General features: G+C 65.4%; 40 protein-coding genes, 3 pseudogenes and 1 riboswitch (1 of these 44 running past the window's edge). Of the genes and pseudogenes, 16 read left to right on the top strand and 27 right to left on the bottom strand.

The features are described 5' to 3' along the window. Positions 1–143: the 3' portion of an ABC transporter family substrate-binding protein gene (locus EMO90_RS00210; protein WP_223849657.1), read on the top strand. It extends 1,630 nt beyond the left edge of the window; the window shows 143 of its 1,773 coding nt (coding positions 1,631–1,773); its start codon lies off the left edge, out of view; the stop codon is at positions 141–143. 436 nt (positions 144–579) lie between these two features. On the opposite strand, the gene EMO90_RS00205 is transcribed toward EMO90_RS00210, so the two are convergent. Further along, the gene (locus EMO90_RS00205; protein ID WP_150353212.1) at positions 580–2,367 is read right to left on the bottom strand and encodes a DUF2264 domain-containing protein; all 1,788 of its coding nucleotides are present in this window, start codon (positions 2,365–2,367) and stop codon (positions 580–582) included. A gap of 93 nt (positions 2,368–2,460) precedes the next feature. Beyond that, entirely contained in the window at positions 2,461–2,697 is a 237-nt protein-coding gene (locus EMO90_RS00200; protein ID WP_190973674.1) for a hypothetical protein, read from the bottom strand. A 597-nt stretch (positions 2,698–3,294) separates the two neighbouring features. Between EMO90_RS00200 and EMO90_RS00195 the strand changes: the two genes are divergently transcribed. Together EMO90_RS00195 and EMO90_RS00190 are read left to right on the top strand one after the other, a co-directional pair. Continuing rightward, a complete protein-coding gene (locus EMO90_RS00195; RefSeq protein WP_150353214.1) occupies positions 3,295–5,049 on the top strand; it encodes an ABC transporter family substrate-binding protein in 1,755 nt (584 codons plus the stop codon). A gap of 238 nt (positions 5,050–5,287) precedes the next feature. Further along, complete coding sequence (locus EMO90_RS00190; protein ID WP_150353215.1) at positions 5,288–10,288, top strand: ExeM/NucH family extracellular endonuclease; 5,001 nt, start codon at positions 5,288–5,290, stop codon at positions 10,286–10,288. Between the two features lie 261 nt (positions 10,289–10,549). Here EMO90_RS00190 and EMO90_RS00185 read toward each other — a convergent pair whose 3' ends face one another. Further along, entirely contained in the window at positions 10,550–11,251 is a 702-nt protein-coding gene (locus EMO90_RS00185) for an endonuclease domain-containing protein (protein ID WP_190971921.1), read from the bottom strand. Between the two features lie 501 nt (positions 11,252–11,752). Between EMO90_RS00185 and EMO90_RS00180 the strand changes: the two genes are divergently transcribed. Next, positions 11,753–13,414, top strand: coding sequence for an ATP-binding cassette domain-containing protein (locus EMO90_RS00180; protein WP_150353217.1), 1,662 nt, complete (start codon positions 11,753–11,755; stop codon positions 13,412–13,414). Between the two features lie 106 nt (positions 13,415–13,520). Here the strand turns inward: EMO90_RS00180 and EMO90_RS00175 are convergent, their stop codons facing one another. The 5 genes from EMO90_RS00175 to EMO90_RS00155 all read right to left on the bottom strand — a co-directional run bounded on the left by EMO90_RS00175 (position 13,521) and on the right by EMO90_RS00155 (position 22,913). Next, positions 13,521–14,303, bottom strand: a complete 783-nt coding sequence (locus EMO90_RS00175; RefSeq protein ID WP_150353218.1) for an SGNH/GDSL hydrolase family protein — start codon at positions 14,301–14,303, stop codon at positions 13,521–13,523. 133 nt (positions 14,304–14,436) lie between these two features. After that, positions 14,437–15,282 (bottom strand): sugar phosphate isomerase/epimerase family protein, encoded by an 846-nt coding sequence (locus tag EMO90_RS00170; protein ID WP_150353219.1) that lies wholly within the window; start codon positions 15,280–15,282, stop codon positions 14,437–14,439. A gap of 197 nt (positions 15,283–15,479) precedes the next feature. Beyond that, positions 15,480–16,613, bottom strand: a complete 1,134-nt coding sequence (locus EMO90_RS00165; RefSeq protein ID WP_150353220.1) for an Mrp/NBP35 family ATP-binding protein — start codon at positions 16,611–16,613, stop codon at positions 15,480–15,482. A gap of 127 nt (positions 16,614–16,740) precedes the next feature. Continuing rightward, positions 16,741–19,488 (bottom strand): NAD-dependent DNA ligase LigA, encoded by a 2,748-nt coding sequence (gene ligA / locus EMO90_RS00160; protein WP_190971922.1) that lies wholly within the window; start codon positions 19,486–19,488, stop codon positions 16,741–16,743. A 20-nt stretch (positions 19,489–19,508) separates the two neighbouring features. Next, positions 19,509–22,913, bottom strand: a complete 3,405-nt coding sequence (locus EMO90_RS00155; protein ID WP_150353222.1) for a tetratricopeptide repeat protein — start codon at positions 22,911–22,913, stop codon at positions 19,509–19,511. Positions 22,914–22,992: 79 nt separating this feature from the next. Here EMO90_RS00155 and EMO90_RS00150 point away from each other — a divergent pair, with 79 nt between their 5' ends. Next, on the top strand, positions 22,993–25,215 hold the full coding sequence (locus EMO90_RS00150; protein ID WP_150353223.1) for a hypothetical protein: 2,223 nt from the start codon (positions 22,993–22,995) through the stop codon (positions 25,213–25,215). A 58-nt stretch (positions 25,216–25,273) separates the two neighbouring features. Then, a complete protein-coding gene (locus tag EMO90_RS00145; protein ID WP_150353224.1) occupies positions 25,274–26,074 on the top strand; it encodes an ATP-binding cassette domain-containing protein in 801 nt (266 codons plus the stop codon). Positions 26,075–26,161: 87 nt separating this feature from the next. On the opposite strand, the gene EMO90_RS00140 is transcribed toward EMO90_RS00145, so the two are convergent. Both EMO90_RS00140 and ppgK read right to left on the bottom strand, forming a co-directional pair. Beyond that, positions 26,162–27,376 (bottom strand): pyridoxal phosphate-dependent aminotransferase, encoded by a 1,215-nt coding sequence (locus tag EMO90_RS00140; protein ID WP_150353225.1) that lies wholly within the window; start codon positions 27,374–27,376, stop codon positions 26,162–26,164. 97 nt (positions 27,377–27,473) lie between these two features. Further along, complete coding sequence (gene ppgK / locus EMO90_RS00135) at positions 27,474–28,238, bottom strand: polyphosphate--glucose phosphotransferase (RefSeq protein WP_150353226.1); 765 nt, start codon at positions 28,236–28,238, stop codon at positions 27,474–27,476. Positions 28,239–28,443: 205 nt separating this feature from the next. Between ppgK and EMO90_RS00130 the strand changes: the two genes are divergently transcribed. Further along, positions 28,444–29,226, top strand: coding sequence for a nitroreductase family protein (locus EMO90_RS00130; RefSeq protein WP_150353320.1), 783 nt, complete (start codon positions 28,444–28,446; stop codon positions 29,224–29,226). A 296-nt stretch (positions 29,227–29,522) separates the two neighbouring features. Here EMO90_RS00130 and EMO90_RS00125 read toward each other — a convergent pair whose 3' ends face one another. Next, a complete protein-coding gene (locus EMO90_RS00125) occupies positions 29,523–30,365 on the bottom strand; it encodes a glycosyltransferase (RefSeq protein ID WP_223849658.1) in 843 nt (280 codons plus the stop codon). Between the two features lie 99 nt (positions 30,366–30,464). Between EMO90_RS00125 and EMO90_RS00120 the strand changes: the two genes are divergently transcribed. From EMO90_RS00120 to EMO90_RS12795, 5 genes and pseudogenes are all read left to right on the top strand, one after another. Next, positions 30,465–31,427 carry a glycosyltransferase gene (locus EMO90_RS00120; protein WP_150353228.1) on the top strand — a complete coding sequence of 321 codons (963 nt, stop codon included), beginning with the start codon at positions 30,465–30,467 and terminating at the stop codon, positions 31,425–31,427. 109 nt (positions 31,428–31,536) lie between these two features. After that, positions 31,537–31,690: riboswitch (FMN riboswitch) on the top strand. Between the two features lie 6 nt (positions 31,691–31,696). Beyond that, on the top strand, positions 31,697–32,272 hold the full coding sequence (locus EMO90_RS00115; protein ID WP_150353229.1) for an ECF transporter S component: 576 nt from the start codon (positions 31,697–31,699) through the stop codon (positions 32,270–32,272). An 87-nt stretch (positions 32,273–32,359) separates the two neighbouring features. After that, positions 32,360–33,223: pseudogene (locus EMO90_RS12805) on the top strand (energy-coupling factor ABC transporter ATP-binding protein); the annotation flags it as partial. 30 nt (positions 33,224–33,253) lie between these two features. Then, positions 33,254–34,003, top strand: a pseudogene (locus tag EMO90_RS12800) (energy-coupling factor ABC transporter ATP-binding protein); the annotation flags it as partial. Beyond that, the gene (locus tag EMO90_RS12795) at positions 34,004–34,888 is read left to right on the top strand and encodes an energy-coupling factor transporter transmembrane component T family protein (RefSeq protein WP_449495022.1); all 885 of its coding nucleotides are present in this window, start codon (positions 34,004–34,006) and stop codon (positions 34,886–34,888) included. A 57-nt stretch (positions 34,889–34,945) separates the two neighbouring features. On the opposite strand, the gene EMO90_RS00105 is transcribed toward EMO90_RS12795, so the two are convergent. The 6 genes from EMO90_RS00105 to EMO90_RS00080 all read right to left on the bottom strand — a co-directional run bounded on the left by EMO90_RS00105 (position 34,946) and on the right by EMO90_RS00080 (position 41,103). Further along, positions 34,946–36,154 carry a hypothetical protein gene (locus EMO90_RS00105; protein ID WP_150353231.1) on the bottom strand — a complete coding sequence of 403 codons (1,209 nt, stop codon included), beginning with the start codon at positions 36,152–36,154 and terminating at the stop codon, positions 34,946–34,948. 81 nt (positions 36,155–36,235) lie between these two features. Next, a complete protein-coding gene (locus EMO90_RS00100; RefSeq protein ID WP_150353232.1) occupies positions 36,236–37,462 on the bottom strand; it encodes a hypothetical protein in 1,227 nt (408 codons plus the stop codon). After that, on the bottom strand, positions 37,459–38,661 hold the full coding sequence (locus EMO90_RS00095; RefSeq protein ID WP_150353233.1) for a hypothetical protein: 1,203 nt from the start codon (positions 38,659–38,661) through the stop codon (positions 37,459–37,461). Before EMO90_RS00095 ends, EMO90_RS00100 begins: the two co-directional genes overlap by 4 nt. Before the next feature lie 119 nt (positions 38,662–38,780). After that, positions 38,781–39,632 (bottom strand): ABC transporter ATP-binding protein, encoded by an 852-nt coding sequence (locus EMO90_RS00090; protein WP_150353234.1) that lies wholly within the window; start codon positions 39,630–39,632, stop codon positions 38,781–38,783. A 57-nt stretch (positions 39,633–39,689) separates the two neighbouring features. Next, entirely contained in the window at positions 39,690–40,505 is an 816-nt protein-coding gene (locus EMO90_RS00085) for a hypothetical protein (protein ID WP_150353235.1), read from the bottom strand. Beyond that, on the bottom strand, positions 40,489–41,103 hold the full coding sequence (locus tag EMO90_RS00080) for an RNA polymerase sigma factor (protein ID WP_150353236.1): 615 nt from the start codon (positions 41,101–41,103) through the stop codon (positions 40,489–40,491). Before EMO90_RS00080 ends, EMO90_RS00085 begins: the two co-directional genes overlap by 17 nt. A 315-nt stretch (positions 41,104–41,418) precedes the next feature. Here EMO90_RS00080 and EMO90_RS12685 point away from each other — a divergent pair. Then, a pseudogene (locus EMO90_RS12685) lies at positions 41,419–41,607 on the top strand (energy-coupling factor transporter transmembrane component T); the annotation flags it as partial. Positions 41,608–41,677: 70 nt separating this feature from the next. On the opposite strand, the gene EMO90_RS00070 reads toward EMO90_RS12685, so the two are convergent. Both EMO90_RS00070 and EMO90_RS00065 read right to left on the bottom strand, forming a co-directional pair. Continuing rightward, positions 41,678–43,045 (bottom strand): glycoside hydrolase family 28 protein, encoded by a 1,368-nt coding sequence (locus EMO90_RS00070; protein WP_150353238.1) that lies wholly within the window; start codon positions 43,043–43,045, stop codon positions 41,678–41,680. A 524-nt stretch (positions 43,046–43,569) separates the two neighbouring features. Further along, on the bottom strand, positions 43,570–46,209 hold the full coding sequence (locus tag EMO90_RS00065; protein WP_150353239.1) for an ATP-dependent Clp protease ATP-binding subunit: 2,640 nt from the start codon (positions 46,207–46,209) through the stop codon (positions 43,570–43,572). 144 nt (positions 46,210–46,353) lie between these two features. On the opposite strand from EMO90_RS00065, the gene EMO90_RS00060 reads away from it, so the two are divergent. Then, complete coding sequence (locus EMO90_RS00060) at positions 46,354–47,325, top strand: universal stress protein (protein WP_449495021.1); 972 nt, start codon at positions 46,354–46,356, stop codon at positions 47,323–47,325. Positions 47,326–47,437: 112 nt separating this feature from the next. On the opposite strand, the gene EMO90_RS12680 is transcribed toward EMO90_RS00060, so the two are convergent. The 5 genes from EMO90_RS12680 to EMO90_RS00035 all read right to left on the bottom strand — a co-directional run bounded on the left by EMO90_RS12680 (position 47,438) and on the right by EMO90_RS00035 (position 53,265). Further along, positions 47,438–48,958, bottom strand: coding sequence for a DUF3027 domain-containing protein (locus tag EMO90_RS12680; RefSeq protein ID WP_395952585.1), 1,521 nt, complete (start codon positions 48,956–48,958; stop codon positions 47,438–47,440). 148 nt (positions 48,959–49,106) lie between these two features. Beyond that, on the bottom strand, positions 49,107–49,496 hold the full coding sequence (locus EMO90_RS00050; protein ID WP_150353241.1) for a cold-shock protein: 390 nt from the start codon (positions 49,494–49,496) through the stop codon (positions 49,107–49,109). 95 nt (positions 49,497–49,591) lie between these two features. Continuing rightward, a complete protein-coding gene (locus EMO90_RS00045) occupies positions 49,592–51,607 on the bottom strand; it encodes a sensor histidine kinase (protein WP_150353242.1) in 2,016 nt (671 codons plus the stop codon). 13 nt (positions 51,608–51,620) lie between these two features. Next, positions 51,621–52,355 carry a response regulator transcription factor gene (locus EMO90_RS00040; protein WP_150353243.1) on the bottom strand — a complete coding sequence of 245 codons (735 nt, stop codon included), beginning with the start codon at positions 52,353–52,355 and terminating at the stop codon, positions 51,621–51,623. Continuing rightward, positions 52,339–53,265, bottom strand: a complete 927-nt coding sequence (locus tag EMO90_RS00035) for an EGFR-like transmembrane domain-containing protein (protein WP_150353244.1) — start codon at positions 53,263–53,265, stop codon at positions 52,339–52,341. Before EMO90_RS00035 ends, EMO90_RS00040 begins: the two co-directional genes overlap by 17 nt. Before the next feature lie 76 nt (positions 53,266–53,341). Between EMO90_RS00035 and EMO90_RS00030 the strand changes: the two genes are divergently transcribed. Next, a complete protein-coding gene (locus EMO90_RS00030; protein ID WP_150353245.1) occupies positions 53,342–53,635 on the top strand; it encodes a WXG100 family type VII secretion target in 294 nt (97 codons plus the stop codon). Between the two features lie 109 nt (positions 53,636–53,744). On the opposite strand, the gene groL is transcribed toward EMO90_RS00030, so the two are convergent. From groL to EMO90_RS00010, 3 genes are all read right to left on the bottom strand, one after another. Then, positions 53,745–55,361 carry a chaperonin GroEL gene (gene groL, locus EMO90_RS00025; RefSeq protein WP_150353246.1) on the bottom strand — a complete coding sequence of 539 codons (1,617 nt, stop codon included), beginning with the start codon at positions 55,359–55,361 and terminating at the stop codon, positions 53,745–53,747. Between the two features lie 295 nt (positions 55,362–55,656). Continuing rightward, complete coding sequence (locus tag EMO90_RS00015; RefSeq protein ID WP_150353248.1) at positions 55,657–55,863, bottom strand: cold-shock protein; 207 nt, start codon at positions 55,861–55,863, stop codon at positions 55,657–55,659. A gap of 111 nt (positions 55,864–55,974) precedes the next feature. Next, positions 55,975–56,634 carry a LytR C-terminal domain-containing protein gene (locus tag EMO90_RS00010; protein ID WP_150353249.1) on the bottom strand — a complete coding sequence of 220 codons (660 nt, stop codon included), beginning with the start codon at positions 56,632–56,634 and terminating at the stop codon, positions 55,975–55,977. Positions 56,635–56,813: 179 nt separating this feature from the next. Between EMO90_RS00010 and EMO90_RS00005 the strand changes: the two genes are divergently transcribed. Next, positions 56,814–57,530: a uracil-DNA glycosylase gene (locus EMO90_RS00005; protein ID WP_150394979.1), complete on the top strand. Its 717-nt coding sequence runs from the start codon at positions 56,814–56,816 to the stop codon at positions 57,528–57,530. Positions 57,531–57,671: the final 141 nt, after the last annotated feature.

The raw sequence follows: 57,671 nt of genomic DNA, 5'->3' as shown, positions 1-57,671 counted from the left end.
TGTACACGCAGGTCCCCTATTCCGCAGACCCGATCACCATCGCGGTGAAGAAGGGCTTGGCGAACTATGGTCCCGCCGGCTACGCCACCAGTTCCTACGGCACCCCGCTGTACCACACCGAGGATGTGGGCTGGACCGAGTGATCCAGCAATAGCACGACACGTCAGGGGCCTCCCCGCTGGAAATGGCGGGGAGGCCCTTCGTCATTCTGGGTGCAGCCCTTCGTCATTCTGGGCGCAGCCCGTCGGGGCGGAGTCGAAGGACCTTAGCCGCATGTGCCGTGATCTTGTGAGGATGACGAACGATCCTTCGACTCGCTGCGCTCGCTCAGGATGACAGGATGGGGACATAGCTCGCTCGGGATGACGAATAAAACCCAACGTCATCCTGAGCACTGAGCCGTGAAGCGGGCAGCCCGGTGGGCTGCCCGTAGGCGAAGGGAGCCGCCGCCAAGGCGGCGACGGTCCGGCGTAGCCGGACACCGAAGGCGGAGTCGAAGGATCCTTAAATTGTGCAGAGGGTTAAGGATCCTTCGCTTCGCTCAGGATGACGGGAAGACCACCCCGCTCAGGATGACAGCTACCGGCTGATAGGCCCTTCGCTCACCTCGGTCACGATCGTGGTGACGCCCGGTTTGATCGGCACCCGCACGGCGGGGATGACCACGTGAGGGGCCATGAGATTGAGATTCGGGCGCACCCGGATCAACGTCGGCTCCGCGCCGTCCGGAGCCTCGGCCGCACGCACCGAGCACATGCCGTCGATCCTCGCGCGCCAGGCCTCGTCGTCCTCGCCGGCGCGACGATCGGACGGCACGGCGAAACCACAATCGTATGCCGTGCAGGCGATTTCGGCGTGGATCACGTGCTCGCGCCGATGGCCGCTGCCGTCGGGCGACGGCGTGATGCGGGTCTCCACGTCGATGCCGCGGCACGGCGACCATGAACAGATCAGCGTGTCGCCTTCCCACAAGAACGCATCCTTGGCGATGAAGCCGCGCGTCGTCACATGGGGGTTCACACCATCGTCAATCACGAATGCGAGGGAGCTGTCCGGCGCCGCGTCTCCCAGCGTGCGCTCGGAACGGGACATGCAGAAGCCATAGCGCGTGGAATAGCAGAATTTCGCATACTTGGACGCATAATGCGGATTCGCCCCGGCGGGCTGATGGCCGCACACATACAGCGTGGCCTCGCCGTCATGCCGCTGGACCACGAGCTCGCCTCCGGGCGTGACGCGATGTAACCCGGTGTCGCCGTCCTCGCAGGGCAACGGCTCGTTGGGCAGGGACCAGAACGGATCGTCCGCGGGCAGGCACAGCAGCGCGAACGCCTTCATGGACCACAGCGGCGAGCCGGGCGCGTTGTACTCCTCGGATTCGAACAGCGTGGGGTAATGGTATCCCACGGTGAGCACCCCGCCGTTATCGCAGGTGGGCAGGCCCGCCCAGAACGCCAGGTTGCGCGCCACAATGCCCTTGAGTACGCCCGGGGTGAACTGCGGCCCCAGGTCCAGCTTGTGGCCGGCCGCGAAGGAGAAGAACGCGCACTGGGCGAAGCGGTATGTGAGCGAGCGGCCGTACGGGACCGATTCGCCGCGGTCGGAGAACAGATTCACGAACGTGGGAGCGAACGTCCTGGCCCGATCGAGGAACTTGGCGGCGAGTTCGGGATACTCATCCGCCGCGTAGAGCGCGAACAGCGGGCCGTAGAAGTGGAAGGCGTACGGGTTGTAGTAGTCGTAGCTGCCGTTGGTGTGGATGCCGTCGTGATACCAGCCGCCACCGGCGTAGAACGAATCAAGGCGCTCCAGATTGCGGCGGATCAGCTCGGGGCTGTACGGCATGCCGAGCCGCTTCAGGGCCACGTTGACGACCACCGGGAAGAACAGCCAGTTGTTGTCCGGGCAGACGGCTTCGGGACGGTTGACCAGATTGAGCCACGCGGCCACCTGCTCGCGCTGGGCCTGGGTGAGCGGATCCCATAGGACGTGCGGGGCGAGCATGATCGCGTAGGCGATGGCCGGAACCTCCACGGACCGCTGGTCGTGTTGCCCGGGGGCTCCCCAGTATTCGGGATGGTTGGGGTCGGTGCCGTTGATCAAACCGGTGCGGTAGACGTCCTCAAGCCATGCGCAATGGCCGCCGCCCGCCCAGAGGGGACCAAGCCCCCACAACGGACGCGCCCACGATTCCAATTCGGCCACCTCATCCGGATAGACGGCCGAAAAGCCGCCCAGACGCAGCCGGGCCCTGCCTTCGCTGAAATGGTTCCTGAGCGGTTCCAGATAGCGCAGCATGATCGCCGCGAAATCGTCACGGGTGACGGGGATGGGATGCGGGGAATGAATCGGCTGGGATGATGGCATATCGGACTCCTTTGTTGCGATGCTTGCGGTTTTGCCGACGGTTTCCAACGCATGCCATCATAGGAGGCCATATCGTCATCGATGAAAGCGATTTCAGTCGTGACGTTCGCCCAGTTGCGCACGCAGGCGCGCCACCTCGTGCTCCAGATCCTCGATGCGCAGATTCAGCTGTGCGATGAGCAGATCGCGCGCGTCCGGACCGGAAACATGCACGCCGGCGGCGTCGGAGAATTCGGCGGCATCGGGGGCATTGGAATCCGCATCGCCGCCCTCGGATTCGATCGCATCGGATCCGATCGGCTCAAGGCCCTTGGAACTGGCGAAATCCAACACCCCCCCCCCCGCAGCATTTTCGTCAGACGGCGCGTGTCGGTCGCCCATGTGGCGACGGTATTCGACTGCCCGCTGCCCAAAATGCGCTCGGCATCGGCACGCCAGCGGGAAAAGCACCGCTCGATGCGCTTGTATCCCACCAGTTCCGGGCTCAATCCGGCCTCACGGAACATGCGCACGGGGCTGTCGCCCATCAGATAGCGGCTCAGGCACGCACGCTTGAAATCATCCGTATACACGATCCTCAGGGGCGTGACGCGCTCCACCGCGGGCAGACCGCGCAGATAGTCGAGCTCATCGTCCGTGAATTCGCGGCCCCTATCCTTCGCCATGCCATCGCCCCCTGTATTTGATTGCTCAACTTGCTTAACAATTAACGATAACGTTTGCAACGGACGAGGGCCGCCGATAAATCCTCAACATCATGCCGATATGAAACCGCTCCCACATGATGGGATGGCCATGGAACGGCCATGCTTCTCAACAATCAATCCTGTCTCATATTTCAGGCAATGCAATACAACGGCAATCCTTTGACCCCATACTCATCTTTCAAGCTTGCGGGCGCCACGCCCCGGCAGGAAAGGAGAACCCATGGGATTCACATCGAAGGCCACCAAGGCCATGGCGATCGTCGCCTCCCTTGCCGCGCTTGTCTCATTCGCGGCGTGCGGCGGCACCGGCGGCAACACCACCGCAACAGGCACCGCCATCACCGAAGAGCCACAGGAAGGCGTCGCATCCAATTACTCCGGCACCTTCCCGAAGCCGGTTCAGGGCAAGGCGTACAACAACCCCACAGATCGCAGCAAGGTCAAGGACGGCGGCACGCTCACCCTGGCGACCACCGAAATCGGCCCCGATTGGAACGCCTTCTCCGCATCCGGAAACTCCGTGTACATGAACGAGCTATGGAGCTTCTACATGCCCCAGCTGTTCACCTATTCCGCCGACGGCGGCACGGTAGAAGCGAACACCGACTACCTGACCAAGTACGAGGTCGTGAGCGAGGATCCCGAAACCGTGGTCTACACGATCAATGACAAGGCCACTTGGAACGACGGCACGCCAATCGACTACACCACCTTCGTGTCCACATGGAAGGCCAACAACGGCGAAAGCGGCGACTACTCCCCCGCCTCCACCACCGGTTACGACAGCATCGAAAGCGTTGAACGCGGCTCCACGGACAAGGAGGTCAAGGTGACCTTCAAGACGCCGTTCTACCCGGTCGAATCCCTGTTCGCCAAGCTGCTGCCCCCGCAGTCCGAAAGCGCGGACGTGTACACCAACGGCTGGCAGAAAAACGCGCATTCCGAATGGGGAGCCGGCCCGTACAAGGTCGAATCCTTCTCCGATTCCGAAGTGGTCTTCACCCCGAACGAGAAGTGGTGGGGCAATAAGGCCAAACTGGACAAGATCACCGTCCGCCAGATGGAGGATTCCGCGGAGATCAACGCCTTCAAGAACGGTGAGATCGACACCGCGCTGGTGGGTACCGCGGACAAGCTGTCCATGGTCAAGTCCATGGACAACGTGCAGATCCGCCGCGCGTACGGCACGTCGATCAGCACCTACACCATCAACGCGAAGAACGTGACCGACGTGAACGTGCGCAAGGCGCTGGTGCAGGCGATCGACCGTTCCAATCTCGCGAATATACGCTACTCGGGCATCGACTGGACGCCGGATGCCATGCCCGGCTCCGTGCTGATCCCCTCATTCCAGGCGGGATATGAGGACAACATGCCGGCCGACGCCGCCTTCTCCACGGACAACGCCAAGAAGACGCTGGAGGCGGCCGGGTACACGCTGGGCTCCGACGGCTACTATGCGAAGGACGGCAAGACGCTCGAGCTGAGCTACACCACGTTCTCGGATTCCGCCGTGACCAAGGCCACCACCAACGCGATCATCAAGATGGCCAAGGACGCCGGAATCAAAGTCAACGGCGAGATCAAGGCCTCCAACGAGTTCTCCACGACCCTGTCCTCCGGCAACTTCGATGTGCTCGGCCTTGGCTGGGGCGCCTCCGACCCATTCAACTACACCGGCGGCTGCCAGCTTTTCTGCAGTGATTCGCAGTCCAACTACTCCTTCACCGGCAACGCGGACATCGATGCGAAGCTCAAGTCGATCACCTCGCTCAAGGACAGCGCCACGGCGATCAAGACCTACAACGAGGCGGAGAAGGAAGTCCAGCAGCTGTACACGCAGGTCCCCTACGCTGCACCGCCCATCACCATGGCGGTGAAGAAGGGCCTGGCCAACTTCGGTCCCGCCGGATATGCCACAAGCTCCGACGGATGGCCGCTGTTCCACACCGAGGACATCGGCTGGAGCGAGTGATCGGAAGGTCGCTCGTGGCCCAATGCCATGCTTGAGGGGGGTCGCATATCATGCCGCATGACATGCGACCCCCCTTGCATACAGACGCTACGTACTTCATCAGCCGGCAACGGAGCCGGCCATGAGCATTACCGGTCTGTTCGCACTGCGTTCAGATCGGCTCCATGTCGCCGTTCGATCGGCCTCCTAGCGTGGGGAGGAAGGGGGAATATCCCCGCGGAAAGAATCGAGGAGAGACATGGCAATCCCGAAACGTGTACAAGGGTTCCTGCTGTCCGTCGCGATGATCGTCCCGCTCGTCGGCGTCCCGGCGACCGCGGCCAATGCGACCAGCCAGCTGCAGCAGCCCGAAACCGCCGCCACCGCCGCGGCTCCCGCGGCCGAGACGACCGCCAAGGGCGTGGTCATCAACGAGGCGTACCTGTCCGGCGGATCAGCGGGCGCCGCCTACAAGAACAAGTTCGTGGAGCTGTACAACGCCACGGACAAGGACGTGACGCTGGACGGCACGTCGCTGCAGTACCGGTCGGCGACCGGCGAGGGTGCGGCCAATTTCACCGCCCCGCTTAAGGGCACCATCAAAGCGAAGGGCTACTACCTCGTCAAGGCCGGATCGAACGGCAAAAACGGCGCCGATCTGCCCGCCGCCGACGTGGAGGCGACCGGACTGAACGTCAGCGGCACCAAGGGCACCCTCTTCCTCGCCGCCACCACCGACAAGCTGAGCCCCGCGATCGGTGACACCACCGCGAACGCGCAGATCATCGACGCGCTCGGCTATGGCTCCACCAACACGTTCGAGAAGGCCGCCGCCACCGCGCCCAAGGGCAACACCGATGTGAAGTCGCTCAACCGCACGAACGGCGTGGACACCAACGACAACTCCAAGGACTTCACGCTCAGCGCCACCATCACGCCCGAAAGCTCGGGCAGCACCGGCTCCAAGCCCGATCCGGACCCGCAGCCCAATCCCGACGTCTGCTCGGTGGCGGACAAGGATGGCAACGCCACGATCGCCCAGATCCAGGGCACCGGCGACGCCAGCCCGTGCGTGAACAAGACCGTGACCACCAAGGGCGTGGTCACCGCCACCTACCCGGACGGCGGCTTCGGCGGCTTCACCATCCAGACCCCGGCGACCGGCGGCGACGTCGATCCCGCCAAGCGCACCGCCTCCGACGGCCTGTTCGTCTACGACGCGGACACCGCCAAGACCCTCAAGGCCGGCGACTACGTGGAGGTCAGCGGCAAGGTCAGCGAATACTACGGCCTGACCGAGCTCAGCGCCACCAAGGCGACCAAGCTCGCGGACAAGGTCGAGGCCCCGGCCCCGGCCAAGGTCGCGTTCCCGAAGACCGACGCCCAGCGCGAGACGCTGGAGAGCATGCTCGTGGCGCCGCAGGGCGACTACACGGTTTCCGACGTGTACAACACGAACAAGTACGGCGAGATCGGCCTGGCCGCCTCGGACAAGCCGTTCCTCAACCCCACCGTCAAGGGCCTCAAGGGCGACGTCAAGACCGGCGCCGCCTACCAGGCCGAACTTGACCGCCTCGAGGCGGAGAGCGTGACGCTGGACGACGGCTCGAGCTACAACTTCCTGGACACCAAGCATCCGACCAACGCGGACACCCCGCTGCCGTACCTGAGCAACGACCAGCCCGTCCGCGTGGGCGAGAAGGTCACGTTCACCAAGCCCGTGGTGCTCGACTGGCGCAACAACGCGTGGAAGTTCCAGCCGACCACCCGACTGACCGGCGACAACGCCGACGCGCAGCCGGCCACCTTCGCCAACACCCGCACCAGCACCCCCGATCTCGCCTCTGTGGGCGGCGATGTGAAGCTCGGCACGTTCAACGTGCTCAACTACTTCTCCACCACCGCGGACCAGACCGGCTGCGCGGCGAACAACGCCTACACGGACCGCGACGGCAACCCGATCACCGCGAGGAACTGCGACGTGCGCGGCGCCTGGAACCAGGAGAACATGGAGCGCCAGCGCACCAAGATCGTCAAGGCGATCAACAACCTAGGCGCCGACGTGGTCTCCCTGGAGGAGATCGAAAACTCCGCCAAGCCTGCGAGCAAGGTTCCGGAAACCTTCAAGGGCAACCGCCGCGACTACGCGCTGTCCACGCTGGTGGACGCGCTGAACGCCGAGGCCGGCGCCGGCACCTGGGCCTACGTGCCCAGCCCGAAGGACGTGCCCGCGCTCGACGTGGAGGACGTGATCCGTACCGCGTTCATCTACAAGCCCGCCAAGGTGGCGACCGTGGGCGAGACCCGCATCCTCACCGACTCCGACGCCTTCAACGGCGTGGCCCCCTACGAGCACGGCCGTCAGCCCGACGCTCAGGCCTTCAAGGCCAAGGACGCCGACGACTCCTCCGCGTTCCTGGTGGTCGCCAACCACTTCAAGTCCAAGGGCTCGGCCAGCAACGAGCAGAATCAGGATCCGGGCGACGGCTCCGGCAACGCCGACTTCACGCGCCAGGCCCAGGCCGACGCGCTGCTCAAGTTCACCGACGCGGTGAAGACCGACCTCAAGCTCCAGAAGGTGTTCCTGGTGGGCGACTTCAACGCCTACTACGCCGAGCGCCCGATCCAGAAGATCGTGGCCGCCGGCTACACCGATCTGAGCGAGCAGGTGAGCGAGAAGACCGGCAAGTACACCTACTCGTACACCGTGGAGGACGACAAGGGCAACAGCAACGGCGGCGTCGGCTCGCTCGACCACATCTTCGCCAACGAGGCCGCCCTCAAGGACGTGACCGGCGCGGACATCTGGAACATCAACTCCGTGGAGTCGGTGGCCCTCGAGTACTCGCGCTACAACTACAACGCGAAGAACCTGTACAAGGCCGACCAGTTCCGCGCCTCCGACCACGACCCGGTGGTCGTGGGCATCAAGGCGCAGGGCGAGAACCCGAACCCGCCCACTCCCCCGGCCTTCGAGGACACCATCAAGGATCCCGCCACCGCCGTGTTCCTCAAGAGGATCGACGTGGGCAAGGACACCGTGACACTCGGCTCCAAGAACACCAAGGACGTGGACCTGTCCGGCTGGTCGTTCCGCGACGACAAGGACTCCGAGGACCACATCTACACCGTGCCCGACGGCACCGTGCTCAAGGCCGGTGGCGAGCTGTCCTTCAACCTTGACGAGCTGGCCAAGATCGGCTTGGGCAAGTCCGACCAGGTCCGCGTGTTCGGCAAGGACGGCAAGCAGCTCCTCCAGTTCACCTGGAAGGATCAGGACAAGAACGTCGTCTTCGTGGCCAACACCGACGCCGACGGCATGGTGATCGAGGGCGAAAACCCGAACCCCAACCCGCCCAGCGGCGAGTCGATGCCCGTGAACCCCTGGCCCGGTCTGAAAGCTGTGACCCCGATCGACGGCGTCGACGAGTTCGGCGCCGGACAGGCCACCGGCGAGCACACCGACGACAACCTGTCCGGTCTGGCATACCAGCCGGGCGTGAACGGCCGTCCGGGCACGCTGTGGGCCGCCGACAACGACCTCAACCCCACGCTCGGCATCACCGGCCCCAAGGGCGCAGGCTCCATCAACAAGTTCGTCTACGATCCGGCGACCAACAGCTGGAAGCAGGATCCGAGCAACGGCTGGAGCTTCGTCAAGGACGGCAAGCTGAAGGGCGGCAAGCAGCTGCACTTCAAGGACGGCGAGGGCGGCGTGGACTCCGAGGGCATCGCGCTCATCGGCGGCGACCCGAGCAAGGGCGTGTTCATCGGCGCCGAGCGCGACAACACCGACAAGAACAAGCCTCGTCCGTCCATCCTGCGCTACGACGTGAGCGCCAAGACCACCGACGCGAACGGCGACGGGGCCCAGGACCTCACCGCCGTGGACGAGTGGAACCTCCAGCAGCCGCTTGATTCCGCGTTCGGCGTCCAGCTCGAAGGCAAAGACGACGCGAACCTTGGCGTGGAGGGCGTGGCGTTTATTCCGGACGCGACGCTGACCGCCAAGGGCTTCAAGACCAAGGACGGCAAGCTCTACAACCCTGCCGACTACCGCAACTCCTTCGGCGGCCTGTTCTTCGCCGCGCTGGAGAAGACCAACGGCATCTACGCCTTTGCGTTGTCCAACGAGGACGGCAAGGACACCGTGGAAGCCGTGGCCGAGGTCGATCTGCCTCAGACCGCCGCGAACGCCGGATACTCCGGCCCGCGCGATCTGGTCTGGGACGGCGAGCACAGCCAGCTCCTGGCCCAGGGCGACAACACGATCGGCGCCGAGGAGACGTCCACCAAGGCCATGATCGCCACCTACGTGTTCAAGGAGGGCGCGCTCGAGCTGAACACGCTCACCGCCACGCCGAATGAGATCGCCTCGGGCAACACGGAGGGCTTTGCGATCACCCCGGACGCCGAGGCCAAGACCGTCGAGCGCGGCGAGAACGGCAAGACCTACAAGCCGGTGTTCTGGGCCGACGACGCGGTGACCGACGGCCACTCGCTGCGCATGGGCTACATCGAGGCCACCGCCCCGGTGATTCCGAACCCGCCCACCCCGGAGCCCGAGCCGCTGCCGCAGCCCGGCCCGTCGAAGTCCCTGGCCACGATCACCGGCGTCAACCCGGCCAACGCCTGGTTCGACGGCAAGGCGCACGCCGGCTACTCCGGCACGCCCACGAGCGAGTACACCGGCGAATACGCCATCAGCTACGCCGGCGTGGACGGCACGGCCTACGGGCCCACCGCCGAGGCGCCCGTGGCCGCCGGCAACTACTCGGTGACCATCGCGGTGCCCGCCTCCGACCCGAACTGGTACGGTTCGGTGACGCTGCGCTTCGCGATCCAGGACGGCTCCGTGGCGATCCGCCGTTTCTTCAACCCCTACAGCGGCCTGCACATGTGGACCGCCTCCAAGGATGAGACGACCACGCTCAAGGGCTCCGGCTGGAACGACGAGGGCAACGGCCTGACCATGGATGCGCAGACGGGCGATCCAATCTTCCGCCTGTACAACCGCTTCAACGGCCAGCACCTGTGGACGATCAACGAGCTCGAGAAGAACGGGCTGCTCACCGTGGGCTGGACCTACGAGGGCGTTGCCTTCCGCCAGAACCCGTCCGCGACCGTGGATGTGTTCCGCCTGTACAACCCCTACTCCGGCGAGCATCTGTGGACCACCGCCACGGTGGAGCGCAACACGCTCGTCGCCAACGGCTGGAACGACGAGGGCGTGGCTTGGAAGGCCTCCAAGGCCGACTGAGCCGGCTGTGATGGCAATCTGATCCACCAACCCCAAATCATTGAAAGGCGTCCGGCCCTCATGCATGAGGATCGGACGCCTTTCCTATTGATATCACAGTTCACAATTTTCAGGCGGTTGCAAATTGTGAACTGACGAATGTGCGATCGAACATGCAATTCCTTGAAATTCCGCCGATTTCTACAGAACTTGATGTTCGATTTTGCGCGTTTCTGGTTCACGATTTTCAAGGGCTCGAAAAATGTGAACCGGAAACTCGCATCACATCACGTTCAACAGCCCCACAAGCGCCTTCTGACGATCCATGGCGGCCCTGATCAGCGCCACAATCGCCCTTTTCGACTGCTCGGTGCGCATGTCATCCGCCGTGACGAACACGATATCCCACCCCAAAGCGCGCAATTTATTCCATCTCAAGGCATCCGACCTCATTTGCGCAGGTCCAGCATGATATGCGCCCTGATACTCGATCACAAGCTTAAGTTCGGGAAATACCAAATCGCCCAGACAGTATCCGCCATCAGGCAGATCAATGCGGAAATTGGCAACGGGCGTGCCAAGTCCGGACTTCATGATCAGCACGGCGAGCGCAGATTCCGGCGGCGAATCGGAATTCGCCAGCAGGAACGGCATTATGTCCTTGCAACGCTTGCGACCGTGAAAATAAGGATTGTCCCGAACATACCGGGCCAGATCATCCAACGAAGCCAATCGCCTCCGAACGTCCCGGCACATCAGCGCCCCGCCGATCACCGCCAGACTCTCCTCGCCCACATACGCCGCCATCTGCGCCCATGTCATGGCGGGATTGGTGACGAAAAAGCCGCCGCCCTCGTCGAAGGTGGTCTGGAAGTCGCCGCTCCAGTAATGCGCCTTCACGCCCGCGAACCGCCTGCGCGAGCCACGGTCCTCGAAGGAGATGTGGAGGTCGGCGGAGAGCGTGCAGTCCTCGGGGACCTCCACTCCTTGATACCTCAACGCGGTGGCATGCGAGAATGTGGGCGTGATGTCCATGTCGGCGGCGGCCCGCGCGCACGCCGCGTACTGCTCGCCGCTGCGGCGCATGGCCTGTTCGTTCATGAATGATGATGCAATGTCCGTCATGGCTCGACCGTAGCGCGGAACGGCCGTTCGCACCCCGGTTTCCGGGCCATGTGGTCGAACGTACCCCACTTACCCCCTCTTTCGGGCGTGTCGTCGGCAGTTATCCACATCCTGTCCGCCGGAGCTGCAATAATTCGTGCCTGCAACCGAAGGATATGCGAAAGGACGTGGCGGCCATCTTGGTGATTCGATAGACGACGAGGACCGTGCGCTTGGGGCGCACTGCCGCATCAGTCTATCGTCCGCAACCTTCGCGCGTCCGGCATTTCAGGCCGACATCTTTGCTGGCGTTTCAACAATCGTTTCAGCAATAAGCGCGTTCACGGCAGTGCAGTGCGCCACCGTCGAATCGAAACCGACATGTCACGCATTTCCATTCTCACCCTTGATCATCTGACCTTCACCTATCCCACCGCCACCGAGCCGCTGTTCGAAAACCTCTCCGCTCAGTTTTCTCGCGGCTGGACGGCTTTGCTCGGAGACAACGGCATGGGCAAGACCACGCTCGTCAATCTGGCGCTGGGCCTGCTGCGTCCGGATTCCGGCACCGTCTCCCCCGGATCGAATTCGTTCGTGGGCGTGTACTGCGCACAGCGAATCGACGATCCACCGGATCATTTGGATGATTTCGCCACTGACTGGTCGCCGGAGACGCTGGCCATCCGCACGGCGCTGGACATCGGCGACGACTGGTGCTGGCGATGGGACACCCTATCCGGCGGCGAGGCCAAGCGACTGCAGCTGGCCTGCGCCTTCGCGGCCCGGCCGGACGTACTGGTGCTCGACGAGCCCACCAACCACGTGGATGCGTCGAGCCGCGCGGCCGTTGGACGCGCAATGCGGCTGTTCGGCGGCATCGGCGTGCTGATCTCGCACGACACCGCGCTGATCGACGCGACCTGCACGCGCTGCGTGATGCTGGAACGCCGGCACACCGCCGGAAGAAACGTCACCATCGCCAATGCGTATGCCGGGGGCTGGACGAAGGCCTCCGCGCAGAGCCGGGCCAATGACACGCGCGATGGCGAGCTGCTGCGCGATGCCAGAGCCACCGAGCGCCGGATCGCCGCGGAGCGCTCCCGCCGTGTGGAGCATGCGCGGGTGCTGGACGCCGAACGCGGGCGGGGCGTGCGTCTGGATCCCAAGGATCACGACGCTCGCAACCGACTCAAGTACGGCAAGCCGACGCTTGGAAGCGCGGCGTCCCGATCGGCCGCGCAGTTGGATGGACGTCTGGCCGCGGCCCGGCGCGCCGCGCAAGGCCTGGGCGAGGCGGCGAAACGGTACGACGGCGATGTGTGGATGGATGCCGAGCCGAGCCGCCGGCGTGAGCTGATCCATCTGGAGACCGGCGTGATCCGCTTTGGCGCAACCAGTTCCGGGAACGCCGAGTCTCCCCGCGCCCGGTTGCGCATTGATCCAGCAATCGCAAATGGCACGCGCACGGCGGTCTGGACCGTGGAGGCAATGGATCCGCGCAATCCGCACGGCGATGGCCTGCTCATTCCCGAACTGTCCGTGGGCCCGCGCGACCACATCCTGATCACCGGCCCGAACGGACTGGGCAAGACCACGCTGGTCCGGGCGATGCTGCGCAGCCTGGGGACCGCATCGTCCGCGCCCGCACCTGCCATACCAACGCTGACGATCGGTCAGCGCGTGGATAATGCAGCAGCCCGATCCGCCCTCTTTGAGCTCGACGGTCTTCAGCCATCCAGTCGCACCCGCGCACTGTCCGTCTACGCGCGGCTCAACGCCGATCCCGACCGTCTGCTGAAGGGTGCGGATACAGACATGAATGCGGCGAGCCTTTCACCGGGCGAGCTGCGCAAACTGATGCTGGCGCTCGGCGTGGTTCGCGGAGCCCAGCTCATCGTCATGGACGAGCCGACAAACCACCTGGATATCAACTCCAAGGAGGCCCTCGCGCGCATGCTGCGGGACTTTCCGGGCGCGCTGGTGCTCGTCACCCATGACGCCCTGCTGCTGGGCGCCGAATCGGAGACCGGGCACAGCGCCTGACAACGGCTTGGCCGACTGCGGTCCCGGTCGCAAGTCGGTCCCGGTCGCAAGTCGGTTCAGGTCGCAAGCCGGTTCAGGACGTGGCTTGGAAGGCCATCAATGCCGCTTAGGCCAATGCGGATTCGAGCGCCCTGGCGATAACCGGCGCATAGAACCTGTCGATCGCCTCGAAGTTGGGGTGCGTGCCGGACGGCTGCGTCGCGGGGTTGGGATAGTCGATCGTCTCGGGGGTGCCGGGCAATCCGTCCGAGCCCAACGCATCGAAGGAATACCTCACGCGATGATCATCACGGCGGGTGTCAAGCTCGGTGTCGCCGAACACATCCGCCACCGTGACATCCCATTTCGCGCAGGCGGCGAGCGCCACGCACCTCAGATCATTCTGCACGGACCAATCCCTGCCGCCCAGCTTGGCGGCCGCGAGGTATACGATCGCCGCATCCGGCCAAGCCTCGCGGAAGGCGAGAATGGTGGCTTCGAAGCATCCCGCGAACGTGGTCAGGTCCAACGCGGCGGGATCCTTCGAAGCGCCCACCGAGCCCAGCGATGCCGGAATCCGGTCCGCATAGGCGTCGTTCGTGCCGCCGTCGAACAGAATGGCATCCGGCTTGGGCTGATCCGGCTCCACCGTCCCCACCTGGCGCAGAATCTGGCCGCCCAATCCATTGACGATGTCGCTGTCGAGAATCGTGGCGCCATTGCGGGCGCGCTTGACGAGGATCATGCCCTCGCGCTCGGCGACAACGTCCGCGCAGGACCTCCCGGTGTACACATGCCCGTCGATGATGCTGTCCCCGAATGCATAGAGCACCTTGCCCTTCAGCCCCGGGACATTCGACCCAGGGACTTTCGACCCGGTGACGCTGCCCTTGGAATCGTCAATTGTCATGAGAGGTTTCCTTTTCGTTCATGCAATACCAACAGTACGACGAACAGTGCAACGGCCTGTTTGAGGCTTCGCCATTTCATGGAATAATCCGCATCCGCATTGCCGGATGATCAACCGGGCGTATGCGCCGGGCTCACAGATTCCCGTATCGCCTCACGGTCCTCGCGATGGCCTCGTCGGTGGTCTGCTCGAGGATGACCGGGACCCACGGGCGGGCCCTGCCGACGATCCGCAGCACCCCGGCCACGTCCATGGTGCCCTCGTCCACATTGCAGCGGTGGATGCCGGAGCCGTCCACCGTGAAGTCGTCGATGTGCACCGCCACCACATGTTCGCCGAACGCCTCGAAGGCATGCTTGGTGAACGTCACCTGATCGGAGCCGTCGCAGGTCAGGCCGCTGGGCGTGGTGTAGGCGGTCGGATCGAACACAATGCCCAGATACGGAGAATCGACGTCATTGAGCAGCCGCACAGTGGTTTCGATGTCGTGGATGGGGTGGTTGGCGCCCGGCTCCACGCCCACGATCGTGCCGAACCGCTCGCCCGCGGCGACCAGCCGCCGGATGGAGGCCAGCGCCTCCTGATACATCCCCTCGGTGAAGTTCTCCTCGGTGTATCGCCCGGGATCCGGATCCACCGATCCGGTCTCCGAGGCGACTACGGGCGCGCCGAAGAACCGCGCGTTCGCCAGATACGCCTCGAACCGGCTCAGGGCCGCCTCGCGCGCGGAGGGATCGGGATGCGTCATGTTGATGTAGCAGCCCATGACCGCGATGTCCACGCCCGAGTCGGAGAGCACTCGGCGCACATGCATGCCCATGCCCGGATTGATCTGCGCCGCCCCGGAGGCCAGCGAGGGGAACGACTTGGGCAGGGCCAGCTGCACATTGTGCACCCCGTAGCCCGCCAGCCCGCGGGCCAGCAGCTCCGGCGTGTCCGCCCAGGTCACGTCGTGGCCGCGCGCACCGAAATTGATCATGGGAACCTCCATCAGCACTGATACGGATAAGTCTGCATCAGCGATGATAGACGGGCGCGAATGGGCGGCCAAGCGCAACAGGAATCGATTATTGGCCGATTGCTATCCATTCCTGACGTTCATTGCCGGCATCCCTGCACACGGCACGTCGGTCTCCAATAGCCGATCGTCCAACAAACCGGTATCCAGTCCGATCCTCACAACGCCATCAGCCGCCTGGCAAGTCTGGTGAACTCCGTGGCCACCGTCGTGGATGCGAGCGCGCCCTCGGGCGTGAGCACGGCGGGCCGACCGGACTCCCCCACCTCGCGCACCTCCGGCACCAGCGGCAGCGTGGCGAGCAGCGGCACATCATAGCCCAATGCGGACGTGAGCTGGGCGCTCACCCGCTCGCCGCCCCCGCGCCCGAAGATCTCCAAACGCTCGCCGTTGTGCTCGTAGTAGCTCATGTTCTCCACCACGCCGCGCACCTTCATGGGCACCTGCAGCGCCACGAGCCCACTGCGCACGGCCACGTCCGAAGCGGAGGGCTGCGGAGTGGTGACGACCACGAGTTCGGCGTTGGGCAGGGCCTGCGCCACGGAGATGGCCATGTCGCCGGTGCCGGGGGCCAGATCGAGCAGCAGCACGTCGGGCTCGCCCCACCACACGTCGGACAGGAACTGCTCAAGCGAACGCTGCAGACGCGGCCCGCGCCACAGGATCGCACGGTCGGCTCCGGCGAACATGCCGATGGAGATGAGCTTGACGCCCCACGCCGTCACGGGCATGAGCATGCCGTTCAGGTTGGTGGGCTGGGTGGTCACACCGAACAGTTTGGGCAGGGAGAAGCCGTAGATGTCCGCGTCGATCGCGGCGGTGCTGTATCCGAGCGCCGCGAAGGTGGCCGCGAGGTTGGCGGTGACCGACGACTTGCCCACGCCGCCCTTGCCGGAGGCGATGGCGAAGATGCGCGTCTTGGTGTCCGGCTTGTTGAACGGGTTCTGTCTGCGTTCGGCCTTGAGATCGGCCACGAGCGTGTCGAGTTTGTCGCGGCTCATGGCACCCACCTCGATGTGCGGGACGAGCGTGGCGTCCGGGTATGAGGCGATGGCACCGTTGATCTGGTTGGTTATGGTCTCCGACAGCGGGCAGCCGGGGACGGTCAGCTCCACGTGCACAGTCACGTCGTAGCGGTTGCCGTCGGCACCGGCATTGGCGGTCGGAACGGCGTCGATGGCTGCGATCATGCCCAGATCGGTGACCGATCGGCCCAGCTCCGGGTCGATGACGCGGCTGAGCCGATCGTAGATCTGCGCTTCGATGTGTCCTGCGGGTCGGTTTTCTGTCATGCGTCCTCCTTTTTGCCGGGTACCAGCCTAGCGTGCGGCGGCGCGGCATGCCAGAGTGATTCGGGCGACGTCAGAACGATCCGGGAAACGCCAGACGGCCGGGCGACGCGGAAAGCCGACCCGCCGGCTATGCCTCGGCGGTCTCCTCCGCCGGCATCTCCTCCGGCGATTCCCCTGTGGGCGAACCGGTTTCCAGCAGCAGCGCGAACTGGGCCTCGTTGAGCATGGGAACGCCCAGTTCCTCAGCCTTGGTGGCCTTGGATCCGGCGTTCGCGCCCACGACCACCCAATCGGTCTTCTTGCTGACCGAACCGGCCGCCTTGCCGCCGCGCTCGATGATCGCCTCCTTGGCGGAATCGCGCGAATAGCCCTCCAGCGAACCGGTGACCACCACGGTCCTGCCGGCCAGCGTCTGGGGCAGGCCGCTCGATTCGGCATGCCCCACGCCCACGCCGGCGCGCTGCCACGCATCCAGCACCGCGCCGCGCCAGTCGCCCGGCTCGCGGGCGGCGGCGAACCAGCCCACCACCGATTCGGCGATTTCGGGACCGATGCCGTCGATCGCGGACAAATCCTCCGCGCTGGCGTGCTCGATGGCCTCCAGCGATCCGAGCGAGGAGGCGATCAGGCGCGCGGTGGGCGGTCCGAGCCGGCGGATGGACAGCGCAACGAGCACGCGCCACAAGTCCGCGTGACGGGCCTTGTCCATCTCATCGAGCATCTTGCGCGTGTTCTCGCCCGGGCGCACGTAGACGGGCACCTCGACGGTGCCGTTGCGGGTGGTCTTGCGATCGACCCGCACCACTTCGGCGTCGGCCGGCACATCGTAGCCCGGATAGGGCCCGGCCGGCACCTCGCCGCTCCCGCCCGCATCCCCGGCGGCCTTCGCCTTCCTCGCGGAAGTGGGCGCGGTCCAGAACGCCGGCACTTGATGCCACAGGCCGGAGCCTCCCACGCGCCTGCGGATCCTGTGCTTTTTGCCCTTGGCGTCCACGCTCTCGTGGATCTCCACGATCACCGCCTCGCGCCACACGCGCACGTCCTTGAGGTCCGCGGCGGTCAGCGCGAACAGCCCCGCCTCACTGGCAAGCACCGGCGTCTGCTCGGCAGGCAGCCGCAGTCCCTCCGCCGGCTCGTACGGCTCCGGCTCCTCGCCGGGCTTGACGAGGATCTCCGTGATGTTCGGCGCGTAGGTGGCCACGGAATCGGGCCGGTTCTCCTCCGGGTTGGTCAGCGCGATGGCCGACTGGTCGCCCAGATGCTCGATGTCGAACGCCTTGCGCGAGGCCAGATTGATGATGCGCTCGGTCAGCTGCGCCGGGCAGGATTCCACGTTGGGGCAGCGGATGTCCTTGTCCCCCTCCTTGGCGGGGGCCAGTTCGGCGCCGCACGACGGGCAGTGCGTGGGCATCACGAACTCGCGCAAACGGTCTTCGCGTCCGCGCCGGCGCTCCAGCACGGGTCCCACCAGTTCGGGGATCACGTCGCCGGCCTTGCGAACCACCACGGTGTCGCCGATCAGCACGCCCTTGCGCTTCACCTCGAAGGGGTTGTGCAGCGTGGTACGCGCCACGGTGGAGCCGGCCACGTACACGGGCTTCAGGACGGCGACGGGGGTGACGCGCCCGGTGCGTCCCACCTGCACGGTGATGTCGAGCAGCTCGGTGTTGACCTCCTCGGGCGGGTACTTGTAGGCGATCGCCCAGCGGGGGGCACGCGATGTGGCGCCCAGGGCGCGCTGCAGGCCCAGATCGTCCACCTTGACCACAATGCCGTCGAGCGCATGCTCGATGTCCCCGCGATGCTCGCCGTAGTAGTCGATCATGGCCAGGATCTCGTCGAACGAGGTGACGGAACGGTTGTGCGGGGAAACGGGGATCCCCCACTTCTGGTATAGGTCGTATGCCTCGGACTGTTCGCGGACCGCGTCGTGCGTGCCGGAGGGGTGGTCGGCGCCCCAGTCGAGCCGGCCGATGCCGTGCGCATAGAAGCTGAGCCGGCGCGTGGCGGTGATGCGCGGATCCTTCTGACGCAGGGATCCGGCGGCCGCGTTACGCGGATTGGCGAAGGGGGCGCGCCCGGCGTCCTCCTGCTGGTCGTTCAGCGCGCGGAAGTCGTCCCATCGCATGAACACCTCGCCGCGGATCTCCACGAAGTCCGGCACGTCCCCCCGCTCTCCGCCCAAGGTGGCTGGGATCGTGCCGATCGTGCGCACGTTCATGGTGATGTCCTCGCCGGTCACGCCGTCGCCGCGCGTGAGTCCCTGTTCAAGCGTGCCGTTGCGGTAGATGAGGTTCAGCGCGAGGCCGTCGATCTTGACCTCGCAGGTCATGGGCAGCGGCTTGCCGGCCGGCCAGTCGAGGTCGCGCAGCACGGAGTCGTACCAATCGCGCAGCTCCTCGATGGAGAACACATCGTCGAGGCTCATCATGCGGCTGGGGTGCCGCACGGAGGCGAAGTCGTTGGAGAATGTGCCGCCCACTCGTTTGGTGGGGCTCTGCGGGGTGTCCAGGGACGGGAACGCGGCCTCCAGACGTTGCAGGCAGCGCATGCGCGCGTCATACGCGGCGTCGGAGCTCACGGGCGCGTCATCGATGTAGTAGGCGATCTGGTCGGATTCCACCCATGCGGCCACCTTGGCCCACAGCCGCGCCGCCTCCTCGCTGCCGAGCCCGTCCACGTCGAGCCGGTCGAGGCGCATGGCGTCCGCGTCGGTGGGCGCGAGCGCGGCGATCCAGCGCGCGCTACCCGGCGCGTAGGCGGCCGCGCCCGTGTTGTCAGTGGGGTCGGCGGCCCCGGCGTCCGCCGACCCGTCCATGCCGTCGAGCATGCCGTCGAGGTCCCATGCCAGCTGATTGTTCTGATCTTGCGTCATAGCTGCCATGGTAGCAATCGTCACGCGTTGAGCGAGCGCAGGAACTGGGCCTGCACGGCGTCCACGCCGCGGTCGTCGCCGTCGTTCATGCGGGCCGCCGCCACGGTGAGCGTGCGGGCGGGCACAAACATGCCACGGTCCACGGTGGCGCGGGCGGCCTCGCGCACGATCGCGGCCACCTCGGTGTGCGGCCAGACCGGCAGGTCGTGCGCGCGCAGCACCTGCTGGGCCTCCTGCACGTCTCTGGGCACCGGCACGCACTGCGAGTCGGCGCGGGCGACGAGCTCCTGCAGCTCCCCCTCCAGCGCGCTTATGGCCCCGGACGAGATGTGATCGCTCATGATGTAGGCGGCGGCCGCCACATCGAACTCATCGCGCATCCACGCCGCATAGGCGAAGCGGTAGTAGGCGAAGGCGGCGTCGTCGCGGTCGAGTGAGACGCGCAGCGCGTTCAGGCATGCGGCCCGGGCGGAGTCCCAGTCCTCGTTGCGGGCCAGCTGCAGGCTGAGCCTCATGTGCGAGAGCGGATAGGCCGGCGCGTAGGAGACCATGCGGTTCAGGTGTGGCAGGGCGGCCGCGGCGCCCTTGATCTGGGCGAGCACGTCCGCGAGCTCCATATGCGCATAGAACAGGTTGTCCGGGATCAGCACGGTGGTTTCGCCGGGCGTGGCGAACAGGCGGTTGTAGACCACACGCTCCGCGTAGGAGTTGAAGTAGCGGGGCACGCCGTGGGCGGCGAAGGCGTCGTCCATGCGCTTGAGGGACGCCTCGATCGTCTCGATGGCCTGATCGGTCTGTCCGTTGAACAGCTGGTCGCGGGCCTTGAGCCGGTCGCGGTCCAAGCTCTTGGCCAGATCGAACGCGAGCTCGGGGGTGTCCTTGCCGTCGATCAGCGCGCTGGTGACCTGGGTGGCCATGCCGGTGAGCTCGGGATCCGCCAGCCGGTTGACGATCGCCATGGCGTGCTGGGCCTTGGACACCGACGGCAGCGACTCGTCGGCCGCGATCCGGTGGAAGTCCGCCACGGCCCGCTGCAGCAGGTCCTCGCGCTGGATGGCCAGCCCGATGGTGTCCTCGCATCCGAGGATCCGCTCGCTGACCGGGTCCAGCAGCGCGGTGGACAGCTCCGGTTCCTCCTGCGAGCCGTGCGGCGCGAACCGGGCGTCGGACAGGTCGAAGTCGGAGGTGACGGGCGTGAGCTCGCCGCGCGCGTCCGGCTCCATCACGGCCCGGAACATGCGGTAGAAGTCGAGCGGATGCTCAAGGCCCTCCAGCCGCAGGTGCTCAAGGAACCGATCGCGCTGGAAGGTGACGTTCACCAGATTGCGCACGGAGGGGTTGCGGCGCAGGATCGCCATCGGGTCGTCGCTGTCGTCGTCCTGGTCGTCGTAGTCGTCCATATCGTCGTCCAGGGCATCGCCCATGTCATCGTCATCATCGTCCAACACCTCGTCGCCGACGCGGCTGACGAGTCCGGAGGCGCCACTGCCCTCGCCCGAATCCGTGTTGGAGCCCGGAGCGGGGGACGCGAACAGCGTCTCGTCCAGATCGGCGCCCTGCATGAGGCTGCGGAATTCGGCGTTGACCTTGTCGTCGCCGTCCTCGTCGGAGGCGTCGTCGTCCCCGGAGACGAGCGGCTGCGACGGATCGCCGTGGATGTCGCCGTCCTTCGGGCCGGCCTTGGGGCCGGGGGCGCCCAGCGATCCGGCGCGCATGCGCTCGAAGGTGGCGAGCGCCTGCTGCATCATCTCGCTAATCGCCGAATCCTGCTCGGCCACGGCCTCCTCCAGGCCGATCGAATCGATGCGCAGGGACACCTCCCTGACACGCTCGTCCGCGCCGAAGCTCAGCGCGGCCATGATCAGGCCCACGCGCAGGTTGTATGCGGCGGACATCTGGGCGCGCACGGCGTCGGACAGCTGCACCCACTGGTGGTGGGCCTCGTCGTAGCGCGACGAGGGCATCATGGCGGTTCCGGCGGTGGTGAAGCCCAGCGCCGCGGTCCCCTCGGCGAGATTGGAGCGGAATTCCACGTCGAAGCGGTAGGGCAGGCGCAGGCGGCGCACAAGCTCGCCCAGCGTCTGGCGGTACACCCATTCGGACGCCCCGCCGTCGGCCTTGCCGGTCGCGCCGTCTCCGCCCGCGAACGGGCTGGGGTTGGCCTCGCGGATCTTCGCGGCCGTCCTGCGCGCCACGTCCACCATGCGCCACGCGGCGGGCACGCCGTTGTCGTGGACCGGGTCGAAGTCGGGCGCGTAGTCCTCCGTGCCCAGAGCGATCAGCGCCGGGTTGGCGAGCAGGGCCTGGTCGATCTGCGCGGCCTCGGCCCGGGTGACCGTGTCCTCGGTGGGGAACGCCCCGATCGACGCGTTGCGCTCCAGCCACGAGCTCACCGATGCGAAGCGGTTGAGGTTGCCCTCGATCTTGAGGGACTTGAGCGCCGCGGGGAAGGCGAGCGAGGAATCCCAGCCGAAGAAGTAGCCGCCCGAATAGCTGGACGTGTACAGGTGCAGCGGTTCGGCGCCGTGCATGGCCTCCAGACCGGTCACATCGCCCAGGGCGCCGGCCTCGCGCATGAGGTCGGCGAAATGGTCCTCAAGCCCGGAGGCGCGCATGCCCTTGGAACGGGCCTCCAGGGTGTCCCGCACGCTCCGGCGGATCGCGCCGATGGGCGCCTCGCGGTTGAGACGGCGGAAGATGTTGCCCGATCCGAAGCCGATGAGCAGGCCGTGGATCTGCGGCAGCATGTACGTGCTGAAGAACGCGATCGCGATGGCGTCCCGGTATTCGAGGTCGTAGCGAAGATCGTCCGGCAGGTTGGGACGCATCTGCTCGAGCGTGTACCGCCCGTCCACCTTGAGCCATGAGGCTAGCCAGTTCATGCGGCCGTTGTCGTCCCGACCGGCCACGGAGCCGGTGAGCGCCTCCACCGTTTTGGCGCCCTGATCCGGTTTGCCGAAGCGGCGGCCATAGGGCAGCTTGACCGTGCCCTCCTTGCCGAGCATGAAGCGCGGGGACATGTCGTGCACGTCCGCTTTCGGATCGGTGGTCACGAACACGCGGCCCTGATCGTCGGCGAAGGCGATCTGCGCGTAGTTGGCGTCGCGCTTGCCGCAGAACACGCCCAGGGAGAAGCCCCGGCCGCGCAGTTCGGGCAGCTGGGCCCATCCGAGCTTCAGCCCCGCCGGCACGCCGTCGATGCCATGATCGAACACATGGCGCTTGACCAGGGGACCGAGCGGGCGGGAATGGCGGGTCAGTTCGGCGACCATGTCCGCGGCTCCTCCGCCGCGGCGCTTCGCCTCCACGGATTCGAGCGCGTCGGAGAACGCGCTGGCGTTCACGCCTCCGCCCGAGTGCCCCCTGAGCCGGTCGATGAGATGCCGCAATCCGGCGATGTTCATATACTGGGGCTTTTGAGACATGGTCTGATGTTCCCATTGCAGCCAGACATGACGCCCTGAGAAAAACGGCACGAGACAACGGACGGAGGAAGCCGAACCCATGACACGCCTGTTCAACCGACGCACCCGGCCCATCTGGATCGCGGCGCTGGTCATCGTGCTGGTGGAGCTGTTCGTCTTCAATCTGCCCCACTGGCGCTCGCTGTCCTCCGCCGAGCCCCTGACCAACGACGCGTCCACCGTGGGCGCGGGTCTGGCGGTCCGGGGCTCCGGCGCGTACGAGATCACCGATCCCACCCAGGCGTACGTGCAGGTCGACGGCGTGGACACGCCGGTCTCCTATGTGCACGTGGACGCCGAGGGCTCGTGGGACGAGATGCTGCAGGACGCCCGGCAGACCACGCAGGACAGCCGGCCCAAGGACTCCTGGGGGCTGGCGCTGCTGGACGACACGTACGACAACGCCAACGAGACGCTGTCCATGACCAACGTGCGCATGGACGTGCTGGTGGACGGCCAGTGGCGGGCCAACCGCGCCGACTACTACAACGCGAACATCGAGGAGTCGAACTATCTGGCCAACCGCGCCTCGGACGGCAACGCCCAGGCCGTGCGACTGTGGTTCCAGGAGCCGGCCGGCAGCAAGATCCGCTTCACGTCGATGACCGTGAACGCCCGCGTGCCGCTCAACCTAAGCCCCATCAGGCTGCTCGCGATGGCGTTGGTGGCCGCGTTCCTCATCGTGTTCCGCCCGTCCTCCGCGCTGTGGCGCATCCCGCTGGACACCCATTCGCGCGGCCAACGGTGGGCCCTGGCCGGTCTGCTCGCACCCGCGGCGATCGTGGCGCTGTCCATCACCGTGGGCAACGTATGGTTCTTCTCCCCCGGCGTCTACCACCATCCCGGCCAGTTCACCTATGACTTCGACCAGTACGCGCATCTGGCCGACTCCATCCTCAAGGGCCAGCCGTGGCTCGATCTGCCGGTGCCGCAGGAGCTTGCGGCGGCGGACAACCCGCTGGACATCGCCACTCGCAACCGGCTCGTCCAGTCCGGCGTCCACCCGGTGTACTGGGATTACGTGTTCTTCAACGGCCACTGGTATTCGTACTTCGGCGCGATCCCGGCCGTATTGCTCTATCTGCCGTATCAGGCCATCACGGGCGGCATGCTGCCCACGGCCACCGCGCTGGCGTGGATGATGTTCGGCGCGCTGGTCTTCGGCTCGCTTCTGGTGGTGCGCATCATCCGCCGCTACTTCCCGGGAGCCTCGCTGGGGGCCACCGGACTGGCGATCCTGGTGTTCACGGCCGGCGCGAACGTGCCCTATCTGTGCTACCGCAGCAACTTCTATGCGGTGCCGATGACCTCCTCCCTGCTGGTCACCACGCTGGGCCTGTGGCTGTGGCTGGGCGCCAAGCGGCCGGACGGACGGCTGTCCATGGTCCGCGTCGGCTTCGGCGCGCTGTGCATCGCCGCGAACCTCGGATGCCGCACGATGTACGTGTTCGCCGCGCTGCTCGCCTTCCCCATCTTCTGGCAGGACATCAAGGACATCATCGCCGGCGTGAGGGCCCGCACGATGGGCGTGGCCGAGATCGTCAAGCCGGTTGCCGCCATGGTGCTGCCGGCCCTCGCCGTGGCCCTGCCGCTGCTGTGGTACAACCACTGGCGGTTCGGCTCGTTCCTCGACTTCGGCAACGACTACCAGATGACGGTCATCGATCTGACGCACTACAAGGCGCCCATCGGCGACCTGCCGCTGACGCTGTTCTACTTCCTGTTCCTGCCACCCAGGTTCATCGACGTGTTCCCGTTCCTGGCCATCAGCCCGTCGCCGTACATCAACTGGCAGTACATGGAGCCGTCGATCGGCGGCATCTTCTTCGCGATCCCGCTGCTCGTGCTGGTGGTCGCCTTCCCGTTCCTGCGCCGGCGCCTGCATGGCCGGCACCTGTGGGGCTTCGGCTGGACCGCGCTGGCCTGCGCCGCCCTGGTGATGCTGTTCGACGCGCAGAAGGCCGGCTTCGGCTGGCGCTATATGACCGATTTCAGCTGGCTGATCACGCTGGCCGTGCTGTTCGCCATGCTGGCGTTCATGGACTTCACACCGGCGGCTGACGATCTGCTTGCCGCCGGCGGGCGCATCGAACGTTCGATGCCTCTGGGACAGCGCCGGATGATCATGATCGTGATCGCCCTTACGGTGGCCACGGCCGCCGTGACGTTCCTGTCCTACTTCGTGGTGGGCCGTCAGGATTCCATGTACCGTCTCGTGGCCGATCTGTGGACCTCGTTCGGATCCTGGTTCAAGGCGCTGTAAACCCCGGATTCACCTCGCAGTCGGTCCCCGTTCACACTTCGCGTGCCATACTGGATGCATGCTGTTCGATTTTCTGCGCAAAAGCGAGTCATTCCAGAACCATCCGGATGCGGCGGCCTTCCGTCTGCCCAATGTGGGCTACACCTATGAGGGCGGCGGCGTGGGGCTGCTGCGCACCACGCTGGACATCTCCACGCAGGACAAGCGCGTCGCGGTGATCGGCCTCAACGGCTCCGGCAAAACCACGCTGCTCAAACTCCTCGACGGTGCGCTGGTGCCAGCCGAGGGCGTCCAGATCACCGTGGGCGACGAGACGCTCAGCACGTCCTCCAAGCGCGATCTGAAGCGCGTGGAGCAGCTGGTGGGCCGCGTGCGCCGCGAGGAGATCCCCAACGCCTTCTATCAGGCCAAGGACATCTCCGAGGCGCTCACCGCGCCGCTCAAGAAGCGCAAGGTGGCCGAGGGCGAACGCAATGCGATCGTGGGCAACCTGCTGGCGCACTTCAAGCTGGCGGACAGCGCCCGCCGTGGTGCCTCCGAGCTAGATTCCGAAAAGCGCCATCTGCTGGCCATCGCCGCGGCGCTGGTGTTCAACCCGGCGGCGATCGTGGCCGACGAGCCCACCAAGGGACTGGACGAGGTGGGTTCCGCGCATGTGGCGGCCGCGCTGTTCAGCTACGACAAGCAGGTGGTGTTCGCCACGCACGACACCGATCTGATCCGTCGCCCCGAATACATGATCGGCCGCGTGCTGGTGCTTGACGAGCACCAGCTGGTCTTCGACGGCTCACCGGACGATGCGGTGGCGTTCTACGAAGATCTGATCCGCCGCAAGGCCGAGGCGATGCGCAAGCGCTGAGCGAACCGGGGGGCTTGCGGGTGCCGGCCGGCGGCCCATTGATGCCGGCCGGCGACTTCTACTCCCGCATCCCTTATTCTCTCGTCTTCACTCCCCCAGCAGCCGGTTCACCGTGTCCAGCACGGCTCGAACGTTCGATTCGAACTCGTCCGGCTCGGGCAGCAGGGAGACGGCCAGATACCCATTCGACGTCATGTCGAAGAAATACCCCGGCTGGCCGGTGAGGTGATAGTTCTCGATCAGCGTGAGCACCAGCTCGTTCTCGTCGATCACGCTCGGGAAGCGCAGCAACACGTTCCAGCCGCCCTCCGCGCGCAGGACGGAGACCAGACCGGCCGAATCGGCGTCCAGCAGCCCGTGCAATCGCGCCATATTGCCTCGAACGCGTTCGAGGACCAGCGCGGTCTGCTCCCCAGCCACAGCGAGCAGCGACTCCATGCGGCTTGCGATGATGTCGCTCATGGGCAGGTAGTCGTCGGCGATCACATCAAGCCGGCGCTTGGCCTCCGCTACATCGTCCGCGGGACCGGAGACCTGGATCCATCCCACCTTGGCGTTCGGCGCGGCCAGCATTTTGGAGAAGCCGTCCAGCGCGAAGGTGAGCACGCCCGTCTCCCCGGCCAGGCGCGCATTGCCGGCGAACGGTTCCAGCGGGTAGCCGAAGAACACCTCGTCGGCGATCAGCGCGATGCCGTGGTCGCGGCACAGCTCCACGATCCTCTCGCGTTCGCCGGGCTTCACATAGGAGCCGGAGGGGTTGTTGGGATTGATGAGCACCAGCGCCCGAATGCGGCCGCAGTCGGGTCCGTCCAGCAGCGACTCGATGCCCGCCACGTCGATCATCCATGAGCCATCGAACAACAACTGATACTCAATTGCATCCACACACTCAAGACCGGCGATGGACTCGATGAGCGGATAGCCGGGCTTGGGCGCCAGCACCGCATCGCCGGCGTCGCACAGGAGCTTGATGAGCCACGAGTACGCCTCGGAGGTGGAACTCAGCAGGTACAGATCGTCCGGATCCACTTCGGACACAGCCGGCCCATCGGTCATGGCGAAGCCGCCCTCCATGGCATGCAGCTGCGTCAGATGACGCGCCAGCAGCTCGCGTGCATGATGCGGGCCGCGCGGTTCGGCGGAATACGTCCACGGCACCTCGGCGGAGCTCAGGCCGTGGCGGGTGGGGTTGGAGTCGTTGAGCTTGCCCAGCGCCACACCGCGTCCGCGGGCGTCGAGTTCGGCGATGGCGATGGGGTTGAGGGCGCGCGGTCCCACGCGCTTGGAAAAGTGAACGGTCATGCGCCCCACCCTAGCGCGAGGATACGGCAAGGGCCCTTCCCTCCACGCTTATCCGACGTGGCGTGAAGGGCCCTTGCGACAGCCGCAGCGGATGCGGCTACTTCTTGGTGCTGGCGTAGTACGCGGCGCCGACGATGCCGGCGGAGTTGCGCAGCTTGGCCGGCACAATGGGGGTCTTGATGTCGATGTACGGCAGGAACTTCTCGCTCATGCGGCTCACGCCGCCGCCGACCACGAACAGATCCGGGTTGAAGTAGTGCTCCATGAGCCCGTAGTACTTGGTCAGTCGCTTGGCCCACCGCTTGTAGCCCAGGCTCTCCTTCTCGCGAATGGAGGCGGCCGCGTACTTTTCGGCGTCGCCCTTGCCCTTGAGCAGTTCGAGGTGGCCCAGCTCGGAGTTCGGGATCAGCACGCCGTTGTAGATGAGGGCGGTGCCGATGCCGGTACCCAGCGTGGTGGCGATCACGAGGCCGTCCTGGCCCTTCGCGGCACCGAACTGGACCTCGGCGAGACCGGCGGCGTCGGCGTCGTTCACAACGGTGACCGGGCGGCCGCAGGCGTCGGAGAAGCACTTCTGCACATCCACGCCGATCCAGGACTGGTCGAGGTTGGCCATGAAGTCAAGGGGCTTGCCGGGCTTGATGGGGGCCGGGAATGCAATGCCGACCGGGGCGTCCGCGGGCACCTCGAAGTGGTCGAGCAGCTGCTTGACGATCGCGCCCACCGCGTCTGGCGTGGACTCTTCGGGGGTGAGGATCTTGAGTCGGGGCTCGGCGAAGTCGCCCTTTTCCAGATCGACGGGCGCACCCTTGATGCCGGAACCGCCAATGTCGACGCCGAAAGCCTGAGCTGTTTCAATCATCTTCGATCTCCTTTGGGTTGGAGGTGTGTGCAACGAACCGGTACGATGATTCTAACGCGCCGCGCCGGCTCGACGCGCAAGATGACTGCAATCGTTTTCACCATCGCGATCGTTTTCAATAGGCAAACCGTCCAACCCGAGACGAGATCTTGGTCACATCCCGCGCGGCGGGCACGCCAACGCGGGCGGTGCGGGGATAATGGAGATCATGGAACATACGCAACTCATTGACGCCATCGATATCCGCACCTCCATTCGCGCCTACGACCCGGACGAGATCGCAGAGGATCAGGCCCGGCAGCTCCGCATGACGCTGGACGCGATCAACATGCTTTCCGGACTCGACATCCAGCTCGTGCTTGACCAGCCGAAGGTCTTCGCGGACGCCAACGCCTCCGGCCACTTCACCAATGCGGCCAACTATCTCGCGCTCGTGGGTCCGAAGGACAACGACGAAGCCCGCGAGAAGGCCGGCTTCTACGCCGAGCGCGTGGTGCTTGCCGCCACGCTGTACGGCCTCGGCACCTGCTGGGTGGGCGGCAGCTGGAACCGCGAAGAGGCGGCCAGGCACTGCCAGACCGGCCGCAGCAAGGAGCTCTACATGGGCGTGGTGATCGGCCATCCGGAGCACCACCTGACGTACACGTCCAAGAAGTTCGAGGAGCTCGCCGAAATCCAGCGCACGCACCGCGAATCCAAGTCGTACGAGGCGTTCACCCGCACCATGTCAGCCGAGGCACGCGAGGCCGCCCCCGACTGGTTCAAGGCCGGCGTGGAGGCCGCGCGCAAGGCGCCCAGCGCCCGCAATGGCCAGCCGATCCTGTTCTCCTGGGATCCGCAGACCGGCACGGCGATCGCGCAGATCGACCCCGAGCTCAACGGCCCCACCGCGACGAACGATCTGGGCATCGCCAAGCTGCACTTCCAGATCGGCGCCGGCTCCGGCGAATGGGGCTGGGGGAACGGAGCGATGTTCATCAAGCAGTGACGGCCATCGCGCCATTGACATGAGAAGGCCCATTCGCTCGAGCCTGTGCTTGGGCGAATGGGCCTTTCGCGTAGCTTTCTCGCGAAGTGGGGGCGGATTTGGCCCTTTGCACAGCGCTATACATCATAGTGGGGGCGTCCAAGTTGAGCCATTGGCGGGCTTTCGGATATCCGAAGGCCCATTCTCAGGCCTTTCGGCCTTGTTGCGGCCTGTCAGGACGCCCCCACTGTGATGTATATCGTCATGCAGATCTCCAAATCCGCCCCCACTTTGCAAAATAGGCCCAAAACCACGGCCTACCTGCCCCTGAGCGCCACCACCGCACGGTACGCCCACCGGCGCGGCCCCGTGGGCACCAGCCGGTAGACGGCCCGCACGGCTACGTTTCGGATGAACTGCGGAACCGTCACAAACCCCATACCCAGAAACGCCCGCTGCAGGCCCAACTCTCCAAGGAACATCGACCATCCCCCGCGCCGGGCGTACGCGCCGGCATCCACGCGGTACAGCACCAGCACGTCCTGCACGTTGCGCAGATCGGCGCCGCGCAGGATCAGACGAGCCCACAGCAGATAGTCCTCGAACCGCCCGGCATGCTCGGGGTATCCCCCGGCGTCCATCACCACGCTGCGCCGGAAGGCCACGCTGGGATGGTGCAGCGGCGACTGCATGCGCGCATACCGCTTCAGCTCCGGCCCTCCCGCGGGCAGGGTGCGGACCTGACCGCGTTCCACCTTCCCTTCACGCTCCGCGAACTCCTGGATCGACGAGCCGACCACATCCGCTCCGGCCTCCAGCACGGGGATCTCCACGGCGTAGCGGTTGGGCAGCGCGATGTCGTCGGCGTCCGCGCGGGCCACCAGATCGTGCGCGCACACCTTGAGCCCCGCGTTGAGGGCCGCGGCCAGACCGCCCGACTGCGGCAGCCTCACCACATCCACCCGGATGCCCACGGCCCCAAGCATGTCCGGCAGACGGGTCAAAAGGTTCTCGATCGGGGCCGGCACCTCGCCGTCGCGCACCACCACCAACTGGGCCGGGCGCCTGGTCTGTTCGATCGTATTGGATTCCACCGCACGGCGGAAGAACATCGGGGAATCGCCGCCATAGACGGGCAGCAGCACCGAAAAATCTTGCATGAGGCCCATCCTAGCGCGGCCCCGGCTGCTTGAAGCCGGTCACCCGGATCAAACGTGTACGGGCGGACCGACCGATAGCCCGGTCGTTATAATGACGCTGTGAACACAGCAACCGTTACCGCAGTAGTCGTTTCGTACAATCGCCCGCAGCTCCTGAAGGAGTGCTTGGACGGGATCATGGCGCAGAACCGCCCGGCGGACCATGTGATTGCGATCGACAACGCCAGCACGGACGATGCGGCCGATGTGGCCAAGGCACATCCGGTGGGCGCACGCGTGGTGGAGCTCACGCGCAACTACGGCGGTGCGGGCGGTTTCTGCGCCGGCATGGCGATGGCGCTGCAGTCCACGCCCCAACCCGACTTCCTGTGGGTGATGGACGACGACACGATCCCCACGCCCACCGCTCTCAACGAACTGCTCAAGGCCGCCCAGGCATGCCGCGACGCCAACGGCGAGCTGCCGACGGTTCTGGGGTCGAAGACGCTGTGGGTGGACGGCCGCGAGCACCCGATGAGCCGCCCCCGCCCGCGCACATGGACGTTCCGCGGCGAACGGGATCTGCCCGGCTGCGAGGGCGCATTCCAGGCCCGTTCCATGTCCTTCGTCTCCTGCCTGGTGGACGCGCACGCCATGGCGGCCCTGCGCGCTCTGCCCAGAACCGCCTTCTTCCTGTGGAACGACGACTTCGAGTTCACCACGCGGCTGCTGAAGCGGTCGCTGGGCTACTACGTGCCGTCCAGCGAGGTGGTGCACAAGACCAAGGTGTTTGGCTCGTCGGACGCCGACCCCGGCATGCGCTTCCGCTTCGAGGTGCGCAACAAGCTGTGGATGATGCGCTGGTGCGCGCAGGACTTCACCGCACCCGAGTACGTGGAGTTCCTGCTCAAGACCGTGCGCCGATGGGTGCTGACCTTCGCCCGTTCGTCCGATCGCGCGCTGCTGCGCCGCAGCGGGGCGGAGGGACTGCGCGAGGCGCTGGGATCGCGCCCGGCCCCGAACGCCGAGCTGCTGGCTGCCGAACCCGAGGCGGCGCAGGCGGTTCGCGCCGTGGAGGGCTGAGACCCGGGGATGTTTCTCCGATCTCTCGATCTCCCGGTCTCCCGGTCTCCCGGTCTCCCACGGCGGACATTACCGACGCGCCCGTCCACGCATGGTGTATAGTGGCGACTGCAAGTTTCAGGGAAGGTGAAATTCCTTACTGGCGGTAACGGCGGCCCCGGCATTCACAACGGGATTGACGCCCAAGCCCGCGACCCGCGAAAGCGGCTGATCCGGTGGGATTCCGGGGCCAACGGTTACAGTCCGGATGGAAGAAACGGGGTGCTCATATGAGCGTGTCTTCGCCTACCTCCAATCATTCCACCGGCGTCTCGGATTCCGGACGCTGGTCCACCAAGCGCATCGCCGTGTATGCGCTGTTCGTCGCGCTCACCATTGTGCTGAGCTTCGTCGAATTCCCCATCCTGCCCGGCGTGCAGTGGCTCAAGTACGATCCCTCCGGCATCGTGGCCCTGGTCGCGGGCTTCGCGTACGGCCCGGCCGCCGCGGCCATCGTGTCCGTGCTCGGCTTCGTGCCGCATGTGTTCACGGACCCGTGGGGCGCCGCCATGGCCATTCTGGTCTCGCTGGCGCTGAGCCTGCCGGCCGCGTTCGTCTACAAGGCCAAGCGCACCCGCACGGGCGCCGTGATCGGCATCGTCGTGGGCGCCGTGGTGGCCATCGCGGCCGCGATCGTGGGCAATTTGATCGTCTCGCCCTTCTACTTCAACATGCCGGTCTCCGCCGTGGTGCCGATGATCGTGCCGATCCTCCTGCCGTTCAACATCATCAAGATGGCGATCCACGGCGTGATCACGTTCCTGATCTACAAGCCGATCTCCAACCTGCTGGACAAGCGCGCGTAGCACCTCGTGACCGCAAGCGTGGGGCATGGTTTCGCCGGGCATTCGCCACCGGTCGGGCCATGCCCCACGCGCGTATCCGTCCACCGGATGCCGGTCGTCGCCGATCAACGCCTCGTCACCCCGACCTCCCGTCATCTCCCGCGCCCCGTCATCGCCATCACCCCGCCATCCCCTATGTCCCGAACGGAAGAACCTGTGACATCCCCCGACATGACATCCCCCGCTTCCGCACCGCTCCCCGATTCCACGCCGGCCATCCGTCTGCGCGGCGTCCGTTTCCGCTACCACGACGTTGCCTCGTGGGCGCTGGACGGCATTGATCTGACCGTCCGCCGCGGTGAATACGTATGCGTGGTGGGAGCGAACGGCTCCGGCAAGTCGACGCTGGCGCTCATCATGGCAGGTCTCACCGCCCCGGACGACGGCACAGTGGAACTGCTCGGCCACCGCGTGTTCAGCGGACCGTCCGTCGCCGGGATCGGCGCAAGCAGTGCCGCCGACGGCAGCGCTCTCGGTGCGCATCCGGACGCATACCGGGCCGCCCGGCACCACATCGGCATGGTGTTCCAGAACCCGGAGGATCAGATCGTCACCACGGTACTGGCGGATGATGTGGCGTTCGGCCCGGAGAACCTCGGCATGGCGCGCACGGACATCGCCCGGCATGTGGATACGGCCTTGGCCGCCGTGGACATGGCGGACCATGCGCCGGATGATCCCACACGCATGTCCGGCGGGCAGCAGCAGCGTTCCGCGATCGCTGGCATGCTCGCCATGGACCCCGAGCTGCTCATCCTCGACGAGCCGACCGCCATGCTGGACACGGCCGCCCGGGCAGACATTCTGCGCATTCTGGACAGCCTGCACACGCGGGGCACCACGATCGTGCACATCACGCACAGCGCCGATGAGGCACGTCGGGGCGGGCGGATCGTCACTGTGGCGGACGGCCGCGTGACCGATGACCGGCCGGCCGGCAGCATGCCGGATGACAACGTGTCAGCTGACAGCCGTCCGAACATGCGCGGCGCCACGGCCGAGGCATCCACCGATCGGATCGCTTCCCCAACCGACGGGGGTGCGTGCGTCCGGAGCGCGCCGGGCACCGTCCCCGCCATCGAGGTCTGTCATGTCTCCTTCGCCTACTCCCCCGACGTTCCGGTACTCGCCGACCTCGATCTGACCGTGGCGCGCGGCGAGACGGTGGCGCTCATCGGCCGCAACGGCACAGGCAAGTCCACGCTGGCCCGCATGATCTGCGCGCTCGGCAAGCCGCAGTCGGGCAGCGTGACGGTCAACGGCATCGACGTGGCGCATGCCGGCAAGCGTGAACGGCGCGAGCTTCGCCGGCATGTGGGCTATGTGATGCAGCATCCCGAGCGTCAGCTGTTCGCGGACACGGTCCGTGAGGATGTGGCCTACGGTCCGCGCAATCAGGGGTTATCCGCCGACGAAGTGGAATCCCGCGTGGACGCGGCGCTCGATCTGTTGGGCATCGCGCATCTGGCGGATCGTTCCCCGTTCGACCTGTCGGGCGGCCAGCAGCGTCTGGCGGCCATTGCGGGCGTGATGGCCTGCCGGCCGGACATTCTGGTGATGGACGAGCCGACCGCCAGTCTGGATGCGGTGGCATCGGCGCGCATCCGCGAACTCATCCGCACGCTGCACGCCCGGGGCGTGACGATCGTGCTCATCACGCATGCACGCGAGGAGCTGTCGCTGGCCGATCGGGTGATCGACCTGTCGCATCGGCGGCCCGCACCGCACACGCGTGCCGCCGCCACCGCCACGGCAGGGCCGGACTCTACGCCCGCCGTCCCGTCTGCCGGCAACGGTCACGGCATTGGCCAACGATCCTCCGACGTGGTGTCCCGCATGGATCCGCGCGTCAAAATGGCATTGACGCTGGTGCTCATGTTCTCCGCGTTCACCATCCGTTCCGGCTGGCAGCTGGTTGCGGGAGCCGTGCTGGTGGGGGCGGCGATCACCGTAGCGCGCATCAACCCGTTGCGTCTGCTGGGCGCGGTGCACCCGTTTCTGGCGCTGTTCGCGGTGACGGGCGCGGTGAACGTGTTCTTCGTGCATACGGGCACGCCGGTGTGGCGATTCGGTTCGGTGACCATTACGGACAACGGCCTGTGGACGATGGTGATCTACGTGCTGCGTTTTGCGCTGGTGATTCTGCTGGGCGCGGTGTTCCTGACGCGCACCACGCCCACGCAGATGACCGACGCGTTCGAATCGCTGCTCTCGCCGCTTTCCCGGCTTGGCGTGCACACGCACGAGCTGTCGCTGGTCATGTCGCTGGCCCTGCGGTTCATTCCCACATTGACCGACGAGGCAAAGGCGATCGCGGACGCTCAGGCGGCTCGCGGCGGCAGCATCGAGACCGGCTCGCCGCTGCAACGGGCCAAGGCGATGAGCGCGATCGTGGTGCCGGTGTTCGCCGGCACGCTACGCCATGCAGACAATCTGTCCCGCGCGCTGGATGCCCGCTGCTACGAGGGCGGCTCCGGGCGCACGCACTACCGGGCGATGGCGGTGGCCGGCCGCGACGTGGCCGCCATGCTGGCCGCCGCCGCATATCTGGCCGCGCTCGTGGTGCTGGCACTGTAGTTCGGCATCGTAAGGTCCCTGTCTCGCGCGCCGCTCAAGCCGCGACATTCGCCCCGCCTACTCGAGCAGTTCCTTGCCGCCCAGCCTCCTCACGCTAACGGCCCACAGCACGGCCGCAAGCAGCAGCACCGCAAGCAACGCCAACGGCTCCACGCCCGGTATGGTGATGAACTTCGCCATGGGGTTGGCGAACGTGAACGGTTGCCGACCGATCACACGGTCCAGCACGACCCCGATCGCAACGGCAACCGGAATGGCCGCGATCAGCATACGGATCATGTTCGGCCGGGCGCGAATGATCCAGCCGGCCAGCAGTCCGCTCGCCGTGCCGGCCAGTGCCGCGGTCAGCACCACCGCCGCAAGATACTGCCCGACGGTCCAGTCGAACCAGATGAGAGGCGGATTGTAGGAGATCAGGGAGATGCCCAAGCACGGCCGCAGCGCATTCGCCGCCCATGCCGCCCACAGTCCCGCGATCGCCAGCGACAGTGCCGCGCAGGAGACACCCACGGCGATGACCTGCGCCCCCAGTGCGTTCCGTCCGGTCTTCGACGCCCATTGCAGCTGGCGGATGTGCAGCTGCCGGTCCCGTGTGAGTATGGGTGCGATGAGGATGATCACGCTCACGCCGATCGCGGTGAACACTATGGGCGCGCTGTCCGTGACCGTCGACTCAATGTTGAGATCCAGCATGGTGCGGGAACCGTAGGCGGCCGCAATCCGTTCGACGCGTCGTTTGGCCAACGGCGGCAACGGACTGCGCGGTACGTCGCCGAATCCCAGATAGGATGCGGCCCGGCTACGGATCTGCGATGCGAAATCCTCGGGGCTGTCGCCGGTGGATTCCAGCAGCGCGGATATGCGACTGACCGCTTGGACCGACGGCAGGCCGGTCAGCGTGTCGATCAGCGCCACATCCTCGTCGCTCGGCGTGCGCGGAAACCGTGCGTTCCATAGTTCGAAACCCGCCATGTCCGTAATGCCCTTTGCCTTGGCGGCGGGCACGGCGGCTATCTGCGCATCGGCCTTCGGCACGAGCTCCCGGTATTGCCGTTCAAGCTCCGGTCTGGCGGTTTCGACCGTCAAGCTGTACACGGTGCTTTCCGCGATCGGATCATCGTCTCCGGCAGGAGCGCCTCCATGTACGAGCAACGGCGAGGAGCCGATCATGAACAGCGCCGCGAACGCGCACACCAGCGCAATGCCGGCGAGCGGCAGCGGCCGCCAGATCTTGCGCAGTTCCATGAGTATCAGGCCCATCGACATGACTCGTCTCCTTTCCTTGGAATCAGGCTTCTGGTGTACCGGTCGGCTTGCCGCAGGGCACGCCGAACGGCGACAAGCCGCTCAATCGTTCGGCAGTTCGCAGTGCCGAATCCGCCGGGCACTGACCGTCCACAGAGCGGCGGCAAGCGCGAGCATGGCCGTCAGTGCCATCGCCTCCGCGCCGGGGACGGGGATCCTTCCCCCGAGCGGATTGCTGAAGTGGTACAGGTATGGTCCGATCACGAAGTTGATGAGGCAGGCCATGGCGGCGGCGAGCGGAACGGTGATGAGCAGCATGCGGATGCCGTTGGACTGCGCCTTGACGATCCACACCGTAATCAGGCTGCATGCGGCGGCGGCCAGCATGGCGGTCAGCGTGTAGGCGACGAGCCATTGCAGGATGGTGCCGTCGAACCATGCGGGGTCCCGGTACATCGCCGAGTCGATGCCGTAGCCGAGGATCGGCCGCATCTGTGCGCCGAGCCATACGTTCCACAGCGTTCCGACGATCAGTCCGACCAGCGCCGCCGAGATGCCGATGGCCAGCACCTGCGTCGATCGGATGCCCCGGCCTGTTCGGGACGCCCATTGCACGGCCGTCATGCGAAGCTGTCGGTCGCGCGTCAGGGGGAAGGCGGTGAGGATCATGGCGCAGAGCGCGGCCGTAAGGAGCATCCATTTGCCGCTGTCCTGCAGGGTCATGACCACGTTGTATTGGAGTATACTGCGCTGGTTGTAGTGGCTTATGATGTCGTCGATGCGGGCCGTCACCGTGGCGGGCAACGTACCGCACGGGTAATCGTCGGCGTTGCGGAAGTCGTAGCAGGCCTGGCCCAGCAGCTGGGATCGCAGAGCGTCCGGGCTGATGCCCGCCTGACTTTGGATGAGTTCGAGGCCATTGATTCTGCGGTAGGATGCCAGCCCCAAGACATAGTTCGTAACCGTCGGGTCGGTGTCTTTGCCTTCCGAGTACATGCGATCGGTCCATGCTTCATAGGCGGCGTAGTCGGTGATGCCCAGCTCTGTGGCCCGCGTGCTGACGGCCATGTCGGCGGCGAACGCCGCCCTGGCCTTGTCCAGTTCGGCTTGGACGGTCTGCTGCGCCTTCGCGTCGTAGACCGGCCCGAATTCGGCGCTTTGTGCCACTACATCCTCGCCTCCGTTGTGGAGGTAGGTGAAGTTGACGATGAAGAACGATCCGACGATGAGCACGGCCAACGTGCCCAGCAGCGGCAACGGCCGCCAGATCTTGCCCATTTCGGCACGGAAGACGCGCCACGTTGTGCGCCAGTTCGTGGTCCGGGTCATGTCAGGTCCTTTCTCGAGTATGCTTTGCGCGCCACAATGAGCGCAATGGCGAAATAGATGGCGGAAATCAGCGTCACCACGGTTTCCTGCCACGGGATCACGGCGTGCGTGCCCATGTCGGAGAACCATGCGTTCGCGTTGGCGAGCGCGTACATCGGTTGGAGTCCGAGCAGCTGGTAGGCCAGCGCGTCGGAGACGAACATCATGGCAATGAGTCCTGCGGCGGCGAAGCCCATCACCCCGCCGAACGCAGCGAGCACGTTGCCCAGAGCCATGCCGAGTGCGCCGGCGAACAGCGTGAAGGCGAGCGTGAACAGCGCGCCCAGGGCGAGCATGGCGAGCAGGTAGCCGCCCATGGTGAAGTCAGTCCAGGTGATGAACGGTTGCAGGCCGGCGTCCGTGGCCATGCCGAACATGCGGCTCGACACGTTGCCGCTCCATAGCCCGGGAATGCGGAAGCTCAGCAACGACGCAATCGCAAAGCCCGCGGCAAGGATGGTGTAGGCGGCGAGTGCGCATCCGATGCCGACGATGAGTTTGCGCGTCATGAGTCTGCGCCCGGCGCGGCTGGCGTTGGTCAGCGCGGTCATGCGGTGGAAGCGTTCGCCGCAGACGGCGTAGAGCACGATGAGCGAGCCGAGGACCATGCCTTCCAGCAGGAGCACCTGGATCAGGGTCGCGTTGACCGAATGCATCAGCGTGGTGACCCGTCCGGCAAGCAGGTCGTTCGTCAGGCCGGCGGAGGCCAGATGCTCGGCCCTGGGCTGGATCCATTGCGCCTTGATCTGCATCTGCAGGGCGAGGTGCGGGTGCCCCTGATCGTTGAGCTTGGCCGCGTATCGGTCTCCGGCTGCGATGGGGTCCCATCCGGCGTATCCCGGTCCCAGCGCGGATTGGATGTAGTGCAGCAGCCCGTCGCGCTCGTCGGAGACCGGCTCGGCTTCGAGCGCCGCGACGAACCGGTCGTCCACGGTGGTGCCGAGCCGTTGCGCCACCTGCGCCGTGTAGGCCAGATCGGAACGCCAGCCGCTCAGACCGCCGGCGGAGCTGAGGATGGCCCATGAGTTGAGCGCCAGACAGAGTGCCAGCAACGCCCACAGTGCGGGGAACCGGACGATCTTGCGCAGTTCCCAACGGTAGACGTCCGCTCTGGTGGCGTCTCCCGATGCGGTGTCCTTCCGCACGCGGATGCGGGGCAAGCGGGCGGCCCGTCCCTTGGCGCCCGCGTTCCGGGCCTTCGCGACCGAAATCCTTGCCGTACCGACCGTACCTGCCGTTCGGGGCGGCGAGGCCGATGTTCCATGCCGTGTCATGGGGATCACTCGCCGTAGATCATGAGGAATGCGTCCTCGAGGTTGGGGGCGACCTGCGCGATGCGTTCGCTGGCCGTGAGCGGCTGGAGCGAGTAGATGCGCTGCCGGGTTTCGGTACCGTATTGCACTTCGCTCAGCAGTTTCTGCCCCTCGCCGAGCGGAAGGCCGCTGGGCATCTCCCACATGTGTCCCTCGAGCTCGGCGCAGATGGTGGCCGGCGTGTCGCAGCGCAGCACCTGTGCGTTCTTGAGCATGATGATCCGCCCGGCGATCGTTTCCAGATCGGAGACGATGTGCGTGGAGAGGATCACGATGCGGTCCGCGGACAGGTCATGGATGATGTTGCGGAAGCGCACGCGTTCCTTGGGGTCGAGGCCTGCGGTCGGCTCGTCGAGAATGAGCAGCTGCGGTTCGCCGATCAGCGCCTGCGCGATGCCGACGCGCTGGACCATGCCGCCGGAGAAGGTCTTCATCTTCTTGTCCGCCACGTCCGAGAGTCCTACCAGACCGAGCAGCCGTTCGATGCGCTTGTCGGCCCGGGCGTGCCGTACGCCCTGCAACGCGGCGATGTAGCGCAGGAACTGGCGCGGCGAGTAGTTCGGATAGTAGCCGAAATCCTGCGGCAGGTAGCCGAGTATGCCGCGGTAGCGTTCGTCCATGGCGATGATGTCCTCGCCGTTCCAGCGGATGGAGCCGTCCGTGGGAAACAGGAGCGTGGCGAGCATCTTCATGAGCGTGGACTTGCCGGCGCCGTTGGGCGCGAGCAGACCGTACACGCCCTGTTCGAACGTAAGGTTGATGTCCCTGAGCACGGTGGTGCCGGAGAACGTTTTGGTGACATGTTCCACAGTGAGCATGATCGGAAGCCTTTCTTAAGGTTGTTGAGTGACGATATGACGATGAATGACGTTCGCTCAGAACGCCGGTCGCAACGCCTGGCCGTGTTCGCCGCGGGCCCGGTACGAAGCCTTGGCGAGCGACGCGGCGCCATAGCGGTTCAGTGACGCGCAGTACAGGATGCCTGCGGCGATGCCGATGCCCAGACACACCAGTGAGGGCAGTCGTTCGAGCCAGACGACCAGCTCGGCGGCGAACCACCAGCCCGCTACGCTGACGAGCAGCCAGACGGCCGGCATGATCGCGGCGCTAACCGGCCAGCTGCAATGCGCATCCACGGCAAGCTGGCCGAGCGCGAACAGGAACAGCGAGGAGAACGAGACGCCGAGGATGGTCATCGCCGACACCCTGGCACTGATCATCAGCGCGATGCCGATGCCGCACGCCGTGTCCAACACCACGGATACCGCACCGAACGTCAGCATGCGCACGGCGGCGATGCGGCGGAACGACCACTTGCAGGCCCTGAGCACGTCCAGCGTATGGCAGTCGCGTTCCTTGAACATGATGAGCAGGTGCACGCACTCGTACAGGAACGGGGACACGAGGAACATGAGCACGCAGAACCGGCCCAGACCGACGTCGCTCCACAGGGAAGACCCGCCGGCGCCAACAAACATCAGGCCCCAGACGCATGCGGCGCCGATCAGTCCCACGAAGACGCAGTCCCACACGCCGAAGAACAGGTTTCTGATGCCCAGCGCACGGACCACGTCCGTTACGGAGGCCACCAGTCCGGCTCGCTGCGGCATGCCACGCACGACGATCATGCCTATGCTCGCGTTCCGTTTGGCGCTGTCCGGATACGGTATGCGTTCATCGTTGGCGTTCATCGCCGAACTCCTTTCTCAACAAAGCCATCAGCCGGTAGTACCGCGCCTTGACGGTGGATTCGCTCTCTCCCGCCGCCGCGGCGATCTGTGCGAAACTCCGTTCCGCGTATAGGTGGAGCCGGAATACCTCCTGCGCAGCCGGGTCGCAGGATGCGACGCGTTCCTCGATGCGCTCGAGCAGATCGCGGTCCGCAGCGAGCTCGCTCATGTCCGGAATGCGCTCGTCCGGCAGATCCGTCCCGTCGAACGCGTCCGGTTCCCCGTCACCGAGGCCGCCGGAATCCAACGACACGGCAATGGGATGCGTCCGTCTGCGCGCATCGATCACCTTGTAGGCTGCAATGCGGTACAGCCACGTGGTGAACGAGGCCCGTGCTGGATCGTACGATGCCAGCGACTGCAACGCCGCGATGAACGATTCCTGCGTGAGGTTCATGGTCTCCTCGTGGTCGCCCACCTGCCGGTAGACGAAGGCGAACAGGCCGTCGTAGTGCTCGCGCACCAAGGCGTCCGCCGCACGCTCGGAGCCGCGAAGGATCCGGCGGATCCATGCGGCGTCCCGGTCCCTGCGCCGACTGCCCAATGCGGAGCCGAACATGTCATCTCCTTCGCGTTTGCCGGGCGGGTGCCCGACTTTCCGTCTCCAGTGAAGTATTCGAGCCGACCCGGGGAAAAGTTGCATGGCGTGTCGCGATCGGAGCGGCACTCCGGTCCACTGCCCGTCCGCTGCGCCGGCCCGCACATCGCGCCGACCCCGGAACGACCATGGTCAAACGAAAAAGGCCGGCCCCGTGAAGGGACCGGCCTTGCCATCACAACGGGCGATGCTTGCCAGACGTCACTGCGCGGACTGGGAGGCTTCCCCGTCCGCGCACCGTTCTCGGACGCCGCACCTTCGGCGGCATCGGAAGCGCCGGTATTCGCCGGAACGCTGCGCCACGCCGACAACCTGTCCCGCGCACTGGATGCCCGCTGCTACGAAGGCGGATCGGGCCGCACACACTACAGGGTCATGCGCATTGCCGGCCGCGACTGGGTTGCAATGACCTTGGCCGCGGCCTATGTGGCGGCGCTGGTCGCTCTAGGCGTCCTCGCGCACTAGAACGCCGGAGGCCCGGCCCCTGGCCGGCCGCCAGCCAGGGTCACCCAGCCACCAGCCCTGAATACCCCGCCTAGAACGCCACCTCCCGGGCCTTGGTGCAGCCCTCGATGATCACGGGCTCGCGCTCGTCGTCACGCAGAGCCGTGAAGTGCACGCCGCGCAGAGTGAGCCCGTGCACGTTGCGCAGGTCCATGAACGTGGCGCGGCTCCAATCCGGGTAGTAGTTCTCGCTGCTCACGCCGTTCGGATGGACCAGACGATCGAGCACCGGCGGATACTGGTCCATCGGCGGAATGTCGGCCAGCTTCACGCCACCCACGGCCACATAGCGGATGTCGCTCAACGTCACATCCTCGATCGGGTGGCCCTCGGCGGCGTCGAACCGGATGCCGTTGAAGCGCGGTGAGCCCATCACGTCGTCGGTGAAGCGCATGTGGGTGCGGCTCATCTCCTCCTCGTCGTCCACGGCGATCAGTTGCGAGATGCCGATGCGCTCCAGCCTGCCGATGGCGGGCATGTGGTCGAGTTCCACGGAGCTGCCGTAGTCATCCAGTTCGAAGCGGTTGTTGAGCACCACGAAGATGGGACGCGTGACGTTGCGCATGGTGATGTTGGCGATGTTGATGTCGCTGATCGTGCCGCCCTCGGTGCATTCGATCTTGATGCCCTCACGCCACACACTGTGGAACGTGCAGTTGGCGATGGCCACGTTGCGGATGTCGCCGATGGACTTGAGCCCGATGCGCACGCCCGCGCACACGCCGGTGAACGCGCAGTTGGTGACGTGCACGTCCTCCACCGGGTAGTCCTTGGAGCTGGCCTGCAGGCAGAAGTTGTCATCGGTGCCGCGCACATGGCAGTCGGAGACGAAGATGTGCGAGCTGCCATCGAAGTCCAGTCCGTCGCCGTTGTATCGCTTGTCGTTGCGGATGTCCACGCCGTGGATCCAGATGTACGAGCTGTCGAGGAACGCCGTGGTCCATGCCGCGGCGTTGTACAGGCGCAGTCCCTCCACATGCACATTGGAGCAGCGCAGCGTGCGGATCATCATGGGCCGATAGATCGATCCATCATTGGGGAACGCCTCGGCGTTGCCGTCAATGACACCGCGTCCGGTGAGGGTGAAGTTTTCCGCGTCCTCGGCGAAGATGAAGCACCTGTCGAGAGCGGTTTCATTACGGTAGCGGTTGTGATGCACATCTGCCGCATAATCCCCGATGTTCGGGCTCGCCAGCAGCGTGGCGGAGGCGTCAATGTTGAGCGTGACGTTGGACTTCATCCTCAGCGTGCCGGACAGATACGTTCCACCGGCGAGCGTAACCGTTCCGCCGCCTTGGCTCGAGCACTCGTCAATGGCTTTCTGAATCACAGGCCCGTCGTTGGTGACACCATCCGCCACCGCACCCGACAGCACCCTGTTCACGGTTTCGACCGTCATGCGATCATCCTCCTTCGGATTGCGCAACTGCATGCCCCGGTCTCGCACGACCATCGTTATGAAACCGGTTTCTTATTATCCTCAGCTTATCGTCGCACCCGGACCGCATGCCACAAGCTCTCCCCGCACCGACTAGGCGCCGACTAGGTAGCCCGTGGTTTTTGCGTACTTCCGATTTGTGTGGTCGTTTTCAGACCCCGGCCGGATATGAGGAACCCGTAGGCTTCCGTTTTTTGGCGGAATACCAACAGCATCATTCTCACGCCATACACGAAGCCCGCCAAGATCCATACACAAATCGGAAATACCAGAACGAAATCCACCCAATCACCGCCCAGCTCCCCTGCGCAGACGTAGTTTTGTTGGATTTTGTGCGATGTTATACGGATTTGTGAGATATTGCGCCGGATAATCTGATGCATCACCGTTCCAAGCACTATCCCCCCGCGAACCATGCAAAACAAAAAGGCCGGCCCCACAATGGAACCGGCCTTCAGCTGTTGAGATATACGGTCAGCCGCGCATTATGCGGCGGACTGGGCGGCGTCACCGGCGTCGGAGCCGGCATCGCCGTTCGGGTCGGAGGAACCGGCCGGGGAACCGACCAGCGCAGGCTCGGCGCCTTCACCGGCAGATCCCTCACCGTCCGCGGGCTTGGCGTCCGCGGACTCGCCGTCGCCGGCTTCCTCGAACTTCTCACCCTTGAAGGTGAACTCGCCCAGAATGCCCTCGCCCTCGGCGTCCACTACGACCTTCTCGCCGTCCTCGAGCTCGCCCATGAGGATCTTCTCGGAGATGGCGTCCTCGATGTCGCGCTGGATCACGCGGCGCAGCGGACGGGCGCCGAGCAGCGGGTCGAAGCCCTTCTCGGCGAGCAGGTCCTTGGCCTTACCGGTGAGCTCGAGCGACATGTGGCGCTCGAACAGACGCTGGTTGAGCAGGGACACGTCGAGGTCCACGATCTGGCGCACCTGGGGCTCGGTGAGCTGACGGAACACGATGATGTCGTCCAGACGGTTCAGGAACTCGGGGCGGAACTGCTGCTTGAGCTCGGCGCTCACCTGATCCTTCATGCGCTGGTAGCTCGACTCGGTGTTGCTGCCCAGCGAGAAGCCGGTGGTGGCTGACTTGGCGATGTCCTTGGAACCCAAGTTGGTGGTCAGGATGATGATCGTGTTCTTGAAGTCGACCTTGCGGCCCTGGCCGTCGGTGAGATGGCCGTCGTCCAGCACCTGCAGCAGCGTGTTGAAGATGTCCGGATGGGCCTTCTCGATCTCGTCGAACAGGACCACGGAGAACGGCTTGCGGCGCACCTTCTCGGTGAGCTCGCCGCCCTCCTCGTAACCCACGTATCCCGGGGGCGCACCGAAGAGGCGCGACGCCTGGTACTTCTCGGAGAACTCGGACATGTCCACGCGGATCAGGGCATCCTCGTCGTCGAACAGGAACGCGGCGAGAGCCTTGGCCAGCTCGGTCTTGCCCACGCCGGTGGGACCGGCGAAGATGAAGGAGCCGGTGGGGCGCTTCGGATCCTTGAGGCCCACGCGGGCGCGACGGATGGAGCGGGACAGCGCGGCCACGGCCTCGTCCTGGCCGATGATGCGCTTGTGCAGCTCGGCCTCCATACCCATGAGCTTCTTGGACTCGGCCTGGGTGAGCTTGAAGACCGGAATGCCGGTGCTGGAGCTGATCACCTGGGCGATCACGTCCTCGTCCACGACCATCTTCACATCGGACTCGCCCTCGCGCCAGGAGGATTCCTTCTCCTTGCGCTCGGATTCCAGCTTCTCCTGGCTGTCGCGCAGCTGCGCGGCCTTCTCGAAGTCCTGATCCTTGATGGCCTTGTCCTTCTCGTCGGAGATCTTGGCGATCTTCGCGTCGAGGCTCTTGAGCTCCGGCGGCGCGGTGAGGCGCTTGATGCGCAGGCGCGCACCGGCCTCGTCGATCAGGTCGATGGCCTTGTCCGGCAGGTTGCGATCCTGGATGTAGCGCGCCGAAAGCTCGGCGGCCGCCTGCAGGGCGCCGTCCGTGATGGTGACGTGGTGGTGGTTCTCGTAACGCTCGCGCAGACCCTTGAGGATCTCGATGGTCTCCGCAATGCTCGGCTCATGTACTTGAATGGGCTGGAAGCGGCGCTCCAGGGCCGCGTCCTTCTCGATGTACTTGCGGTACTCATCCGTGGTGGTGGCGCCGATGGTCTGGAGCTCGCCACGGGCCAGCATGGGCTTGAGCATGTCGGAGGCGCCCAGTGCGCCATCCGCGGAGCCCGCGCCCACGATGGTGTGGATCTCGTCGATGAACAGGACGATGTCGCCGCGAGTCTTGATCTCCTTGAGGACCTTCTTGAGGCGCTCCTCAAAATCGCCGCGGTAGCGGGAACCGGCCACCATGGAGCCGAGATCCAGCGAATAGACCTGCTTGCCCTTGAGGGTCTCCGGCACGTCGCCGGCGTTGATCTTCTGGGCGAGGCCCTCCACGACGGCGGTCTTGCCGACGCCGGGCTCGCCGATCAGCACCGGGTTGTTCTTGGTGCGGCGGGAGAGCACGACCATCACGCGCTCGATCTCCTCGGAGCGGCCGATGACCGGGTCCAGCTTGCCTGCGGCGGCCTCCGCCGTCAGGTTGCGGCCGAACTGGTCCAGAATGGCGGAACCGGTCTGGTTGGCCTTGTTCTGCACGCCGCCCGCGTTGGCCAGATCGCCCTTGCCGGAATCCGAGCCGGAGCCGGAGTTGCCGCGGATCATGTCGATCGTGGCGGTGCGAAGCTCGCCCAGATCCACGCCCATCTTGATGAGCACCTGCGTGCCCACGCCCTCGCCCTCGCGAATCAGGCCGAGCAGGATGTGCTCTGTACCGATGTAACTGTGGCCGAGCTGCAGCGCCTCCCTGAGGCTCAGCTCAAGCACCTGCTTGGCGTGCGGCGTAAAGGGGATGTGACCGTTGGGAGCGGCGTTGCCTTTGCCGATCATCTCCTCCACCTGCTTGCGGGTGGGATCGAGTTCCACTCCCTTGGAGGCGAGCGCCTTGGCGGCGATGCCCTCGCCCTCACGGATCAGACCGAGCAGCAGATGCTCGGTGCCGATGTAGTTGTGCTGAAGGGAGCGGGCTTCCTCCTGCGCGAGCACGATGACGCGTCGCGCACGGTCGGTAAACCGTTCGAACATGCTTGTCCTTCCTATGAAACTTCTCCATACTCTACCGACTCGCGGTGACGTTTATTCGTTTTGTCCATGTGATTGCGCTCACAGCAAGCAAAAGACCGATATGCTTGGAATCAGGCACTGAAATCGTCTCTTGAAGGAGGAATGATGACGCAGCCCAACATGAACGAAGCCGACATCGTCGTTGGCGTGGATGGTTCGGACGAGTCCTTCGCGGCGCTCAAGTTCGCGCTCAAGGAAGCGGCGATCACCGGTCAGAAGGTGAACGCAGTGTTTGGATGGACGCACTCGTGGGATATGGGCGCCGAGCCCAATGACGACGAATCATGGAACCGCGTGCGCCACGAGATCGCGGACACGCTGCGCGGATGGGTCGCCAAGGCGTCCGATGGCATCGATTTCGATCTGGAGAATCTGGAGCTGACCTCGGTCAAGGCCACCGGCACCTCGGCGCTGCTGCAGATCGGCGCCAACTCGCAGCAGATCGTGGTGGGGCGCCGTTCCCTGGGCCGTGTGGCTCGTTGGTTCATGGGCTCGCTGTCGGCCTCGCTCGCCGAGGAATCGCAGCGGCCGGTGACCGTGGTGAGGATTCTGGACGACGATACGCAAAGCGTGCAGGACAGCATCGCCAACGCGCTCACACCGGCCGGCACCACCGTCCGTTACGAGCAGCCCAAGCAGTACGAGGCGCTGGATCACCGTCCCGTGGTGGTGGGCGTGGACGGTTCGGAGACCAGCGCGCATGCGCTCAGGTTCGCGATCCGCGAAGCGGCCATCCACAACCGCCCTCTGCATGTGATGTTCTGCTGGCAGCTCAAGGATCTGGGCACCATCGCGGGCTATGAGAACGCGATCGCGCCCATCGAGGCCGGGCAGAAGCGCGCCGAGGAGATCGTCAACGCCATGGTGGCCAAGGAGACCATTCCCGACGGCGTGACGTCCGTGGAGGCACATGCCTTCCACATTCCGGCCTCCAAGGGCCTGATCAGCGCGTCCCGCTACGCCAGCTGGCTGGTGGTCGGCTCGCGCGGCCTGTCCGGACTGGATGCGCACTTCCTCGGCTCGGTCTCCAAGCAGATCGTCAACTTCGCCGAATGCACGGTCACCGTGGTTCACTGACGGCTGCGGCATGATGCAGTGAGGCCCCTTCCGGTTCGCAACCGGAAGGGGCCTCACCTATGTTTCACCCATCAATGGAAGGTTTACCGCAGACGGTTACCTCGGACGGCCGTTACGCCTCATCGGACTCGTCGTCATCGGCGTCCTCAGACTCGTCATCAGCATCATCTGACCCGTCGTCGTCCGAATCGTCGCTTTCCGGGTCCTCGCCGCTCAGATCGACGGTGGCGACCACCTCGGGACCATCCTCGGATGCCTCATCGTCAACGTCATCATCCGGGTCGGCGGCATGCTCGGCGATGTCCTCGTCCGTGGCATCGTCATCGGGAACGGTCTGCGCCTCGATATCCGCCTCGGTGGCCACGTCATCGGCATCATCCTCGTCGGATTCGTTGCCGGTTTCGTCGTCGGCCACTTCCTCGGCCTCCCCGGCATCGACGGGAACATCATCATCGTCCACAGCCGATTCGTCCGAGGCGAAACGGGACTCCTCGTCCGCATCGGCCGGCCCCTCCCCCGCGCTTGCGGATTCGTCGGCGATCCCGTCCGCGTTTTCGAGACCATCGATTCCGGATTCCTCGTCCGACGCGTCGTCATCCTCGCCGGACAGACGATTGCCCACGCCCATGCGCTCGAGCAGCTCGACCTCGGCATGCTCGTCACGCGGGCGCTGGGCCACGATGTCGATGTGCAGGTCGTCGAAGGCGGGCTTCGACTGCACCCACAGACGGCTCGGCTGGGGCGGATCGATCTCGGAATGCTCGCCGCAGCCGTGGTCCAGGGACACCACTCGGCCGTCGTCCGGGCTCCACTTGTTGGCGCACACGCCGAACATGCGGTTCAGATCGCCCTGAAGCGGGATGAAAAAGCCGCAGGATTCACAGGTGGATCCGCCGGCCGTCTTGGTGGACAGCGCCTTGGGCCCATGCGGCCCGTCGTACCAGCGCTTCGCAGCCTGCGCTCGCCCCAGCGGGCTGAGTACATGGCGGCGGGAAAGCTCGAACTCGTCGATGGCCTCTGCCACATCCAGCGCGGAGGACTGCGCCGCAGACGGCTCGGATTGCGCCGAGTCGGCCGACTGCGCATCGTTCGCCGCGACACCGTCCGATGAAGCGTCATTCGTTGGAGCGCCATTCGTTGGAGCATCGGATCCATCGGATTCTTCGGCACGATCCGGCTGCTCGGTCTGATCGGTTTTGTCCGCCCCATCGGCCGGTTCGGATTCGGCATTCGGCTCATCGCCCTCGCCCTCCTCGGAGTGGGAGGACTGCTCGGCCGCGCGATCCTGCGCCTCCACCGCATCGACCACGGCCTGCAGCTGTGACTCGTCCAGACCCTCCTCAAGACGCGGGTCGTCCGGATCGGTGCCGATCGAATCAGTCACCGAAAGGTCCGTGGGCAGCAGACGGTCCTTCCATGGAATCCACTTCGGGGGCAGCAGAGCCTGTTCCGTGGGCAGCAGCGAGGACTCGTTCACCGTCCAATGGTCCAGCTCCGCATCGTGGTACAGCGTGACCGACCACTGCCATCCCTCGTATCCGGGGATATGCGCCTCAAATCGGAAGTCGGTGACCCCGTCCTCCAGCGCCTGGCTGGTGACGAAATCGCCCACCTCCGAGTGGTCGTCGGCCATGTCGAGGGCGACCGCCCTCGCAAGCGCCTTCGGTTCATCGAGTGTCGTGTCCGGCATCAACCCACCTTCGTCATCAAGTTTCGTCATCGTATCCGCGTTGTCCTGTTGCCGGGGTCCGCGTCAAACCGCAAAACCGTCCGGTATCCGTTCAGTCCTGCACGTCGAAGTTGTCCGCCACGGCCCTCAACAGCGTGGCGAGCTTCTTGGACTCGGACTGCGAGGGGTACCGGTGGCGGCGCAGCGTATTGCCCGCGGAGTCGAGGAGCTTGATGAGATCCTCGCAGATCGCGGCCATGTCGTCCGGCTTGGGACGGGTGGCCTTGACCAGGGAGGGCGCCGAGGCGACAAGCGTCAGATCCATCGCCTGCGGGCCCTTGCGTCCCGCGATGACGGAGAATTCCACCTTGGCGCCCTTGCGCAGCGTGGTGACGCCGTCAGGCAACGCCGTAGCGGGCAGGAACACATCCTCCCCCTCATCGGTGGCGATAAAACCGTACCCCTTGTTGGCATCAAACCAACGAATACGACCGCTGGGCATCTTCAACCTCACTCATAACCTGTGCAGACACCTGTCTGCGCCTTCATTAAACCAAGGTATCAGTATACCTCAACGCCTCTGACAGGCGCGGTGCGTTATGACAGCGGCGTAATCGGGGCCGACGTGTCACCGCCCGGCCCGGCTTGGCGGGGCTGCGCGGTCCGATTCGCGGACGAAGCCGCCGAAGCCGCCGGAGCCGGGACCACCTCCCCCTGCGCGGGGGCCTGCGGCTGCTGGGCCGCCGCCTTCTTGCCCAGCGACCAGCCGGATTTCTTGGTCTTCATGGGCTGCGTGCGGTCGGCCGGGGGTTCGCTCACCGTGCCGAGCGGCAGCACGATCGTGAATGTGAGACCGCCGCCGGGCGTTTCGGTGGCGCAGATCAGACCCTTGTGCGCCTTGGTCACCGATTGGGCGATGGACAGGCCCAAACCGGTGCCGCCCTTCTCGCGGGCGCGGGACGGATCGGCGGTGTAGAAGCGTTCGAAGACCTGCGACCGCTTGTCCGCCGGGACGCCGGGACCATGGTCCACAACCTGCACGACGGCGTAGTCATGGCCCGTCTGCGTGCCCTGGGCCACCTGCACGGCCTCGATGAACCGGCTGAGCGAAGCGTCGGTGGACGGCATTCGGCCGAGCGTGTTCGGCGTGATGGACGCGGTGAGCGTGCCCATCGCCACCTGCACGGCCGAATCGCCCGGCGTGTACCGGTGGACGTTGCCGATGATGTTGGTGATCACCTGACGCAGCCTAGAGGTGTCGCCTGTCAGATGGATGTCCGGCAGATTGCCGGCCGTGAAGGCCAGGCACGGCACCTTGCGGGCGTTCTCAGGGGCGCCCTGCGGCAGCACCGCGGACAGCGTGACTCTGCCGGTGCCGATGACGCGGTCGGGGTCAAGGGCATGCAGATCCTCGGTGGCGTCGGACACGATGGATGTGAGGTTCACCTGCTGGGTGAGGTCGATGCCGCGGCCCTCGTCGAGTCTGGCGAGGGAGAGGAGATCCTCCACAAGCACGGTCATGCGCGTGCTGGACTTCTCGATGTGTCCGATCGCCTCGTCGGCGCGTTCCAGAGCGCCCGGATATTCGCGCTGCATTTTGTACAGCTCCGCGTACCCGTGGATGGCGGCGAGCGGCGTGCGCAGCTCGTGACTCGCGTCGGACACGAAGCGCTTCATCTTCTCGGTGGTCGCCTCCTGCTCGTGGAAGCTCGACTCGATCCGGTAGAGCATGGCATTGAGCGATGCGGACAGCGATCCCACCTCGGTGTTCTCCGGCATGGCCGGCACGCGCTGGCTCAGGTCGCCGGCGGCGATCTTGGCCGCCGTCTTCTCGATGCGCTTGAGGGGCTTGAGCGTGTGGCTCACCACCAGCGAGCCGATGCTCACGCCGAGCACCACGATCGCCACGCCCACCATAAGGCAGTATTCGGTGATGGTCTGCACGGTGGACATCTGGTCGCCCATGGACAGGCCGATGTACAGCACGCCGTACTGTCCATTGGTATCGTCCACCCATCGCAGGGCGGCCACGCGCCAGGAGGCGTTCGCGTTGGCGATGACCTCGCGCTGCTCGTTGGTGAGCTTGTCCGAGCTCACCGAGCGCAGGGAATCGGGCAGCTCCACATAGGCGGGCGTGGTGAAGACCGTGCCAAGCGACACGTTGCCGGATGATCCGGACACCGGAAGCAGGGGCGTTGAGACGATGTCGTACTTGAGCTTGGGGATGGACGTGGCGGCGGCCATGTTGCCCGAAGCGTCGCGCAGGATCTTGATCTCGTTGTTCGAATCGCGGATCTGGATGAAGTAGTTGGTCATGCCCAACGAGTTGGTGGGATCCTGCTGGCTGAACTTGTCGATGTTGTTGACGACCATCTGGGCCTGGCTCTGCAGCTGGTTGTCCAGGCGGTCGATGAGATAGCCGCTGACCATCTGCCGGATCGCGAAGGTGATCGTGCCGGTCCCCGTGAACAGGAGCACGAAGATGATCACCACGAGCTTGGTGCTCAGCGGCACCTTCTCGAACAACATGCGGGGCGCTCGCTCAGCCGACGCCGGCGCCTGCGCGTTCGCCGGGGCGGAGGCGGGCGCCGCCGTGCCGTTGGGCTTTGTCATGGCCGGACGCCCCTTACGCTTCCTTCGGTTCGCGGATCATGTAGCCGATGCCGCGCTTGGTCTGGATCAAGGGAGCGACCTTGTGCTTGGAGCCGTCGGCCTCGGTCACCTCCACGCCATCCACCTTCTTGCGCAGATAGGAGATGTACGACTCGACGATAGCCGCGTCGCCGCCCCAATCGTACTGCCAGACGTGATCGAGGATCTGCGCCTTGGAGAGCACGCGGCCCTCGTTGTCCATGAGGTAGCGCAGGAGCTTGTATTCGGTGGGGCTCAGATCCACCGGCTGGCCGGCGCGGGTGACGTCGTGGGAATCCTCATTGATCTCCAGATCGGCGACGCGGATGATCGGATCGTCCTCCACCTGCTCGCGGGTGCGGCGCAGGATCGCGCGGATGCGGGCCACGACCTCCTCGAGGCTGAACGGCTTGGTGACGTAGTCGTCGCCGCCGACCGTCAGGCCCATGACCTTGTCCTGCGTGTCGTCGCGCGCGGTGAGGAACAGGACCGGGGAATCGATCCCCTCCTGGCGGATGCGGCGGGTGACGGTGAAGCCGTCGATATCCGGCAGCATCACGTCGAGGACCACCAGATCCGGCTGCGTCTTCTCGATCACCTCAATGGCCTCGGAACCGGACGCGGCCGTGGCCACCTCGAAGCCCGCGAAATGCAGGGATGCGACGAGCAATTCCCGGATGGAGGGCTCGTCATCGACAACAACGATCTTTGCTTCAATTGGTTTGCTCATGGTTTCCAGATTGGACCTCTTCACTGGAGGTTTCCTGAATGTCGTCTGAAGTATCCGTGGACTTTTCCGACCGTTCGGGCGAGGCCCCTCCCCTGGTCCTCTTGCGCCTCGGAGTGCTCTTGCCCCTGCTCCTGCGCTGGCTGCGCGAAACGCCGAGCGTGTTCCTGCGTCCGCCGGAGTGACGCGCCTTGCGCCGGCGGCGGATGAGGAAGAACGCGACGGAGACGATCACCACCAGTCCCAACGCGATGCCGAACACGGCTATGCCAATGCCCGTCGCCGCGGTTGACGTGGACGACTCCTTGATGCGCGCGATGGCGTCCATCATCGCCTTGGCGGACCCGGGCCAATCCGGATTGGAGCCGTCCGAGACGATCGGTCCCAAAGCGGCCTGCGACAACTCGTCGACGGTGGACTGCTTGCGCAGCCACTCCTCGGAGTTGGCGGAGACGGCCACCACAAGATTGCCGTCCTGCGTGGCGACGGCCAGCATCACGGTATTGGCCGCCGGATCGGACGATTCGAGCGTCTGGCTGGCCCACTCCTCCGGGTCGACGCCCTGCCGGAAGCTCGGCAGATACAGCAGTTTGACGCTCACGCCGGTCCGGTCCTTGGTGGCGTTGATCGCATCGGTGACGTCGGTCAGATTGCCGCCGAGCAAGTTCTCCGTGTCGGTGATCGAGTCGGTGACGGTGATCTGAGCGTCGCCGGAGCCGTCGGTCCCGTCATCCGCCCATGCAGGGGCGAATGGGACGAGCGCGACGACCAGCGTCAGCAACAGGCACATCAGCACGGAGCACAGATATCCACATGTGGACGGATTCGTGCGGCGACACGCCGAAAGTGCGGCAAGGGGGGCACGTTCGACCACATGGGCCGTTTTCACCGGGGTGAGATCGCGATTTGTCATAGTCTCCACCTTAGCGGCCGTCCGGACCGTCGCCATAAACCAATCCGCAAACAATCCCCACAACGAAAGGAAACCCATGCCCCAGTACGCAGTCGATTCCGAACAGATTCAATCCTCCGCCGCCGCGGTCTCCGGGTCCATCTCGCAGATCCGCAACGCGGTGAGCGGCATGTACGCCAACCTCAACGCCCTGCAGGGCGTCTGGCAGGGCGGCGCCGCCACGCAGTTCAACGCCGTCTCCCAGCAGTGGCACGCTGCCCAGCAGCAGATGGAGCAGTCTCTCGAGGCCATCCAGAACGCGCTGTCGCAGGCGTCCCTGCTCTACTCCGACGCCGAGGCCCAGGCCTCCCGCCTCTTCACGGCCGGCTGATCCGCACTCGGCATATAAATCCAAATGCATGAGGGCCGCCATCGGGTATTCCGATGGCGGCCCTCAACTATGACCTATCTAGTCGGCCGGGCTATGCGATCGCGCTGGATCAGTAGCCCATGTCGGCGCCGGCGGCCGGGGCGGCCGTCTTCGGCTCCGGCTTGTTGGCGACCACGGCTTCGGTGGTCAGGAACAGGCCGGCGATGGAGGCCGCGTTCTGCAGGGCGGAACGGGTCACCTTGACCGGGTCGGTGACACCGGCGGCCAGCAGGTCCTCGTAGGTGTTGGTCGCGGCGTTCAGACCCTCGCCGTCCGGCAGGGAGCGAACCTTGTCGATGACCACATCACCGGACAGGCCGGCGTTCTCGGCGATCTGCTTGATCGGGGCCTCGATGGCGCGGAACACGATGGCGGCGCCGGTGGCCTCGTCATCGGTCAGGTTGACATCCTTCTGGGCCTTGGCAGCAGCCTGGACCAGAGCGACGCCACCGCCGGGCAGCAGGCCCTCCTCGATGGCGGCCTTGGCGTTGCGCACGGCGTCCTCGATGCGGTGCTTGCGCTCCTTGGCCTCCACCTCGGTGGCGGCGCCGACCTTGATCACCGCAACGCCGCCGGCCAGCTTGGCAAGACGCTCCTGCAGCTTCTCGCGGTCGTAGTCGGAGTCGGTATGCTCGATCTCGGCGCGGATCTGGGCCACGCGGGCGTCGATGTCCTCCTTGGAGCCGGCGCCCTGAACGATGGTGGTCTCGTCCTTGGAAACGATGACCTTCTTGGCGTGGCCGAGCACGGACACGTCAATGGAGTCGAGCTTGAGGCCCAGCTCGTCGGACACCACCTGGGCGCCGGTGAGGATGGCCATATCCTGCAGCATGGCCTTGCGGCGGTCGCCGAAGCCCGGAGCCTTGACGGCGCAGGACTTGAAGGTGCCGCGGATGTTGTTGAGGATCAGGGTCGGCAGCGCCTCGCCGTCGACGTCCTCGGCGATGATCAGCAGCGGCTTGCCGGTCTTCATGACCAGCTCGGCGATGTGGACCACGTCCTGCTGGCTGGAGACCTTGCCGGAAGTCAGGAGGATGTACGGATCCTCGAGCACGGCGGTCTGGTCGTCCTGGTTGGTGACGAAGTACGGGGCGATATAGCCCTTGTCGAAGCGCATGCCCTCGGTGAATTCAAGGTCCAGGCCGAAGCGGTTGTTGTCCTCGACGGTCACGACGCCGTCCTGGCCGACCTTGTCCAGGGCCTCGGCGATCTTCTCGCCGACTTCCGGATCCGCGGCGGAGATGGTGGCGGTCGCGGCGATCTGATCCTTGGTCTCAACGTCCTTGGCGGCGGCGATGAGCTCCTTGACGATGGCCTCGGAGGCCTTCTCGATGCCGCGGCGCAGCGCGATCGGGTTGGAGCCGGCGGTCACGTTCTTCAGGCCCTCGTGGACCAGAGCCTGGGCCAGCACGGTGGCGGTGGTGGTGCCGTCGCCGGCGACGTCGTCGGTCTTCTTGGCGACTTCCTTGACCAGCTCGGCACCGATGCGCTCGTACGGATCCTCAAGGTCGATTTCCTTGGCGATGGACACGCCATCGTTGGTGATGGTCGGGGCGCCGTAGGTCTTGTCCAGCACGACGTTGCGGCCCTTCGGGCCCAGCGTGACCTTGACGGTGTCGGCGAGCTTGTCCAGACCCGCGAGCATTCCCTGGCGAGCTTCCTCGTCGTATGCAATGATCTTTGCCATCTGTGTTCCTCCAACATGGCTGTTGAAAATGTGGTTCCACGTCAAGATGCGCGGGCGACGCCGCCGGCCGTCAGCTGCCGTGCGTTATCACTCTCGCACCTCGAGTGCTAACTCGGAGATTAGCACTCTCCCCCGTCGAGTGCCAACATCGTATCCGCGAATACGCCCATAGCCAACAATCACGCCATGCGCTAATCGGCGGAATACCGGCCAAGACCAAATGAAAAAAGGCTCCCGAGGGAGCCTTTCGTCTCATTGCCCAGAACGGCGTTCCGGGCGTTTTCCACCCCGCCGCTCAGGCGAGCTTGACGACCTTGGTCGCCTGCATGCCCTTCGGGCCATGCTCCGCCTCGTAGCGGACGCGATCGCCGTCGTTGAGGGTGCGGAATCCCTCGGACTGGATGGCGGAGTAATGGACAAACACATCGTCCCCGCCTTCATCCGGCGTGATGAATCCGTATCCCCTCGAAGAGTTGAAGAACTTGACCGTTCCCTGTGCCATATCGACTTCCTTCGCGCCGAATCTCAACCACGGATGCAACCAACACGCACCCGCACCCCTTCGGTGCCGGGTCCATTGTAGATGCGCGGTCGGGGAAACACCGAAGGAGGTTCACTTCATGAGCACGGCCACGATGGGGGAGGAAGCGGACTTGAGCTGCACCACGTTGTCGATGCCGAGCGTCTTGGCGACGTCCTCGGCGGTGGCCTTGTCCGCCTCGTTCTGGTACCAGACCGTGGAGCTGTCCGGCAGGCTGGCCTTGTTCTTCGGGTTGCCTGGGGTGGCGTTGTCGTATCCGGCCTTCTTGAGCTTGGTCACGTTCTGGGCCGCATAGCCCGACTTGCCCACGCCGTTGATCACCAGGATCTCGCTGGACTTGTTGACCGTCGAGGTGGCCGAAGCCGTCGGGGAGGCGGAAGACTCAGATGCCGTGGCCGACGGGGTCGCGGAGGTGGACGGCGACTGGGAGGCCGAGGTGGACGGGGATGCGGACTCGGAGGTCGAGGCCGGGGCGGTCGCGGTGGCCGATGCGGTCTGCGTGGGCGAGGACGCGACGGCCGACGTGGTCTGGGAGGCGACCGGCGTGGTCGAATCCATGCCGAAGAACCCGGCGGTCACGCCCCACACGACCAGACCGCACAGCGCGGCCACGACCAGCACCACCAGATAGGGCGCCATGCGCGCGCCCACCGAACGGGGTCCGCGATGCACGCCCACCGGGCCTGCGGGCGGGTTGTCGAATTCATCAGGCGTGTACGACTGTTGGGACATTGCTCTCCTCCAATTCACGACTATCCGCCAGTCTACCGGCTTTCCGCCCCGTCACGCGCCCTCCGCCGCCGATTTCACGAATGCGCCCCGAAATTCCACGGTGCGCGAACCCGGTGCGTGAACCCTTCGCGCAGGCCCGGAGGGCCGTCCGGTTCGCACGCCGGGATACAGTGGACGCCATGATCAAACCCCTGAGCGAACTCGTCGATCCCGGTTGGGCCAAGGCGCTGGCCGGCGTGGAGCCGGACATCCACCGCATGGGCGATTTCCTGCGCGCCGAGATCCACGCGGGCCGCCCCTATCTGCCGGCGAGCCATAACATTCTGCGCGCGTTCACCATTCCGTTCGATTCGATCAAGGTGCTCATCGTGGGACAGGACCCCTACCCCACGCCCGGCCACCCCGTCGGGCTGAGCTTCTGCGTGGCCCCGGACGTGCGCCCGCTGCCCAAAAGCCTGATCAACATCTACAGGGAACTCACCGACGATTTGGGCGTCCCCATGCCGCCGAACGGCGACCTGACCCCATGGACCGAGCGCGGCGTGATGCTGCTCAACAGATGCCTGACCGTGGGCGTGGGACGGCCCAACAGCCATGCGGGCAAGGGATGGGAGGCCGTCACGGAAGAGGCGATCCGCCAGCTCAACGCGCGCGTGGACGGCAACGGCGACCCCAAGCCGCTGGTGGCGATCCTGTGGGGACGAAACGCCCAGAGCCTCAAGCCCCTGCTCACCCATGCGGCGATCATCGAATCCCCGCATCCAAGCCCCCTGTCCGCCAGCCGCGGGTTCTTCGGCTCACGTCCGTTCTCCCGCGCCAACCAGGCCCTCGAGTCCATGGGCGCCGCACCCGTGGCTGTCTCTTATACACATATGACGCTGCCGACGAAGGCTTAGTCGTACACCCATATGAACGCTGCATTCTACTAAAAAGCAAACTAACCATTGAATGCATGTTATCACAGAAGACTAACATTGCATAAAACACATATAAATTCACATCAGACTTCGATCTTTCTTAGCCATATTTCGCTTCGT

It is taken from the genome of Bifidobacterium vespertilionis (assembly GCF_008698145.1).
Lineage (GTDB): Bacteria > Actinomycetota > Actinomycetes > Actinomycetales > Bifidobacteriaceae > Bifidobacterium > Bifidobacterium vespertilionis.
Note: the sequence above shows the minus strand (reverse complement) of the source record. Positions and strands in the feature narration are given on the sequence as shown.

Coding starts and splice junctions, on each gene's coding strand:
- EMO90_RS00205 (WP_150353212.1), bottom strand. CDS start 2,367: ATGCCATCATCCCAGCCGATTCATTCCCCGCATCCCATCCCCGTCACC.
- EMO90_RS00195 (WP_150353214.1), top strand. CDS start 3,295: ATGGGATTCACATCGAAGGCCACCAAGGCCATGGCGATCGTCGCCTCC.
- EMO90_RS00190 (WP_150353215.1), top strand. CDS start 5,288: ATGGCAATCCCGAAACGTGTACAAGGGTTCCTGCTGTCCGTCGCGATG.
- EMO90_RS00180 (WP_150353217.1), top strand. CDS start 11,753: ATGTCACGCATTTCCATTCTCACCCTTGATCATCTGACCTTCACCTAT.
- EMO90_RS00175 (WP_150353218.1), bottom strand. CDS start 14,303: ATGACAATTGACGATTCCAAGGGCAGCGTCACCGGGTCGAAAGTCCCT.
- EMO90_RS00170 (WP_150353219.1), bottom strand. CDS start 15,282: ATGATCAATTTCGGTGCGCGCGGCCACGACGTGACCTGGGCGGACACG.
- EMO90_RS00165 (WP_150353220.1), bottom strand. CDS start 16,613: ATGACAGAAAACCGACCCGCAGGACACATCGAAGCGCAGATCTACGAT.
- ligA (WP_190971922.1), bottom strand. CDS start 19,488: ATGACGCAAGATCAGAACAATCAGCTGGCATGGGACCTCGACGGCATG.
- EMO90_RS00155 (WP_150353222.1), bottom strand. CDS start 22,913: ATGTCTCAAAAGCCCCAGTATATGAACATCGCCGGATTGCGGCATCTC.
- EMO90_RS00150 (WP_150353223.1), top strand. CDS start 22,993: ATGACACGCCTGTTCAACCGACGCACCCGGCCCATCTGGATCGCGGCG.
- EMO90_RS00145 (WP_150353224.1), top strand. CDS start 25,274: ATGCTGTTCGATTTTCTGCGCAAAAGCGAGTCATTCCAGAACCATCCG.
- EMO90_RS00140 (WP_150353225.1), bottom strand. CDS start 27,376: ATGACCGTTCACTTTTCCAAGCGCGTGGGACCGCGCGCCCTCAACCCC.
- ppgK (WP_150353226.1), bottom strand. CDS start 28,238: ATGATTGAAACAGCTCAGGCTTTCGGCGTCGACATTGGCGGTTCCGGC.
- EMO90_RS00125 (WP_223849658.1), bottom strand. CDS start 30,365: ATGCAAGATTTTTCGGTGCTGCTGCCCGTCTATGGCGGCGATTCCCCG.
- EMO90_RS00115 (WP_150353229.1), top strand. CDS start 31,697: ATGAGCGTGTCTTCGCCTACCTCCAATCATTCCACCGGCGTCTCGGAT.
- EMO90_RS00105 (WP_150353231.1), bottom strand. CDS start 36,154: ATGTCGATGGGCCTGATACTCATGGAACTGCGCAAGATCTGGCGGCCG.
- EMO90_RS00100 (WP_150353232.1), bottom strand. CDS start 37,462: ATGACCCGGACCACGAACTGGCGCACAACGTGGCGCGTCTTCCGTGCC.
- EMO90_RS00090 (WP_150353234.1), bottom strand. CDS start 39,632: ATGCTCACTGTGGAACATGTCACCAAAACGTTCTCCGGCACCACCGTG.
- EMO90_RS00085 (WP_150353235.1), bottom strand. CDS start 40,505: ATGAACGCCAACGATGAACGCATACCGTATCCGGACAGCGCCAAACGG.
- EMO90_RS00080 (WP_150353236.1), bottom strand. CDS start 41,103: ATGTTCGGCTCCGCATTGGGCAGTCGGCGCAGGGACCGGGACGCCGCA.
- EMO90_RS00070 (WP_150353238.1), bottom strand. CDS start 43,045: ATGACGGTCGAAACCGTGAACAGGGTGCTGTCGGGTGCGGTGGCGGAT.
- EMO90_RS00065 (WP_150353239.1), bottom strand. CDS start 46,209: ATGTTCGAACGGTTTACCGACCGTGCGCGACGCGTCATCGTGCTCGCG.
- EMO90_RS00060 (WP_449495021.1), top strand. CDS start 46,354: ATGACGCAGCCCAACATGAACGAAGCCGACATCGTCGTTGGCGTGGAT.
- EMO90_RS12680 (WP_395952585.1), bottom strand. CDS start 48,958: ATGGCCGACGACCACTCGGAGGTGGGCGATTTCGTCACCAGCCAGGCG.
- EMO90_RS00050 (WP_150353241.1), bottom strand. CDS start 49,496: ATGCCCAGCGGTCGTATTCGTTGGTTTGATGCCAACAAGGGGTACGGT.
- EMO90_RS00045 (WP_150353242.1), bottom strand. CDS start 51,607: ATGACAAAGCCCAACGGCACGGCGGCGCCCGCCTCCGCCCCGGCGAAC.
- EMO90_RS00040 (WP_150353243.1), bottom strand. CDS start 52,355: ATGAGCAAACCAATTGAAGCAAAGATCGTTGTTGTCGATGACGAGCCC.
- EMO90_RS00035 (WP_150353244.1), bottom strand. CDS start 53,265: ATGACAAATCGCGATCTCACCCCGGTGAAAACGGCCCATGTGGTCGAA.
- EMO90_RS00030 (WP_150353245.1), top strand. CDS start 53,342: ATGCCCCAGTACGCAGTCGATTCCGAACAGATTCAATCCTCCGCCGCC.
- groL (WP_150353246.1), bottom strand. CDS start 55,361: ATGGCAAAGATCATTGCATACGACGAGGAAGCTCGCCAGGGAATGCTC.
- EMO90_RS00015 (WP_150353248.1), bottom strand. CDS start 55,863: ATGGCACAGGGAACGGTCAAGTTCTTCAACTCTTCGAGGGGATACGGA.
- EMO90_RS00010 (WP_150353249.1), bottom strand. CDS start 56,634: ATGTCCCAACAGTCGTACACGCCTGATGAATTCGACAACCCGCCCGCA.
- EMO90_RS00005 (WP_150394979.1), top strand. CDS start 56,814: ATGATCAAACCCCTGAGCGAACTCGTCGATCCCGGTTGGGCCAAGGCG.